The following is a 56,937-nucleotide window of genomic DNA, read 5'->3' as shown; positions in this document are numbered from 1 at the left end:
GGTGATTTCGCTGCGCAACTGCTGGTATTCCTTGTCCAGTGCGCCGCGATTGATCGAGTCATATTGGCCGGAGGCTGCCTGCACGGCCAGTTCGCGCATGCGCTGCAAGTGATTGCTGATGACGGAAATGCCTGCTTCTGCGGTCTGGGCGGCAGAAATCCCGTCGTTGGCATTACGCATGGCGACGACCATGCCGCGCGATTGGGCGTTCATCTTTTCGGCAATCGCCAGACCGGCAGCATCGTCCTTCGAGCTGTTGATACGCAGGCCCGAGGAGAGGCGCTGCAAGGCGGTGCTCAAGGCACCCTGGGACGTATTCAGGTTGCGCTGCGCATTCAGTGAAGCAATATTGGTGTTAATGACTTGCGGCATGACAATCTCCTCAGGAGAAATTTTCGATAGCAACTGTTGGCAGGCACGATGTGCCACGGACCTGGTTTGTTTTAAGCATGTAGCGTGCCAGTTTTGTTTTTGGGCGCTTGAAGTGAATCCGATTACACTGCGGCGATTTCATTTCACCGAAGAGCGAGGGGAGCATGGCGGTCACGATCAAACAATTGCTGGCGCGCGGCCAGAAACAACTGGCAAACAGGGATTACCAGGCTGCGGGGGCGTTGTTCGAAGAAGTGGTGACGATCTCGCCAGAAACGCATGCCGCCTGGTTTGGTCTGGGCGAAGTGGCGCAGGGTATTGGTCAGCTTGATACGGCGGTGCAGTTTTTCGAGCAGGCGGTGCAACTGCAGCCTGAACAGGCCAGCTACCTGCAACGACTCGGTGAGTTGTACGGGCGTATCGGCCTGGAGAAGGAAGGTCTTGAAGTGCTGCAGGCTGCCCGCCGGCGTGCCCCCAAGGATATTGCGGTTTTGTGCAGTCTTGCCGGGGCCTATGTCAAGGTGGGTGAGTGGCAGCAGGCCAAAAGTGTGTTGCGGGATGTGGTGGCGCGCCCCGGTGTGCAGGCGGGACATTTCTGTCTGCTCGGCCTGGCGCACCAGCAGCTGGGGGAACTGGACGAGGCTATGGTCCAGTTACGCAAGGCAACACGCCTGGCGCCACGTTATCCGGATGCCTGGTTGTCGCTCGGTCACCTTTATTTGCAGAAACAGCTGCTGGAAGAAGCTGAGCGCTGCGTAAAAAAACTGTTTGATCTGGTGCCGCAGCTGCCGACTACCCTCAATCTGGCCGGGGAGCTTGCCTTGCGGCATGGGAATTTTCACGAGGCGGCTGCATTTTTCCGGACAGCGGTGGCGCGCGCCCCGGACTCTGCGGAAATGACGGCCAAGCTGGGCATTGCCCTGGTGCAGGCTGGAGATGCCGTTGAAGCGGTTGATGTGCTGGAGAAAGCCCATCAGATGGGGGTGTCCGAAGACTGGATTCTGGAGAGTCTGGGATTGTTGTTTACCACGCGCGGCCAGCTTGCTGCAGCGCGTGAGAATCTGGAAATGGCGGTGGAGCGGGAGCCGGCGAATCTCAATGCATGGAATAGCTTGATCGTCGTCTATACCAAACTGGGGGAAAGCGGCAAAGCGCGCCAGGCGGCGGAGACGGTGCTGGCGCAGGACCCACGGCATGTGAATGCCTTGCTCAACCTGGGTAGCTGGTATTCCGACCAGGCGCGTAGCGATGAAGCGCTGGCGATGTTCCGTCAGGCGCTGGCGGTGGCACCAAACAATCAGATTGGGTATACCAATTCATTGTGGGCGCTGGTGCATTCGACGGAAACGCGCGCAGCAGATGTTGTGGCCACGGCGCAGGCGTTCGATCGCAATTTGTGCTTGCCCCTTTTGCCAGCGGTAAATTTTGCCGCTCGGGATCGTGATCCCGAGCGGCGTCTGCGCATCGGCTGGCTGACTTCCGACATGCGCAACCATCCGGTGGCCGCATTTGTCGTGCCTTTTCTCGGCGAATTGGATCGAACGCAGCTGGAAACGGTCATTTATTTCAACTCGCAATCGTCCGACTCGACCACGACCATGGCGCACGAGCGAGCGGATAAATGGCGCGAAGTTGTGGCGCTGGGCGATGAAGCGTTGGCCAAACTGACTCAGTCCGATGCGATCGATATTCTGGTCGATCTTAATGGCAATACGGAAGGGAGCCGTCTGCTGGCAGTGGCGCGCAAGCCGGCACCCATACAGGTCACTTGGCTGGGTTTTCCGGGAACCAGCGGCATGACTGCCATGGATTACATCTTCATTCCGCCTGATCCGGTTCTGGAAAAAGGCGATTGGTGCACCGAAACCCCCTGGCCATTGCCACACTGTTATGGGGTGCGCACCATGATTCCGGATGTGCCGATCCAGCCAGGGCTGCCCTGCCAGCGCCTTGAGCGCCCGTTTACCTTCGCCTGCCTGAATAACTTCCGCAAGGTGAGCCAGGGAGCGATCCGGCTGTGGAGCCGTATCCTGCGTGCCGTGCCGGACAGTCGCCTGATCTTGGTGGCCCGCGGTGGGGATGACAGTAGTCTGATCGAATACATCCACGGCCAGTTTGGCCGCCACGGCATCGCCCCGGAGCGGCTGAATATAAAAGGCATCATGCCGACCAATGGCTATTTCGATGCTTACAACGAAGCCGATCTATGTCTGGATCCCTTCCCCTTCAATGGTGGCACCACAGGCTATGACTCGATCTGGATGGGGGTGCCTTTCATCACCTGGCCAGGGGATATGCTGGTGTCGCGGATGGGCAAGCCCATTCTTGACAATGTGGGGCTGTCAGAGCTGGTGGTCGATAGCGCGGATGCCTACTTTGAACTTGCAGTAGCGCTGGCCAATGACCATGAGCGCTTGCTGAAGCTGCGGGGCAACCTGCGGCAACGCATGCGGGCTAGCCCGTTGATGGATGCGCCGAGAATGGCGCGCAGCCTGGAAAATGCCTTCCGGGGAATGTGGCGGAAGTGGTGTGCCCAGCAGTGAAACTGCGATGCCCGGCGGAGGAATGCAGTGCTGCTGACTTATAAGCTGCGTCGCATTGCCTGCGTGGCACGTAGCATCACTTCGGGTTGCCAGGCGCGCAGCAGGGCGTGGTGGTCCGGGAGCAAGGCGCCGCGTCCCGGGCGTTGGCCGGAAATCTCTTCCGGACGAGTGTCGGCCAGTTGATCGGCGTACTTGATGACGAAACGCTCGGCGTAATGCAGATGCTGGTTGGCAAAATTGCCGGCTGATTCGTGCAGGATGGGGATGTCGCAGCACACGCCAAGCCGGTGTCCGGCCCGATACGCGGCGTAACTGAAATCCAGATCGTAGAGATGGAAACCATCAAAGGTGCTGGCGTCGAACAGTACTGTTTCTGCCAGGGCGCGACGGGCGATCATGCAGAAGCCATCGATGGCCTGGATGTTGTCGACCACGGGCCAGGTGGCGGCGCCGTAAATGTTGAAAGCCAGTTGTGGTTCGCCCGGTTTGGCGTGTCCGATGGCGCCGTGCAGGTGCGGCTGGCCGGCACCGAACCAGGTGGCGGTGATCAATTTGCTGGTGCCAGCAAAGCCCAGGAGGTCGAAGGTGTGCAGACGGTCGACGATCTTGTCGGCAAAGAGAGGGTCGAGAATCAGTAAGTCGTCATGCGAAAAGATCAGGATGTCGCCGCTGGCTTGGGTGATACCCCGGTTGTAGGCCTCGGCGAGGGAAGCGGCATCGTGTATGCCGATGATTTCATGGGGATAGCCGGACAGCAGATGGGTGTAGCACTCGCAGATACGAGCGAACTTGAGGGCCTCGATGCTGCAGACGATGACGGAGAAGCGGGGGCTGGCGTTCATGGTGGGCCTCATGGAGCGGAGCTGGGGGCCGGAGCGGTCTGCATCAGGTCTGCCATGGTGGCGGCAAACCCCCGGGCGAAGGCGGCGGGATCATCCAGGCCGGCGGCGCGCAGGCGTGCCCGGAGGCTGGGATCGGGGGCCTGGGGCAGGCGGCTTGCCAGCTCCACGTAGCGGGGCGCCGAATCGGCGATCCAGGCCGAGGCGCCGGCACAGTGGAGCAGGGCGGCGGGACGATGGGACCAGGGCAGGCTCGCAGCCAGGGCCACGAAGGGGCGGCCCATCCAGAGGCAGGTGCTCAAGGCCTGGTCCCCGGCATCCACGGGCGGCGCCAGACCTAGCTGGACCTCCTGCCAGTACTGGCAGAGCGCTTCCCGGGTATGGGCGTGGACGAAGCGCAGGCGCGAGGCGGCAACGCCGGCCTGGGTAAATTGCCGGGTAATGTAGGCCCGGGCACTGTCGCCCAGGTCCATCAGATTCAGGAGTAACTGGATGTCCGGGCTGGCCTGCAGGACTTCTGCGAACAGGCGCCAGCCTTCCGGCCCGATCCTGATGGCCGGGGTCAGGCAGCCCAGGGTAGGTGTGCCGGGGGCCGGGGTGATGGGCAATTCAGGCAGCTCGCAGCACTCGCCCAGTCCCGGCAGGATGATGCCGGGAAGCATGGCCTGGTCGGCCAGTAGTTCCCCCTGCAGGGGCAGGCAGTCCGGCGCCAGAGCCGGCATCGGCGCCTCGCCCCAGAGCAGTTTCACCCCGGCTTGGGCCTGCACGAACAGGGACAGGCGGTCGGCGGGGCCATAGCTGTCCAGGTCGATGAGGATGTCGGCAGGATTGGCGTTGAGGCGTTCCAGGGCGGTGCTGTCGTCCTGGTCGTGGATGACCAGGGTGTGATCGGCCACCAGGGAGCAGGCCTGGGCGAAATGGCTGAGTCCGGCCTGGGGGTCGTTGATGATCAAGGTGGTGACGAACTGCTCGGGCGGCAGGTGGTTGAGCAGGGCCTTGAGGCGGCTCTGCTGTTCTTCCCGGGCCAGGTCGCTCGTCAGGAAAGCGATCTTCCAGGGCTGGGCCGTCTTGATGGGCAGCGCGGAGGCCTCGCCCAACCCGGGAAGCTGGCTGGCCAAGCGTGCCTGGGCTGCCCCGAGGGCTTCCACCAGGCGTTCGCCACTGGCATCGAAGCGGGACAGGCAGCGCACCGCCAGGAGGTCATCGGCGATCCCGTTGGAGTAGCGCAGGCAGGCTTGGGAAAACTCGGCAATATTGCCTTGTTCCGCCAGTATTTCCAGCAAGGTGGTCTGGATGTGGGCCTGGGCAGAGGAGGACATCTGGGCAGCGCCTTTCAGGAGGGCCAGGGCCGTATCGCTCTGTTGGGTCAGGTGCAGGCTCCGGGCCAGGGCCGGGTAGGCCGAGAGCATGTCCGGCTGGAGGTGCACGGCTTCCTCCAGGTATTCGGCGGCCAGCCCGGGCTGGCCTGCCTTCAGGAAGCTCTCTCCCAGGGCCGCCTTGAGGTCGGCCCGGTCAGGGGCGATTTCCATGGCCCTGTCCATGAACTCCCGGGCTTCCTGGGCCAGCCCCTGGGCGGCACAAATGAAGGCCAGGTAGGCGGGGGGCTGGGGGTTTTCCGGCAGGGCGTCCAGGAGCGGCGAGAAGATATCTGTGGCTTCTACCAGCATATTGGCCTGAAAAGCGCTGATGGCAGCCTTGAGCTTCTGCTCTGGTTGTTCGGCGTAAGCCTTGTGAGCTCGTGCTGCCGCCTGGGTCTTGTCGATGAAATGCCTTATTGCGTCCCATGATCTGACCTTGTCTGCCTCCATCGCATCTTTCAGGCGGTCCCCGATGGGGGGAATAAATGAAAAATCGATGTCGGACTCGGGGACTTTGACAATTTTAAGTCTGTTCAAATCAAACTGTTTCAAGTAATCGGTCTGGACGAGAATTGCTGGGCAGCCACAAGCATAGGCTTCGGCCACGATGTTCGAGGGCTCGTAGCAGTACAGCACTCGGGAGGTGCGCAGGATGTGGGCAATTTCTTCTGCCGTGCGGGGTATGTCCTGACATAGGCTGATACCGTCCCGGGTGATGGATTCGGCGATCTGTCCGCCGAACATCAGATATTTGTGGGCGTAATAGCAGAATCCACTCCTGTCTTCAGATTGGATGTCGTGATCGTTGAAGACCCTGTCGTCGACGCTGGGCAGAAACAAGCGGTCAGCGTTCTTTTCTCCCTGTAATACCCACTCGTCCCAATAGAACAGTAGCTCGTCGGGATGGAATTCCCTATGGCCTCCCAGGTGACCGGCCTTGTTTAGTATCCAGCGCGCGACAACCGGTTCCTGCAAGGGGTTACCGCAGGTTACTTCAGGGTAAACGGCAATAGGTGTGCGGCCTGTTTCTCTGTGTTTAAGGCGGATTTCCCGGGTGAGCTCTGGTGTCCGTAGCCAAGGGCTGAATGCCTTGGCCGTGATATATGCCTCGTAGCCCAACTCGTTGAGGGTATGGCACAGATAGTGCAGCATGCGCGGCCCGGAGGATTTCTGCGAAAAATTAGGGCTGACGATGTAGTAGGGGGAGTGGTGGCTCTGGTAGAAACTGGTGGCGGGCTGGTTGAGCTGCGTCATTTCTGTATGTTGCCTTGGGCTTAGTTAATCGGGGTGACGCTTTGCGCATCAATGATGTAACTACCTGGTTTCATATATTGCGAGCATGTTGTGTGCAGAGGGGGGGTATATTCCGGATGTACGGCAAGGATCAGGACATCAATATCCTGGTCGCGCAGGTGATGTCCGTGGCTTGTAGAGGATTTGCCATTTTCCTGGCGTTGTCCGGTCCACGAACCATCGTTAAAACCAGTCCAGGAGAGGGAGGTGCGTATGTTGGGGGAAAGCTCAAGCACTTTTTCTTTGAGCGCTCGTTCTCCGAGAATGCCGATCTTGCCGCTGCACTCCTGGAGCTTGTCAAGCACAATGACCAGTTGGCGGGCGATGAATTCCGTTTCCATCCTGGCTTTCATCCGCAAGGTGAATATCTGCCAGAAGTCGGTTACTTGGGTGTAATCGGCGATCAGCTTCCTGAGCTCATCATTCAGCCCCAGGTTACCATCTGGTGCCAATAACATGGGAGGGAGCTTGGTGGCGATGGTGCGGGCATGACTGTTTCGCATCTGTTCCAGGGCGGCTGCGTCAAATCCTATCCCGGCCATCCAGTTCATGAGCTTGTGGATGCCGAGGATGGATATCTGGGACAGGTATCTATTCCATTCCCAGGCATGGGCCCCTTGCAGCACACAGGGATCGCCGATATAGGCTATCGGACGACCAATGATGTGAGGCAGGGTGATCAGGGCCTGGGGGAACATGTCGTCCAGAGATCTGGACGATCCATCCAGGCTATTGGAGGGAGTCAGCCGAGTCCTGGCTTCCAGATAGAATGCCCTGCTTGCCACATAACAGAACAGGGAGCTAAACAGGGATGAAGGGTTGTAGCCTGGCAGGAAGGCCAGCTGTTCTGCCCGTTCGAGCAGTTTCCAACCCGGTTCATCGCATTGGCGGATCTGCATGGCGGATGCTGGGGGAATGCCGCCCATCAGTTGGATGACTTTATCGCGATAGTCGGCGTCGATGGCACAGAAGTTTACATAGTGATAGTCGATATCTGCTGCTCGTTGTAGGGAGGCCAGGATGCGCGCCAAACCTCCCGGGGCGATCAGGTCGTCATCTCCGATGATCCAGATAAATCTGCCGCGCGCTAGGGTGCAGGTCGCAAAGAAGATGTTGTTGGTGATTCCGACAGTGCTTTCCTGGCGGCCATAGGTAATCGTCAGTGGTGAGGTGGCAACGACAGCTGAGGTGTCGTCACTGGAGGCATTGTCGGCTACCACGACCTGAATCCAGTCTTCCAGACCTTGAATTTCCCGTTTAATGTTTTCGAGCAGCAGGGATAGACGGTTGGCCCGGTTCCAGGTCGGGATGCAGAGAGTTAGCAGGGGGGTATCCGGGGTAGGGGCTTGTTCATTCATGGCTGGATAATGTAACGATGTTGCTCCCTATGTAGGAAAACAAAATTGGTTTCGGGGGTTTCTTCGTGGATACCCTGGCATGACACGGTCCGTCCCTCTTTCAGGGTGTAGGCCCCGTAGCCGTGCCGGCCTAGTAGGGTGAGGACATCATTGGGGTGGTAACCGAATTTCTGTGCCCATTTCCGCAGCAGTTCGATGAGGATTACTGGTTTGTGGGTGGCAATGGTTGTTTCTCCCCCTTGCATTACCATCAATTCCGCGCCTTCCACGTCGCACTTGATGAGTTGAGGCTCCAAGCAGTTCCGGCTGCAAAAGAGATCCAGAGTGCTGGTCGGGCAGGCAATCTTCTGCAAGGCGTCCTCTGCTGCGGGTTGGCCGGCATGGATCAAGGAAGTGGCGCCAGAACAGTTGGGGGTGTACAGGAATTCCAGGGTGCCTTCGTGGTCCGAGAAGCCCTGGCGGTGGGCGTGGATATTGGTGAAGCCGTTGCGCCTAATGTTGCGCAAAAGGAGATCATGGGTACCTGGAATCGGCTCGAATGCATGGATTTGAGCAGTGGGATATTGCCTGGCCAGTGCCAGGGCGTACCAGCCGCAATTGGCACCAATATCTAGAATGGTCCAGTCTGGCTGGGTTATGGATTTGAGAAATTCCGTCTCGGCGCTTTCGTAAGCCCGGAAGTTCATCAGGGTGTAAGGCACCAGATGCTGATCCCGGGGATCCAAGAGGAGTTCGATCTGCTGGGAGCGGGAGCGGACATAAATGCCCTCAGGCAAAATTTGCAGGGCTTCTACGTCGGTGTCGACCATGAAATCCGGATAGTCGAACAGGCGCCTATGTCGAGCATGGATAGCCTCAATGTAGTCCTGTTTGCGTAGTTTCCCTGTTTCATAGGATTGCCGGATATCGGTGAGTGCATTCATGGGCTAGCTCAGAGGGGCTCGTTGGTAAGGGTGATGATGTCGCCAGTCCAGAAAAATTGGTCTTTTAGGGAGGCCTTGATTTCGGCTGCGTAGGTCGTACTGGCGATGAAGATGGTGGCACCGGGGAGGCCGTTAATGGATTCCGGTGCGCTGATGCATACGCCGTTCAGTGTCTTCCCCTGCAGATTGCGATTTCTGTCTACGATGCTGCGGATGTTGGCCTCGCCCAGGCGGGTGTCGCAGAGCAGGCGGCTGGTCAAGGCGCCTGCTCCCCAGATGATTACCGGCTCTTGGGTTTCGACCAGACGTACAATGCGCTCCGCTAGGGGTTGAAGCTTTTTGCGGGAAAGATCAGCGTAGGCCATGATGCTGGCGCTTGCTTCAGTGTCTAGTAGGGGGCCTGTCTTTGCTTCTGGGGTTTTTCGGTACAGCGCCAGAAGATAGTGGTTGTCGTAAAAGTCGTTGTGCTGGGACTCTATAGCTGTGCGAGTGAACCCGCCGTGTCTTAAGAGGTTGTCGAGGCTGTTGGTGCTGAAGAAATTGATGTGCTCCAAGGCGAACTCAAGAAACGCCTCGGTGGGTGGGGCTTTGCCAAAAGCAGCAGTATCGGGGACGGCGATGAACAGGTATCCGCCGTCGCGCAATAGGGCCGCAACCTTGGCTATGCTCTGGCGCAGATCGGCAATATGTTCCAGAACGCCGCAAAGGGTGATTAGATCAAAGGTTTTATTGCTGTTGAAGGTATTCACTGTGGCGGTCTGGATTTCCAGTCCGTAGGTTTCCCGGGCCAGTTGAGCTGCTGCCGGGCTGGGTTCTGTCCCCAGTAGTGAGGTGAAGCCTGCGGCCTTGAAATGCTGCAGGAAGTGTCCCATGCCGGAGCCGATGTCCAAAATGTCTATCTGGGGCGAAAGTGCTGTTTGGCTCAGGATAAACTGGAAGAAATTGCCATGGATACGTTGCAGGCCGGGGGGCAGGGCGGTATGCAGATGGTGTTCGGCGGCCTGATAGAACTGGTTCAAGCTGGATTGATCCGGGATGTCATTGGCAAAGCTAAAGCCACAGCTCCGGCAGGCCACTACATCATAGTGGATGGGGTAGGGCAGTCCAGGAAAGAGGAAGTGCTGGCGGTGCAGGGGAGCCAGATCAACGCTGCTACAGATTTCGCAGATTCTCATGATGAAGGTCAGGTTCGTAGTGGCAGATTAGTTGTCCAGGCCCGCCTCATTCATGAGGTGGGCAATTTCTGCTGTTCTCCGGATGTTTTCCGTACGGTCCGCGTGGGAAAACCCCAGGTTCCTGTTGATGCCATGTCTCAGATTGTCGCCATCCAGGACATAGCAGAGCCGTTGTTTACTGGCAAGCTGTTGCTCAAGCTCGTAGGTGGTTGTGGATTTTCCTGAGGCACTTAGCCCGGTCAACCAAATAATCAGTGCTTTCTGACCTGCCAGACGTTCCCGGACACTGCGGGTTACATGGCCAGGACGCCAAAACACCATGCTGTCGGATGGGGCGGCGGTATCGGGGCCGGTAGATGCCTGCTCTAAAGGTGTGTTTTTCGAATTTTGGTCGGGCATGGGCGAGGTCTTCAAAGGGGGAGGTGGCGTTCGCGCAGGTTGGCAGTCCGAGGCTCTGCCCGTCTGAGTGTTCTGCTCAATCCCGTATCCAGACTAATGCGGGGGCTCCAGCCTAGCTGGCGGATTCGGTCGATATTGAAATGGCCCGAACTCCGGGCGGCCGGGGCCATCGCGTTTAGGGCCTTGGCCTTGACTGACAGATGTCCCTGCTGCCCTGCAGCTGTGATCAGCTTGTGGGCTAGCTCGAGGATGCTGGTTTCCTGGGTTTCTCCCACGTTGTAGGCTTCTCCTGGCATACCCTTGAGCAGGACATGGAGGAGCCCCAGGACAGTGTCCGAAATGTAGCAGAAGGGGCGGGTAGCGTTACCATCGGAATCAAGTTGGATATCCCGGTTGTTGAGAACGTCAGACAACAGATCGGCGATAGCCCTGCCATCATCCAGGCGCATCCCCGGGCCGTAGCAGTGGGAGACCCTGGCAATTCTTGCATCCACTCCGTATTGGGTGTGGTAGGCCTGACACAGGGTCTCCGCGAGGCGCTTGCTCTCGCTGTAACAGGCCCGGGGTGCCAGTGGGTCTTCTCCGCCAAAATCGGTTTCCCGGATGGCGTCGATCTTCAAGGTGTTTTCACCGTAGACCGCACCACTGCTGAGAAAGAGCAAACGGGCACGGTGTGCTCTGGCGAGCTCCAGCAACTGATGGGAGCCATGCGTGTTGGCTAGAATGGTGTCTACCGGACGCGCCAAGTAATCCCTGGGACTGGCAGGGCTGGCAGCGTGGATGATCATATCCAGGGGGGGGGGCGGATTCCAGGGCTGGGTGACATCTTGGATCAGAGGGCTGACTTCTCCGGGGATGTCAAGCCAGGGGAGGCGCTGCTGCAGTTTCTCGGAAGTACGGGCCATGGCATGGATGTGTAGCCCTGCTTGCGGGTGACAGCGGTTGAGCCAGGCCAGGGCTTCCACCAGATGGCCGCCGATGAAACCGGAGGCGCCAGTCACCAGGATGTGACAGCCATGTAAGTCCTCCCAGGGGAGATTAGCCGCGATAATCTGGGACAGGTCTTCAGCAAGGATGGGGTCAGGGCGCCTCATAAATCTCTTCCAGGCCGATGATGAGTTCCGGGGCGACTCCCATGGAAAGCAACTGCTGCCGGATGTTGGCTCCAAACTTGATTGAGCAGATGAGAATGGGGACGGCGCCATGGTGCTCCGGATCGTAGGCTTCCACCTGGTAGCGGCCAAACTGTAGGCCACGCTTGCCCGGATCGGAGTCAACCAGCGCCTGTATCTCCAAATACTCTGCCACAGGCGCCACGTAATTGAGGAAATCCCCGCCGATACCATAGGCAATGCATGGCCCAGGGAGTCTGGCACGGAAACGCTGCAGCAAATCTGCCTGCTGTCGCTCTGCCTGAAACTGGCGCTGGGCTAGGACCCTGATGGAATCTGGATAGACAGGTGATTCGTAATGTCCTAGGGATAGGGTTTGAATGGAAAAGCCCTGGCTGGCGAGCAGGACTGCCAGGGAGGCGGGAGAAAACTGGTGCAGATGTTCTGGGTTCAGATCATTAGCGAGCAGTGGGTGGCCGGCCTGGTTGGGAACCTCGATAAGCAACGTCCCTTCCGGGGCTAGCCGTGCCGCCCAGGCCTGGAGTTCCTGCCCGGGGTCAGCGATGTGCTCCAATACGTGGAAGGAAACAATCAGCTCGTAAGGGGCGCTATCCAGTTGGTCCACCGGAGTCCGGAATACTTGGTCCAATTTTGTCCGGGCCAGCTCTGCATCCTTGGACAGTTCCACCCCGTCGTAGACAAGCGGGGAGTGTGCTTTGATGGCTCTGCCCAGTTCCCCCTCGGCACAACCTACTTCCAGGATGCGTCGAACCCGGGGGATGAGCAAAGGGATCAGGGCAGCAGTTCGTTCGGCAATCTTCCGCTTGAACCAGGGGGTATGGGGATCGTTGCGCGCCACCAGGGTTTCGTAGTACTGCCGTTCTGTGGGCTTTACAGGCACACGCCAGCGGTGCCCGCATTGTCGGCATTGGGTGTAGGCCGGAGTATTGGCTGAGTCCTCGGCCGGGCTGGCGCAGCAGGGGCAGGCTGAAGTACGCATGGGGTCAGTGACGGGCGGCCAGGGAAGCTGGGCTCAGGGGAATGAGCATTTCCGCCTGTAGCTGTTCGAGGGGCAGGAGCGGGGACATATCTTCCAGAGGCATGGAAAGCATGGCGCCGTCGGCCTGGGGCAGGGCGGCCACCTTGGGGGCCAGGGTTTCCTCCGGAGTCAGCTGCATGTCGATCAGGCGGGGACCGGGGCTGGCCAGCAGTTCTTTCAGCCGGGGGAGTTCTGCCGCGTCCGAGATGCGTGCGAAAGGGAGTCCGTAGGTGGCTGCAATTTTCTCCAGGTCGGGGAGCATCAAGCCGGCTTCTGGGCCTGTGCCGATATAACGGCCCGCAAAATAGTTGCGTTGGGTGTTGCGGATGGAGGCGTAGCCGCCATTGTTCATGATGATCAGGCTGATGGGCAGGTGCTGGGCAGCCAGGGTGGCCAACTCCTGAAGATTGAGTTGCAGGCTGCCGTCGCTTTCCACGGCCACCATGGGTTTGCTGTCATTGGCAAGGCAGGCGCCGATGGCAGCTGGCAGACCGTAACCCATGGAGCCAAGGCCTGACGTTAGAAATACCCGCTGACCAGGTTTGTTGCGGAAGATCGTGTAGAACACTTCCACGGCCAGCCCGGAGCTGCCTGTGCCGACTATGGTGTCGGGTGGGAGGGCGTCAGCCAGGGCGGAGACGAATTGGTAATGGTTGATAGGGCCGGTCGACGGAAAAGGTCGGCCATCATTGACTGGATAGCGTTGCTTCCAGTCGGCGCAGCGTTGGATCCAGGGGCCGGGATCTGATCGCTCCGTTGGCAGGGGCTGGTGCGCCAGGGCATCCAGAATCCGTGCAGCATCGGCCACGATAGCAAGCTCCAGATCCATGTCGAGCTTTTCTATCTCATGGGCGTCCACATCGATTACCACCTTCCTGGCAGCTCGGGCGAATCCCCTCGGGTTGTAGGCGGTGATGATATTGTCCAGGCGGCAGCCGATGCTGATCAGCAGGTCGCAGTTCTGCACTGCAAAATTGCCGCTGCGCAGGGCCACCACACCGGGGCGGCCGGCATGTAGAGGGTGTTCCCAGGGGAGCAGGTCAAGGGCATTCCAGGTAGTGACCACAGGAATCTGCAGCCTTTCGGCCTGGGCCAAGAAAGCTTGGGCGGCACCGGACAGGCGCACGCCATGGCCGGCTAGCAGCAGGGGGCGCTCAGCTTTGGCGATCAAGGCCATCAGTTGCATTGCTTCAGTCTTGAGGCCGGCGGCTTCCACCGATGGTGGGGTGAAGCCGACAAGGTCGGCGGGGTCGATGGGGGCGCCTTGAACATCCAGGGGGATATCCAGCCAGACCGGACCCTGGCGTCCCTCGAGCATTTCATGGAGCGCACGCTCCAGGTGATAGCTGACCTGTTTAGGATCGTCGAGGGTGACTGCATACTTGGTGATCGACTTCACCATGGGCACGATGTCCACTTCCTGAACACCTCCCTGGCGCAAGGGGCGACCCGCCAGCAGGTCTGGGCGCTTTACCTGGCCGGAGATGACCAGCATCGGCACGGATTCGATCCAGGCGCCGGCAACCGGGGTGATGACATTAGTGGCACCGGGACCCGTAGTCACCATGCAGACCCCAAAACTTTCCCTCACCCGGCCCCAGGCTTCAGCGGCGATGCCGCAGGCTTGCTCGTGGTGACAGGGCACGGGCACCAAGCGGGGTTCGCAGGCCAGGGCGTCATTGAGATGCATGGCTCCCCCGCCTGGTAGCAGGAAAACATGTTCGGCACCCGCCTCGGCGAGGCGGTGCATCAGGTAATCGGCAACGCGCATGGTCACAGCCAGTAGGTCAACATGGTTTTGCGTCGCGGATTGGCCGTGATCGCAGGATCGGTATAAATGGAATCATCGGTGTAGTGGGTAGAGGATATCTCCTCGAACACGACGCCTTCCCGGGAGTAGAACTTGTGCCGGACACCCCGCTGGACGGTAATCACATCTCCCCGGTTCGCCTCTCGTTGCTTGCCATCCAGCCACAAGGTCATGCTCCCGTGCAGGATCACGAAGGTTTCCTCTTTTTGTTTGTGGTGCTGCTCCGGGTGGGTCTGGCCGGGGAGCATGACGATCAGTTTCTTGCAGTATTCCCGGTTGACGACGGTGATCATCACTAGCCCGAATTCCTTGAAATGCTCCATGCCGTAGTGATGGGAGATTTCCAGGTCTGATTTTCCCGGGACTACGATGTTCCCATCCTGGAGCAGTTGCCGCACAGCCATCACGGTATCCAGCACGTGTTCTCGCTCCCGGTGGGTTTCCACCATTTCGGCCATCAGGGGCGAGCCGGCCTTGAGGGGCTGGAGGGCAATGTGCCGGGTGTATTTGGACCATTGGTTCGCAGTAATCTGACCGGGGGCCGGGGGGAAAGCAAGGCAGACAGCGTCGTCGGGGATTGTTTCCCCGGGTTGCAGGTCCCGGGTCAGGAACACGCCGCGCCGCAGGCTTTCCAGACTGGCGGCCTCTTCGGTGGTCGCTGCAGGCCAAGTTTCGCTGCCGCACAGTGTCAAGGCACGTCGTGCAGCTTCGAGCCAGTTGCGTATCTGGGCAGGATTGGCGGAATAGGCGTTCAGACTGTAGTGCTCAGATGGCAGGCCCACATGCTTTTCAAAAACGGTGGCGCCCTTGGCCAGCGCCAGCATGACCGGCTCAGTCTCGTCGGGGGGTTCATGAGTCGAGAAGCCGACCTGGACTTCCGGGTAGCGGCTGCGTAGAGCATCAATGCGGCGGATGTGCAGATGGGCAGCGGGGGTCGGGTATTCAGCGACGCAGTGCATGATGGTGAGCTGCTTGCCACGGTGCAGGAAGAAACTCACCACATCGTCTACCTCCTCCGGGGTGGCTCCTGCGGTGGAGGCAATCACCGGCTTGTCACTCCGGGCAATGCGTTCGAGCAGGGGCCAGTCGGTGAGGGAGCAACTGGCAATCTTGATCACCTCGATTCCCTGAGCTTCGATCAAGTCCACTGAGGGCTCGTCGAAGGGCGTGCAGACTGTCTTGAAGCCGCATTTCCGCATGGTGTCCAGCAGACTGGCGAACTGGGCGTGGCTAAGCCGGGTTTCTTCAAAGCGCTTTACATATTTCACGTCATCCCTGCCCTTGAAGCTGGGGTGGATGAAGGTGTCCAGATCCCTGTACTGGAGCTTGAAGGCAAAGTCGAATTCGTCGAAGCCTGTGCAAGCTTCCCGGATGGCATGAATGATGGCGATCCCATGGGCCGTGTCGCCCATGTGATTGTTGGCCATCTCGAAGATGAAAAGAGGTCGGGTCATGGTGAGCCTCAGAAATTCGTGCCACAAAAATCGGCAAGGGAATTGGCAATGTAGTCGAGCTGATCCTGTCCCAGTCCGGGCCAGACGCCGACCCAGAAGGTCTGCTGCATGATGGTTTCCGCGTTTTCCAGGGTGCCGGCGATCCGATACTGGCGCCCGGCGAAATAGGGCTGCCGGATCAGGTTGCCGGCGAACAGGAGGCGGGTGCCGATTTTGCGCTGGTCCAGGAAACGCAGTAGATCTACCCGGTTGAAGGGGGCGTCCGGGCTCAGGGTGATGGGGAAACCGAACCAGGCTGGATCGCTTTCCGGCGTAGCTTCGGGAAGGATCAGGAGCTCTTCCAGCCCCTTCAGGCGTTGGCTCAAGTAGGCGAAATGCTCGCGGCGCGCCTGGCAGAAGCCGTCGACCCGGTTCAATTGGGCCAGCCCTAGGGCGGCCTGCATGTCGGTGATCTTGAGGTTGTAACCAGCATGGGAGTATACGTACTTGTGATCATAGCCGGCCGGGAGTTCTCCTAGCTGCCAGTCGAAGCGCTTGCCGCAAGTGTTGTCGCAGCCGGGATTGCACCAGCAATCCCGGCCCCAGTCCCGGAAGGACTCGATGGCCCGTTTCAGCATCGCGTCCTGGGTGAAAACAGCGCCGCCTTCACCCATGGTGATGTGGTGGGCAGGGTAGAAGGAGAGGGTGCCGATATGGCCCCAGCCACCCACCTTGCGTCCTTTATGCAGAGATCCCAGGGCGTCACAGCAGTCTTCCACCAGCCACAGGTCGTGACGGTCGGCGATCCCTCGGATGGCTTCCATTTCCAGCGGATTTCCCAGAGTGTGGGCCATCATGATGGCCCGGGTTCGTGGCCCAATGGCGGCCTCGATGCTGGCTGGCGTCGGGTTATAGGTGGGAATGTGGGAATCCACGAATACCGGGACGAGCCCATTCTGGAGAATGGGGTTGACCGTGGTGGGAAATCCGGCAGCGGCGGTGATTACTTCGTCTCCGGCTTGCAGGGCACGGGCCCCCAGGATGGGTGAAGTCAGGGCCGAGAGGGCCAGCAGGTTGGCGCTGGAACCAGAATTACAGGTCAGCGCGTGGCTTACCCCCAGGTATCCGGCCAGCCCTGCTTCGAAGGCCTCGTTATAACGCCCGGTGGTGAGCCAGCCATCCAGGGCGGCGTCCACCATATGTACGAATTCCTCAGCCCCCAGTACCTTACCCGAAGGAGGGACTGTGCTCTGACCAGGAAGGAATTGCGGGGGCGAAAGTCTCTTTTCGGCATAGACACGTACCTGATCCAGGATCGCCTGCCGTTCTTTGTTCTCGTTCATGTGTCGGTGTGGGAGTAGCGTTCGATTTGTTGTCGGCAGAAGTTTCCCATACTTGAACCGCCAAGCCAGGCCTGGTGCCATTCTACGGTCTGGCGCAGGGCTTCTTTCAGGTGCCAGCGGGGTTTCCAGCCGAGTAGCTGTTTTGCCCGGCTGGCGTCCAGACGCAGGAGTCCGGCTTCATGGGGCAAGGGTGAAGCCTGTATTGTGTGGCGGCCGCCCCGGGGCCAGAGACGCCCCAGGAGCTCAGCCAATTCGGCAACGCTGACGCAGTCTTCCAGCTCCGGACCGAAGTTCCAGGCACAGGCCCGGCTGCGGTCATCCCAGAGTTGCTCGGCCAGGATCAGATAGCCCGCCAGGGGTTCGAGTACGTGTTGCCAGGGGCGTACGGCCTGACCATTGCGCAAGCGGGCTTCTTCCCCTTTGGTAAAGGCCTGGAGCAGATCGGGGACTAGGCGATGCGGGGCCCAGTCGCCACCGCCGATTACGTTGCCTGCTCGAGCCGTGGCAATGGCTGCTTGTCCTGAGGTGAAGAAGGAGCGGCGCCAGGATGCGGCAACAATTTCCGTACAGGCCTTGCTGCTGCTGTATGGGTCGTGCCCGCCCAGAGCATCGCTTTCCACGTAGGCGTGGGTGCTTTCCAGGTTTTCGTAGCACTTGTCCGTGGTGACGATGACGATAGCCCTAACATCCGAGAGTTGCCTGGCTTGTTCGAGCAGATTGATGGTACCTATGACATTGGTGGCATAGGTGCCGACCGGGTCTGTGTAGCCGTCGCTGACCAGGGCCTGGGCCGCTAGGTGCAGGATGATTTCGGGCCTAGCCGTCTCCAAAGCCTGCTGCAGGGCGGCGGGGTTGCGGATATCCTCCAAGATTGAGTGCATGTACTTGGCCACCCCGGCCAGTTCAAATAAGCTCGGTGTGGTGGTCGGAGGCAGGGCGTAGCCGGTGACTTGGGCTCCAAGCTGTTGCAACCAGAGGGCCAGCCAACTACCCTTGAAGCCTGTGTGGCCGGTCAGGAATACTCGTTTTCCCCGCCAGAAAGAGGGGGTGATCGGCAGATTTACCATATCTTCCAGGGGGCCTTTTCCGATTGCCAGAGACTTTCCAGCAGCATCTTGTCCCGCAGGGTATCCATCGGTTGCCAGAAACCGTCGTGTTGCCAGGCGGCCAGTTTTCCCTGGCGGGAAAGTTCGCGCATGGGAGTACTCTCCCAAGGTGTATTGTCGTTTTCAATCAAGCTGATGACTTCTTTTTGCAGCACGAAGAAACCGCCGTTGATGAAGCCACCTTCCCCGTGGGGTTTTTCCTGGAAGCCGCAGACCCGGTCATCCTGAATGTCCAGCGTGCCAAATCTCCCCGGCGGGAGTACGGCACAGACTGTGGCGGGCAGGCCATGACGACGGTGGAAGGCAATCTGGGCGGTGATGTTGATGTCGGATACCCCGTCGCCATAGGTGAAGCAGAACGGTTCTTCCGGATCAAGGAAGTGGCTGATGCGCTGTAGACGTCCTCCGGTTTGTGAGTTTTCGCCCGTATCCACCAGCGTCACCCGCCAGGGTTCGGCATGTTGCTGGTGCACTTCCATCCGGTTGTTCTGCATGTCAAAGGTCACGTCCGACATGTGCAGGAAATAATTGGCGAAATATTCCTTGACCACGTAGCCCTTGTACCCGAGGCAAACGATGAAATCGTTGATGCCGTGCGCGGAATACATCTTCATGATGTGCCAGATGATCGGCTTGCCACCAATCTCGATCATCGGTTTTGGTTTGAGGTGGGATTCCTCGCTGATGCGGGTGCCTAGACCCCCGGCAAGAATGACGGCTTTCATCGATGACAATCCTGTGTTCGTTCGCGCTGTACGTGCGGAAGGGCGCGCTGTTGGCCGGTGTGTCGGGCAGCAACGGGCAGGCTGTCGGCATTATAGTGGTGCGATCTGGTGTGCTGCCAGGTTTTGGCAGCGTCTGCGCGCATAATTATGAATTTCAAGCCGTAATATTCTGTTACGCCTGTGGTAAGATTTTCGGCTCCAAAAAGGAAAAAACGGGGCGGAATCGGTGGAGGAATCGGGGCCGCCCATCGCTTGTAACTCAACTCAACGCAAGGAAAGCGCATGAAAATTCACGAATATCAGGGCAAACAAATCCTGAAGAAATTCGGCGTTACGGTTCCGCGCGGGATTCACTGCACGACCGTCGATGACGCAGTCAAGGCAGCCGAAACCCTGGGCGGCAAGGTCTGGGTCGTCAAGGCACAGATTCACGCCGGTGGCCGTGGCAAGGGCGGCGGCGTCAAGGTCGCGACCTCCCTGGAAAAAGTGCGCGAGTACGCCAGCCAGATTCTCGGCATGCAGCTGATCACGCACCAGACCGGCCCGGAAGGCCAGAAGGTCCGTCACCTGCTGATCGAAGAAGGCGCTGACATCCAGCACGAATACTACGTTGCCGCGCTGACCGACCGCGCCACGCAATCGGTCGCCATCATGGCCTCCTACGAAGGCGGCATGGACATCGAAGAAGTCGCCCACAAGACCCCGGAAAAGATCGTCAAGGTCTTCGTCAACCCGCTGGTCGGCCTGACCGACGAGCAGGCGCTGACCCTGGCCAAGGGCATGGGTATGAACGAAGCCTCGATTCCGCAGTGCATCGAAACGCTGAAGAACCTGTACACCTGCTACATGGAAACCGACGCGTCGCTGGCTGAAATCAACCCGCTGATCCACGAAGCCGACGGCACCGTCAAGGCGCTCGACGCCAAGTTCAACTTCGACTCCAACGCCCTCTACCGTCAGGAAGAGATCGTCGCCATGCGCGACCTGGACGAAGAAGACGCCGACGAAATCGAAGCTTCCAAGTTCGACCTGGCCTACATCTCGCTCGACGGCAACATCGGCTGTCTGGTGAACGGTGCCGGTCTGGCCATGGCCACCATGGACACGATCAAGCTGTTCGGTGCCGAGCCGGCCAACTTCCTCGACGTCGGCGGCGGTGCCACGACCGAGAAGGTCACCGAAGCCTTCAAGATCATGCTCAAGAACCCGAAGGTCAAGGGCATCCTGGTTAACATCTTCGGCGGCATCATGCGTTGCGACACCATCGCCACCGGCGTTGTCGCCGCAGCCAAGGAAACCCACCTGTCGGTGCCGCTGGTCGTCCGCATGAAGGGCACCAACGAAGACCTCGGCAAGCAGATCCTGAAGGATTCCGGTCTGCCCATCATCTCTGCCGATTCCATGGCCGAGGCCGCCACCAAGATCGTCGAAGCGGTCAAGTAAGGAGCCACCGAATGTCTATCCTGATCAACAAGAACACCAAGATCATCACCCAGGGCATCACCGGCAAGACCGGTCAATTCCATACGGAAAAGTGCCAGGAGTATGCAAACGGCAAGGAATGTTTCGTTGCCGGCGTGAACCCGAAGAAGGCTGGCGAGTCGATCTTCAACATCCCCATCTACGCTTCGGTCAAGGAAGCCGCCGCTGAAACCGGCGCCACCGTGTCCGTCATCTACGTGCCGCCGGCTGGCGCTGCCGCCGCGATCTGGGAAGCTGTCGAAGCCGACCTCGATCTGGCGATCTGCATCACCGAAGGCATCCCCGTCCGCGACATGCTGATGGTGCGCAACAAGATGAAGGAAAAGGAAGCCAAGGGCGGCAAGAAGACCCTGCTGCTCGGCCCGAACTGCCCCGGCCTGATCACCCCGGACGAAGTGAAGATCGGCATCATGCCGGGTCACATCCACCGTAAAGGGCGTATCGGCGTCGTTTCCCGTTCTGGTACGCTGACCTACGAAGCCGTCGGTCAGCTGACCGAACTGGGCCTCGGCCAGTCCTCCGCTGTCGGTATCGGTGGTGACCCGATCAACGGTCTGAAGCACATCGACGTCATGAAGATGTTCAACGACGACCCGGATACCGACGCCGTCATCATGATCGGTGAAATCGGCGGTCCGGACGAAGCCGAAGCCGCCCAGTGGTGCAAGGCCAACATGAAGAAGCCGATCGTCGGTTTCATCGCTGGCGTGACTGCCCCGGCCGGCAAGCGCATGGGCCACGCTGGCGCCCTCATTTCCGGTGGTGCCGATACCGCTGATGCCAAGCTCGCCATCATGGAAGAGTGCGGCTTCAAGGTGACGCGCAACCCGTCGGAAATGGCCAAGCTGCTCAAGGCCATGCTGTAAAATCGGCCTTCAGCTCAAAGAAGCGGGCTTCGTGCCCGCTTTTTTATTGTTTCAGTGTGCTTGCGGAGGAAAGATGGCGCTCTTGTTGACTGAGGATGATGTCCGCCAGGTGTTGACCATGGACATGGCGTTGGCAGCCGTGGAGGAAGCGCACCGCGAACTGGCGCACGGTCGCGCGATCGACATTCCCCGTCAGCGCAGTCGCTTGCCGCAGACCACTTTGCACATCCTGCAGGGTGCCTTGCCGGCGCAGGGGGTGATCGGCTACAAGGCTTACACCAGCAATCGTAGCGGCAACCGGTTCCGGGTGCACCTGTTCGATGCGGCCAGCGGCGAGTTGATTGCCGTTGTGGCGGCGGACTATCTGGGCATGGTTCGCACCGGCGCCGCGAGTGGTGTCGCTGCGCGCTGTCTGGCCCGCCCCGCTGCCCGGGTGGCCGGTGTGTTCGGCTCTGGCTGGCAGGCCGAAGGTCATGTGCGGGCGTTGTGTGCGGCGCTGCCACTGGAGGTGGTCAAGGTGTTTGCTCGGGACAAGGCAAGACTGAGCGATTTTTGCGCTCGCTTGAGCGAGGTGACCGGGCGTCAGGTGCTGGCAGCAGAAAGCGCCGAGGCGACGGTGCGCGATAGCGACGTGCTCGGTACGGTGACGACGGCCAGTACGCCTTTGTTTGATGCCCAGTGGTTGTCTCCTGGTGTGCATATCAATGCGGCAGGATCGAATTCCTTGATCCGCCAGGAAATCTCTGAACAAACCCTGCGTCGTTGCAGTCTGATTGCCGTGGATAGCGTGCCCACGGCGCTGGCGGAAGCGGGCGATTTGCTGCCGGCGCTGGAAAAAGGGCGTCTGCATGCGCGGCAGTTGCTGGAACTGGGCGATATTCTCATCGGCCGGCAAGCTGGGCGGCAGGGGGCAGACGACATCACCTTGTTTGAGTCTCAGGGGATGGCGATCCAGGATCTAGCCCTGGCATCACGTGTCGTTGCGGCGGCACGCGAGCGCGCTCTGGGGCAGGAAATCGATTTGTAAAATGCTTTTAAGATAAAAATTGACCGGCAGTCGCAGACGCCGGACAATAAGCCCCCGCCTCTTTGTGGCAGAGGAACAGGACAGACATGGCACTTGCGGAAATTGTTTTACACGATGCGCTGACGGTCGCTGCATGCAGTGACCCCGGCGTCGTGCGCGCCCACAATGAGGATGCCGTTTTTGTCGACGCAGATTTTGGTATCGCTGTACTGGCCGACGGGATGGGGGGCTACAACGCGGGTGAAGTGGCGAGCAGCATGGCGACAACGTTGCTGGCCACCAGTTTCTCCCGCCTGTTGCGGGGCGCTGCCGAGGCGCCTGAAGTGCTCGGCCATCCTGAGCAGATCATGAGCGATGAAGTGCGTGGCACCAATTCTGCCATCTACCGTGCATCCCAGAGCAGTGCAGCCTGTGCCGGCATGGGGACGACGCTGGTGTTTGCCTGGATTCTCGGGCGTCAGTTGCACCTGGCGCATGTCGGGGATTCTCGGGCGTATCTGTGGCGGCGTGGCACGCTGCACTTGCTGACCAAGGACCATTCGTTGCTGCAGGAGCAACTCGATGAAGGCCTGATTTCGCCAGAGGCAGCACGCCATGCAGAGCACCGCAACCTGGTTACCCGCGCCCTGGGGGTTGAGAGCGACGTGCTGGTCGATACAGCGACACACCTACTGGAGCCGGACGATATCGTCCTGCTGTGCTCCGACGGGTTGAACGACATGCTGGAAGATCAGGAAATCGGCGAATTGCTCGGTCAGGATAAATTCAGCCTGGCAACGCGGGCAGAGCATCTGGTCGAGCGGGCCAATGAATATGGTGGTCGCGACAATGTGTCCGTCATTTTGCTGCGCCTGGATGCGCACAGCGCAGCGCAACCTGCCGCCAAACGCTGGTGGCACGGTTTTCTCAATCAAGCGAAATAAAGCAGGAACAGTGACATGGCAAAACTGATTCTTTCCATGGATGGTCTGGTACTCAAGGAAATCGAGCTGAACAAGGAGCGCCTGACGATCGGGCGCAAGCCGCACAATGACATACAGATCGACAATCTTGCCATCTCGGGTGAGCATGCCGTTGTCGTCACCATCCTGCAGGATTCCTTTCTGGAAGACCTGAACAGCACCAATGGCACCCTGGTCAACGGTCAGGCGATCAAGAAACATTTCCTGCGCAATAACGATATCGTCGAACTGGGGAAGTACAAGCTCAAGTACATGGCCGACAATACCGGTAACAGCGTGATGCCGGACACGGAGCAGACGGCTATGATTCGCTCGGATATCGGCAAGGCTGCGGCCAGCGGTGAGTTATCCCTGATGCCTGCGGAAAGCCAGACGCGCAGCCATATTGGCACAACCAGTCGCACCAGTGCTTTGCCGGTGGCGGCGATTCAGCTGCTCAACGGCCCCAATGCCGGCAAGTTGCTGAAGCTGGAAAAGACGCTGACCACCCTGGGCAAGCCCGGTCTGCAGGTGGCCGTGATTGCCCGTCGCCCGCATGGTTATTTCCTCACCCACGTCGAAGGCGAGAGCTATCCCTCGCTCAATGGCAAGACGATCGATGCACAGGCACATCCGTTGGGCGATCAGGATGTGATCGAGATTGCCGGAACGAAAATGGCCTTTGTTTTGCAGGGGTGAGGTGCTCGTTCAGTGAGTGTTTGACCGCAGCCTCACGCCTGCATTCGCCCCGCGATACGTACAGTCGCGGCACCGCCTGATGGCCGCCAGGCTTACGGCGTGAGCAGGATCAGATTGTCGCGGTGAATCATTTCGGCATCTTCGAGATAGCCGAGGATGTGTTCGATTTCCGCGGTGCTCTTGCCGGCGATGCGGCGAGCCTCACTGCTGCCGTAATTGCTCAGGCCGCGCGCGATTTCCTGACCGTCTTCGGTCTGGCATGCGATGGCTGCGCCGCGTTCGAAGTCTCCCTGCACCATCGTCATGCCGACGGGCAAAAGACTTTTCCCGGCCTGCAGCGCGGCGACTGCACCCGCGTCGAGGGTGATGCGTCCCGCGAGTTGCAGGTGATCCGCCAGCCATTGCTTGCGCGCGGCCAGCGGCGGGGTTTCGGAGATCAACAGGGTGCCGAGTGCCTCACCTTGAGCCAGACGCAGGATGGGATCGACTTCATGGCCACTGGCAATGACGGTGGCCGCCCCGCTGCGGGCGGCGCGTTTGGCAGCAATGACCTTGGTGATCATGCCGCCGGTGCCGACCTGGGTGCCGGCACCACCCGCCATGTCTTCCAGTGCGGGATCGCCGGCAGTTGCCTGCTCGATCAGGCGGGCGGTTGGATCCTTGCGGGGGTCGGCGGTGTACAGCCCCTTCTGATCGGTGAGGATGATCAGTGCATCGGCTTCGAGCAGGTTGGCGACCAGGGCGCCCAGCGTATCGTTGTCACCGAATTTGATTTCGCTGGTGACGACGGTGTCGTTTTCGTTGATGATCGGGATGACACCGAGTTCCAGCAGGGTGTTCAGGGTTGAGCGGGCGTTGAGATAACGCTTGCGGTCGGCCAGGTCATCATGGGTGAGGAGAATCTGGGCGGTACGCAGCTGATGCTTGTTGAACGCGGCTTCATAGACCTCGACCAGGGCAGCCTGACCAACTGCCGCCGCCGCCTGTTTTTCGTGCATGGTCCGGGGGCGGCGCTGCCAGCCCAGGCGCTGGACGCCGCAGGCGACGGCGCCGGAGGAGACCAGTACCACTTCGCGCCCGGCGGCGCGCAGGGCGGCAATCTGCCGGGCCCAGCCGGCGATGGCGGTCAGGTCGAGGCCGTTACCGTTGCTGGTCACCAGGGCTGAACCGACCTTGACCACCAGGCGGCGTGCGGTGGCGAGTGGAGAGTGGCTCATGCGTCGTTTTCGGCAGTGTTGGCGGGTTGGGCGGCTGCTGTTTCCGTCTCGGCCTCATCGTCTTCAACCTCCGGCCGCGCCATCTGCTCCAGGGCTTCCTGGATGGCGTAAATCAATGGCTTGGTGCCGTCGCCGGTAATGGCGGCGATGGGGAAGACCGGGCCGGCGTAGTGCGTTGCCTGGCGGTAGGCGGCAAGGAATTCGTCGATACAGGCCTGGCGCTCTTCTTCCGGAATCAGGTCGAGCTTGTTCAGAACCAGCCAGCGGGGTTTGTCGGCCAGTGCCGGATCGTGTTTGACCAGTTCGCCGACGATGGCGAGCGCATCGCGCAGCGGATCGGCTTCCGGATCGATCGGGGCAATGTCGACCAGATGCAGCAGGATACGCGTACGTTGCAGGTGCTTGAGGAAGCGGATGCCGAGGCCGGCACCATCGGCTGCGCCTTCAATCAGGCCGGGCACGTCGGCCATGACGAAGCTTTTCTCGGCGCCGACACGCACAACGCCAAGGTTCGGGTGCAGGGTGGTGAACGGGTAGTCGGCCACCTTGGGACGAGCGGCGGAAAGCGCCCGGATCAGCGTGCTCTTGCCGGCATTGGGCAGGCCAAGCAGGCCGACATCGGCGATCACGCGCAATTCCAGAGCGATGTCGAATTCCTCACCCTGTTCGCCCTTGGTGCATTGGCGCGGGGCACGGTTGGTCGATGACTTGAAATGGGTGTTGCCCAGCCCGCCCTTGCCACCTTTGGCGAGCAGAACCTTCTTGTCGTGTACGTCGAGGTCGGCCAGCACTTCGCCGCTATTGAGGTCGGTGACCACGGTGCCGACCGGCATGCGCAGGAAGATGTCGTCGCCGCCTTTGCCATAGCAATCGGCGCTGCCACCATTTTCGCCGCGTTGGCCGAGGAATTTCCGGGTGTAACGGTAATCGACCAGGGTGTTGATGTTGCGGTCGGCGACGACGTAGACGCTACCGCCCCGGCCGCCGTCGCCCCCGTTGGGGCCGCCCATGGGAATATATTTCTCGCGGCGGAAAGTGGCGATGCCGTTACCGCCGTCGCCGGCCTTGACGTAGATTTTGGCTTCGTCGATGAATTTCATTTTGTCCGCTCTCTTTTCCGCCTCTGAAACTAAAAAGCCCTATCCGGCGGACAGGGCTTTTTTCGGTTGTCGCCGGGCTGAGTTATTCAGCCGCCGGAACGATGGTGACCGTGCGGCGTTTCTTTTCGCCCTTGATCGAGAACTGCACCACGCCGTCCTTCAGTGCGAACAGGGTGTGATCCTTGCCGCAGCCGACGTTTTCACCCGGGTGAAATTCGGTGCCGCGCTGGCGGACGATGATGTTGCCAGCCAGGACGAATTGACCACCGTAGCGCTTGACGCCCAGTCGCTGAGCCTGTGAGTCGCGGCCGTTACGCGAACTACCGCCTGCTTTTTTGTGTGCCATTTATGAGCTCCTTAACTTAGGCAGCGATCGAGTCGATGCGCAGTTCGGTGTAATTCTGACGATGGCCCTGACGCTTCTGGTAGTGCTTGCGACGGCGCATCTTGAAGATCTTGACCTTATCGTGGCGACCTTGCGACACCACGGTGCATTTGACGGCAGCGCCAGCAATGAACGGGGCGCCGACCTTCACCGACTCGCCTTCGCCTACCATGAGGATCTGATCGAGAGTGATTTCTGCGCCAACTTCTGCCGGTATCTGTTCTACTTTAAGTTTTTGGCCAGCGGACACGCGATACTGCTTGCCACCGGTTTTTACGACCGCATACATGAGTTGGACTCCGAAAAATAAACGGAAATTGAAAACAAAAGGTACTACGAAGAACCGCGCATTATACGGAAAATTGCCAATAGGTCAAAGCCTTGGCCCAATTTTTTTACCCCTGCTGTGCTAGACTGCGCCTCTTTTTGGAGCAGGTAGATGGCAGCAATCACGACGGCATCCGGGTTGGTGTATGAAGACACCGTGCCCGGCACGGGGCGCACGGCGCAGGCAGGCGATCTGGTCACGGTGCACTACACCGGCTGGCTGGAAAATGGCAGCAAGTTTGATTCAAGCAAGGATCGCAACGATCCCTTTCAGTTCCCCCTGGGGCGCGGTCATGTCATCAAGGGCTGGGACGAGGGTGTTCAGGGCATGTTGATCGGCGGTACTCGCAAGCTGACCATCCCGGCGGCGCTGGGGTATGGCGCACGCGGCGCTGGCGGCGTGATTCCACCGAATGCGACGCTGATTTTCGAAGTCGAACTGCTCGATCTGCAATGAGCCAGGCCGACGATCCGTGGGCCAAATGGCGCAAGCCGGAGGCTGTTGCACCCAAGAAGCCGGCGCGGAAGGCAGCTGAACCGGCGGCAGAACCTGCTGCCAGGGTAGTCGAGCTGGCCGTTGCGCCTGCCCCAGTGGCGGCAGAGCCAGCCGATCCGGTGCCGGTCAGTGGTCGTCTGGGTCTTGCTGGCGCGGCGGTGGCAGCGAATCGCAAGCGCCCGGTACGTGGCGGTGCGTTGACGCGTCGCCCCAGGCCGCAGGAGGCGCCGGCGGCGGCCTCCCCGGAAAATGCGCCCCAGTCACCGTGGACACTGCGCACAGGTGAGCGCGGGCAGACGCGTGCAACGGAAGCTCAGCGTTCATCGAAGCCAGGGGAGGGTGGTGCACGGAAAGCATCGGCAGCGGGCTCGGAGGCTTGGGCGCCCGGTAAGAAAACCGCCAGGACGCCCGCGCCAGACGGCAGCAGAAAAGCTGGGCCCGGTAAGTGGCTGGGTGGTGCCGGCAAGAGCAGCGCAGGGGTAAAAACCGCGGTAGCCAAGGCGCAGCGCCCGGTGGGCGAACCGGCGGCAGGCTTGCCTGCGCCCAGCGGCGTGCGCTTGTCCAAGATCATGGTTGAGCGCGGCCTGGCCTCACGGCGTGAGGCAGATCTCTGGATCGAGCGCGGCTGGGTCTGGGTTGATGGAGTGCGCATTGGCCAACTCGGCGCGCGCGTGGCCCCTGACGTGCAGATTGAGGTGCGTCAGGACGAGGGGGTGAGCAGCGTGCCGGCGCCGCGTGAGGTGATTTTCCTTCTGCACAAGCCGGCCGGCTACAGTTGTGAGCGCGGGACGGCAGAAACCGCTGCGCTGACATTGCTGAGTGAAGAAAACCGCCTGCCGCAGCCGGGCGATCCGGCGCTGCAGCCCTGGATGTTACGTAATCTGGTTGCTGCTGGACGCCTGGAAACCGAAAACAGCGGCCTCCTGGTGCTGATGCGCAGCGGCGGCACGGCACGCCGTCTGTTGGCCGATGAGCGTGAGCTGGAGCGGGAATATCTGGTGCGCATCAGTGGCGAGTTGAGCCGCAAGAACCTGGAGCTGTTGCGCGAGGGCCTGTCGCTCGATGGCCGTTCGTTGGGTAAAACCTGGGTCAAGCAACTCGATCCCGGCCAACTGCATTTCATCGTGCGTGAAGGACAGAAGCGCCCCTTGCGGCGGATGTGCGAGGCAGTCGGGCTGACGGTGAAGGGCGTGTTGCGCACCCGTATCGGGCATCTGCGCCTGGATAAACTGGCGCCGGGTCAATGGCGCTTCCTGCGCCCGGACGAAAGTCTCTGAGCGCAGAATAAAAACCGGGTAACGCCCCATCGCAGCACTCGCACAAGCCCTTTCGTGCGATGGCTGCGATGGGGCGTTTTGTTTTCTTGCGGCAGGCAGCTCTTCTGATTGACGCCCGGTTGGTGACCAAGGGAGAGTCTGGCAACTTCATGCTCTGATTGCTCTTTCATATTGTGAAATTGATTTGCACCGTTGACCACGCGGCCCCCCTTCGCGATACTCCCAGGGTTTTGTAAGTGTTGTGCAAGGGAGCGGGCGTATCGTGCCGGCTCGCATATTGAAACCATCTCAGGGGGTTAGCATGTCGCAAGGCAAATCCAAGATCATCTATACGCTTACCGACGAGGCGCCGCTGCTGGCGACTTGTGCTTTTTTGCCGATCATCCGCACCTTTACCGAACCGGCGGGCATCACGGTCGAAAAGGCCGATATTTCCGTCTCGGCGCGGGTGATTTCCGAATTCCCCGAGTACCTGGAAGAGGCGCAGCGCCTGCCCAACACCTTGGCTGAGCTGGGCAAGAAGACGCTGGATCCGGACGCGAACATCATCAAGTTGCCCAACATTTCTGCCTCGGTGGCACAGCTGAAGGCGTGTATCAAGGAATTGCAGGAAAAGGGCTACAAGCTGCCCGACTATCCGGAAAATCCGACCACCGACGAAGAAAAGGAAATCCGTGCGCGTTATGGCCGCTGCCTGGGTTCGGCGGTGAATCCGGTACTGCGCGAGGGTAACTCCGACCGCCGCGCGCCGCAGGCGGTGAAGAATTTTGCCAAGAAGCATCCGCATTCCATGGGTGAATGGAAGCAGTGGTCGCAGACCCATGTGTCGCACATGCATCATGGCGACTTCTACCACGGCGAAAAGTCCATGACTCTGGACAAGGCGCGCCGGGTGCGCATGGAACTGATCGGCAAAGGTGGCAAAACCACCGTGCTGAAGCCGGAAGTGAAGCTGCTCGAAGGCGAGATCATCGACTCGATGTTCATGAGCAAGAAGGCCTTGTGCGAGTTTTACGAGAAGGAACTGGAAGACTGTCGTCAGGCTGGCATCCTGTTCTCCCTGCACGTCAAGGCGACCATGATGAAGGTGTCGCACCCGATCGTCTTCGGTCACTGCGTCAAGATCTACTACAAGGATGCCTTCGCCAAGCACGCCAAGACCTTCGAGGAGCTGGGCGTCAATGTGAATAACGGCATGGTCGATCTGTACGAAAAGATCAAGACGCTGCCCGAATCGAAGCACGACGAGATCATCCGCGATCTGCACGCCTGCCACGAACACCGTCCTGAGCTGGCCATGGTGGATTCCGCCAAGGGCATCACCAATTTCCATTCGCCCAACGACATCATCGTCGACGCCTCGATGCCGGCCATGATGCGCCAAGGTGGCAAAATGTGGGGCTCTGACGGCAAGCAGTACGACAGCAAGTGCGTGATGCCGGAATCGACCTTTGCCCGCATCTACCAGGAGATGATCAACTTCTGCAAGTGGAACGGCAATTTCGATCCGCGCACCATGGGGACCGTGCCCAACGTTGGTCTGATGGCGCAAAAAGCCGAAGAGTATGGCTCGCACGACAAGACGTTCGAGATCGCCGAAGACGGTATCGCCAATATCGTTGACATCGACACTGGTGAAGTCCTGCTGACGCAGAACGTCGAGCAGGGCGATATCTGGCGCATGTGTCAGGTCAAGGACGCGCCGATCCGCGACTGGGTCAAGTTGGCCGTTACCCGTGCCCGCAATTCAGGCATGCCGGCCGTCTTCTGGCTCGATCCCTACCGTCCGCACGAAGCCGAGCTGATCAAGAAGGTCAACAAATACCTCAAGGATCACGACACCAGCGGCCTGGAAATTCATGTCATGAGCCAGGTGCGCGCCATGCGCTTCACGCTTGAACGCGTTGCCCGCGGTCTCGACACCATTTCCGTCACCGGCAACATCCTGCGCGACTACCTGACCGACCTGTTCCCGATCATGGAACTGGGTACCTCGGCCAAGATGCTGTCCATCGTCCCGCTGATGAACGGCGGCGGCATGTATGAAACCGGTGCCGGCGGCTCGGCCCCGAAGCACGTGCAGCAGCTGACGCAGGAAAACCACCTGCGCTGGGATTCGCTGGGTGAGTTCCTGGCCCTGGCGGTATCGCTGGAAGACCTGGGGCTCAAGGAGAACAACCCGCGCGCCAAGTTGCTGGCCAAGACGCTGGATGCTGCCACCGGCAAGTTGCTCGACAACAACAAGTCGCCCTCGCCGAAGACTGGCGAACTCGACAATCGCGGCTCGCAGTTCTACCTCGCTATGTACTGGGCGCAGGAGCTGGCGGCGCAGAAGGAAGACGCTGAGCTTGCCGCGCATTTTGCCAAGCTGGCCAAGGTCCTGTCCGATGGTGAGGCAACCATCGTCGCGGAATTGAAGAGCGTGCAAGGTAAGCCGGTTGATATCGGCGGCTACTACAAGGCGGATGCTGAAAAATGCAAGGCTGTCATGCGCCCGAGCCCGACGCTGAATGCGGCACTGAAGGCCGTGCGTGCTTAAGCGCCGGTCCTGAACATGAAACCCCGGCACAGTGTGGCCGGGGTTTTGTTTTTATGGGTGTGGGCAGATTCAAGGGGCTTGTGTATCAGTCTGTATCAGGAAGTGCTGTATGACAATGCTGTGAGTTACAATCGTCCGCTAGCTTGATCCTGCGCCGTGTGCGACGGGATCTCGTTTTTTCTAGTCACAACGGAGATATGCCATGAAAACCAAAATCCTTCTTGCTGCCCTGGCTACGGCTTTGACCGCGACGGCGCACGCCCAGGTGAAAGTTGAAGATGCCATCAAATGGCGCCAGTCGGCTTACGCCACTATGGGCTGGAGCATGGCTCGCATCGACAGCAACCTGAAAGGCACCTACAACAAGGAAGAAGTGCTGAAGGCAGCGACCGTGCTGCAGGCGATTGCCAATTCGGGCATGGGTTCGCTCTATCTGCCGGGTAGCGACAAGGGCAAGGGCTGGGTGGATACCCGCGTCAAGCCGGCTTTCTTCACCGAAGGTGCGAAAGTGGGCAAGATTGCCGGTGAGTTCAATCAGGCTGCCAATGATCTGGCCAAGGCGGCCGCTACGGGGGACGCTGCTGCCGTGAAGACTGCATTCGGTGCGGTGGGCGGCACCTGCAAGAGCTGCCACGACGATTACCGGGCCAAGTAATTTTTCTGGAATGACTATGGGGGCGCCGTGAGGCGCCCTTTTTTGCTCATTACTGACGGAGATCGCGATGTCTGAAACACGCAAGATTCTGATCTGGGATTTGCCCACCCGCCTTTTCCACTGGCTGCTGGTGCTTGCCATCGTTGCCCTGGTCGTCACGGGCAAGGCCGGTGGCAGCTGGATGGAGTGGCATGGTCGGCTCGGCCTGCTGGTGCTTGGTTTGCTTGTCTTCCGCCTGCTCTGGGGCGTCATGGGGTCGACCTATGCGCGCTTTGCCGGGTTTTTTCCAACGCCGGCCAAAGTGGCTGCCTATCTGCGCGGCCAATGGCATGCGCCTGGGCATAATCCACTCGGTGCCTGTTCGGTATTGGCTTTGCTGGCTGTACCGCTGTTCCAGGCACTGACGGGCTTGGTGGCCAACGACGACATTGCCTTTGTCGGGCCGCTCTACGATCTGGTCGGGCGCGATCTGAGCAACCTGGCCACCCGCTGGCACCTCCTGGCGGTGAATGTCCTGCTGGCGCTGGTGGCTTTGCATGTGGCGGCGATCCTGTTCTACGCGCATATCAAGAAGGACAACCTGGTCAAGCCGATGGTGCTGGGCTGGAAAGACTCAGCGCACGGAGAATCGGCACGTGGAGGCGGCTGGATTGCTTTCGTGGTGGCGCTTGCCCTGGCTGTTCTGGCCGTGTATGGCGCTAGTGGAGCCTGGTTGCCCGAACCGCCACCGCCGGCTGCGGTGGAAACGCCTGCCTGGTAAATCTGCCGGGGGAAAAGAAGAAAGCCCTGTACTGGGGGATGTACAGGGCTTTCGGACGGTGTTGGGGTGAGGGAGAGGAGGGTTTTCACCGTCAGGGCTGATGTCTGGTCAGCACATGGGTGAACGATAAAGGCCCGGATGCTGAAGCTCAAGTAACGGTTTGCAACAGTGCGTACCGCTGGGTCTTTGATGGCATTTTTATACTGCAAGCTCTAGCATCGGGCGTTATGAAACAGGAGCCGTTTTCTGCCGGTTGGGCCGGCTATATGTGGGCAGCACTGGCCGCGACGTTGGGCACGCTGTTGCTCGCGCCCTGGCAGCAGGCGGTGACGCCGGCGGGCGCGGCTTTGCTGTACGCCCTGGCCGCCGTGGTGCTGGCCATCAGTTACGGTACGGGGCCGGCCGTACTGGCCGCTTTGGTGGGAGGGGTGGCGTATCACGTCATCTTCGCTGCGGATGCAGATCGCCGGGAATGGCTGGTGCCGGGCGTACTGCTGCTGATTGCGCTGTCTGCCGGTCAAGTCACCACGCGTTTGCGTCGGCACGCTGAACTGCTGCGGCGACAGAGCCGGGAAAGGGCCGAGCTGTCGGAGCAGATGCGGGCCGCCGAGTTGAAGCATGCGGCGGAAGCGCTGCGCAGTTCGATCCTGGCGGCCTTGTCGCATGATTTGCGCACGCCCTTGACGGCCCTGGTCAGTCAGGCAGAAACCCTGCAGATGGGCAGATTGCCACCGGAGCGCCAGGCTGCGCTGCTGGAAACCTTGCGCCAGCAGGCCCTGGCTTTGAGCCGGCAGATGAATAATCTGCTCGACATGGCGCGCCTCGCCAGTGGCGCGGTGGAGCTGAAACGCGCCTGGCAGCCGATCGAGGAAATCGTCGGGGTGACTTTGCAGCAGGCGCGCAGTCAGTGGCCGCAGCGCCAGTTCGCGATACAGATCGCGGCTGAGCTGCCGCCGGTGAATATCGATGCCGTGCTGCTGGAGCGGGCGCTCTGGAATCTGCTCGACAATGCGGCCAAGTATTCGCCGCCGGATCAGCCCGTGACGGTCGATGTCAGTCGTACCGGCTGCGAGCTGCTGCTGGCGGTGTGTGATGCGGGCCAGGGGATTGATCCGGCGGATGCGGCCCGCTTGTTTACGGCTTTTCAGCGCGGCCAGACGGAATCGGACATTGCCGGTACCGGGCTGGGCTTGTCGATTGCCCAGAGCATTGCCAGAGCGCACGGCGGCAGTATCGAGGCGACCCGGCCGGCCGCTGGGGGCAGTTGCGTCGTCCTCCGCCTACCCCTGGGGGAAGCGCCGGCATGCATGCCGGGGATGGAAGCGGGATGAGCGAGCAGCCCTTGATCTTGGTCGTTGAAGATGAACGACAGATTCGTGAAACCGTGGTCCTGGCCCTCGAATGCGAAGGCTTCGCCGCCTGCGAGGCCGCGACAGCGGCGCGTGCGGGCGAACAGGTGGCGCAGCGCAAGCCAGATGTGATCATTCTCGATCTGGGTCTGCCGGATCGCGACGGGGTTGATTTCATTCGTGATCTGCGCGCCTGGTCTGCTACGCCGATCCTGATTCTTTCAGCCCGCAGCGCCGAGGACAGCAAGGTGGATGCGCTCGATGCCGGTGCCGATGATTACCTGAGCAAACCTTTCGGCATGGCCGAATTGCTGGCACGGGTACGTGCCCTGTTGCGTCGGCGGCCGGAGGGGGTGGTGGCCGAGGCACAGCTGTGTTTCGGCGACTTCGAGATCGACTGCGTCCGGCGTACGGTGAGCAAGGCGGGCATGCCGCTACATCTGACGCAGATTGAATACCGTCTGCTGGCCTATCTGGCCGCCCACCCGGGACGAGTGCTGACACATCGGCACCTGCTGGCTCAGGTCTGGGGTGGGCAGGCGGTGGAAAACCATCAGTATCTGCGGGTGTACGTCGGCCATCTGCGGCAGAAAATCGAAAGCAATCCTGCCCAGCCGCGCCACATCCTGACTGAAATCGGGGTGGGCTACCGGTTTCAGCTCTGAACAGGGGATCACTCCTGAAATCTGCGCGTGAAACATGACTGAACGATCAGGAAACTCTAAAATGGCCGTTTTTTTCCGGCCCGCTCTTTTTCATTGAATCGGGATCAACCATGCATATTGCCGTTTGTATCAAGCAAGTACCGGATAGTGCGCAGATTCGCGTGCATCCGGTGACCAATACCATCATGCGTCAGGGGGTGCCGGCCATCGTCAATCCCTTCGATCTGTTCGCGCTGGAAGAGGCGCTGCGCATCAAGGATGCCACCGGTGCCACCGTGACCGTGCTGACCATGGGGCCGCCGCCGGCCGAAGAGGCGCTGCGCAAGTGTCTGTCGTTTGGCGCCGATCACGCCATCCTGATCACCGACAAGGTGTTTTCCGGGGCCGATACCCTGGCCACATCTTTTGTGCTGGCTTCCGCCCTGCGCACTCTTAACGAGCGCCAGCCGCTCGACCTCATCTTCACCGGCAAGCAGACCATCGACGGCGATACCGCGCAAGTTGGGCCGGGGATTGCCATCCGTCTCGGTTATCAGCTGCTGACCTATGTGTCCAAAATCCGCGAACTCGATCCGGCGGCGCGTCGGCTGGTGGTCGAACGGCGTGCGGAAGGCGGCGTGCAGGTGCTGCAATCGGCTTTGCCGGCGGTCATTACCATGCTTGAAGGCGGCAATGAAATGCGCTTTGCCGACATGCCGGGCATGTTCCGTGCGGCACGGCAGGAAGTGGAAATCTGGAACCGCGATGGTGCGGGCATCACCGATCTGACGCAGGTTGGTCTGAAAGGCTCGCCGACTGCTGTTGCCCAGGTGTTCGGGCCGAAACCCAAGGCGGTGAAGGCGCAGCGCATCGAAGGGGCGACCCCGGCGGAAATGGCCGAAGCGTTCGTGGACAAACTGTTTGCCGACTTCCCGCAACTGGAAGGCGAGTTGCTGGCCCATCTCGATCAACTGGCCGGGCAGGACTCGGGCCTTGCGGCACCACAAGGAGAAAGCGCATGAGCGACGATACCGATATCGCCAAGCCGATCAAGAAACCCAAGCGCGTTCTGCCCGAACGCTTCAAGTCGTACAAGAATGTCTGGGTGTTCGTCGAGCACGAACACGGCCATGTCCATCCCGTGTCCTGGGAACTGCTGGGCAAGGGACGCAAGCTGGCTGATACCCTGGGCTGCGAGCTGGCGGTCGCCATCCTCGGTGGCACCGCACCGGAAGTGCGCGCCCTGGTGGATGAAGCGGCCTGCTATGGCGCCGATTTGTGCTACCTGATGCAAAGCGACGTGCTGGCCGATTACCGCAATCAGACCTACACGGTGGGGATGACCGAGTTGGTGAATGCTTACCAACCGGAAATCCTGCTTCTGGGCGCGACGGCGCAAGGGCGCGATCTGGCCGGTTCGGTGGCGACCACCTTGCTCACCGGGCTGACCGCCGATTGCACCGGGCTGGAAATCGACCCCAGCGACAAATCGCTGCTCTCCAGTCGGCCGACCTTTGGCGGCAGCCTGATGTGCACCATCGTCAATCTGGCGACCCGGCCGCAGATGGCAACCGTGCGGCCGCGCGTGATGCCGATGCCGGCCCGGCAGAGCGGCCGCACGATTCGCGTCATCGAGCATCCTTTCTCCCTGGTGGAAGAGGCGGTCGTGACCAAGGTCATCGATTTCATTCCCGATGCCCGGGCGGACAAACCGCAACTGGCTTTTGCCGACTTCATCGTGTCTGGCGGGCGCGGCCTGGCGAAACCGGAAAACTTCGCGAAAGTGTTTGCGCTGGCCAAGGTGCTGGGGGCCGAAGTCGGGGCATCGCGTCCGGCCGTACATGCCGGCTGGACTGACCCGGAACGGCAGGTCGGACAGTCGGGCAAGACGGTGCGGCCCAAACTGTACATAGCTGCCGGCATCTCCGGCGCGGTGCAGCACCGGGTCGGCATGGAGGGGGCGGATGCCATTGCGGCCATCAACGTCGATGCCAATGCGCCGATTTTCGATTTCGCCAATTACGCCCTGGTCGGTAACGCCCTTGAATTGCTGCCGGCGCTGCAGGCGGCATTTGAGAAACGCCTGGCTGCGGCGCGGGCACGACAAGGTGCGGCGGCACAGGATGAGGGAGCACGCTAATGGAAAAATTTGACGTCATCGTGGTCGGTGCCGGCCCGGCGGGCAATGGCGCCGCCTACACCCTGGCCAAGGCCGGGCTGTCGGTGCTGCAGCTGGAGCGCGGCGAATCGCCGGGCACCAAGAACGTGCAGGGGGCGATCCTGTACGCCGATGCCCTGGAAAAGATCATTCCCGATTTTCGCGAGACCTGCCCGCTCGAACGGCACATCATCGAACAGCGCATGTGGCTGATGGATGAAGATCAGACCTGCACCGGCATGAGCTATCGCGACGCCCGCTTTTCGCAGGAACCGTACAACCGCTACACCATCATCCGCGCCCGTTTTGACCGCTGGTTTTCCGATCAGGTCAAAAAGGCCGGCGCTCTGGTGGTGTGCGAAACCACGGTGACCGAGCTGCTGCGCAATGGCTCGGGCAAGGTGATCGGTGTGCGCACCGAGCGCGAGAAAGGCGATATTTACGCGGATTGCGTGATTCTCGCTGATGGCGCCAATGCCCTGGTCGGCAGTCGTGCCGGGCTGCGGCCGGAGATCACGGCGGACGACATGGCGCTGGCCGTGAAGGAAGTGCTGTTCCTGCCCAAGGAAACGGTGGATGCGCGCTTCAACATCAGCGGCACGCAAGGGGTGGTGATCGAAATTGCCGGCAACGTCACCCACGGCATGCTGGGGACCGGCTTCCTGTACACCAACAAGGACTCGCTGGCGATCGGCATCGGCTGCATGCTGTCCGATATGAAAAAGCAGTCGCTGACGCCCTATCAACTGCTGGAAGGGCTGAAGCGTCATCCCACGATCAAGCCACTGATCGAAGGGGCGGAAATGAAAGAGTATTCCGCGCACCTGATTCCGGAAGGTGGCTACAAGGCCCTGCCGCAGTTGTACGGCGACGGCTGGATGATCGTTGGCGACGCGGCCGGCTTCGTCAATGCCGTGCACCGCGAAGGCTCCAACCTGGCAATGACCTCCGGGCGCATGGCGGCGGAAACCCTGATTGCGCTCAAAGCTGCCGGCAAACCGTATAGCGCCGCCAATCTGGCGGCCTACAAACGTACACTCGATGACAGCTTCGTCATGGCCGACCTGAAAAAGTATCAGGATGTGCCAACCCTGCTGACGGAACAGCCGCATATGCTGGGCATGTATCCGCGCTTCCTCGGTGATGCCGCGCGCGAGCTGCTGACGGTCGATGGCGTCAGCAAACGTGCCAAACAACAGAAAATCATGGCCGATCTCAAGGGCAAGCGTTCGCTGCTGGGCCTGCTGGGAGACGCCTACCGCTTTTGGAGGGCTTTCAGATGAGCGCCACCTTTGTGCCTCCGACACTCAATGTCGAGGAAAAACTGTTCCAGAACCGCTATCGGGTCGATACCGGGCGTCCGCACATCCGCGTGCGCAACGAAAGCACCTGCGTCAGTTGTGATGCCAAGGCCTGCACCGTCTGTTGTCCGGCGGGCTGCTGGCGTGCCGATCCGGCGGGCGGGATCGAGCTGGTGGTGGATGGCTGCCTCGAATGCGGCACCTGCCGCCTGATTTGCGACCAGAACAACGTGGATTGGAACTACCCGCGCGGTGGTTTCGGCATCCTGTTCAAATTCGGTTGAGGTGGAGATGGACAGTATCCGCCGCTTTCTCGCCCATGCCGTCCGCCTCGAAGCCGAGGCCGCCCGCCGCTTCGATGAGCTGGCCGACCATCTCGACACCCTGGGTAATGCCGAAGTGTCTGCCCTGTTCCGCCAGTTTGCCGATTTTTCCCGCCTGCATCTGAAGGAGGCTATGGCCCGGGGCGGCTTCCGCTACATCAGCGAACTGCCCGCCGATGGCTACGACTGGCCGGATGGCGAGTCGCCGGAAGCGGCGGCCTGGTGGGGCGTTGATGCCTTGATGGACGTGCCGTCGGCGCTGGAACTGGCGCTGGCGAGCGAGCGACAGGGGCTGGCGTATTACCAGAGCGTTGCCGATGCATCTGCCGATCCGCGTGTGGTGGCCATGGCGCAGGAGTTCGTGGAAGAAGAAGCTGACCACGTCCGCCAGCTGGAGGCGATGCAGCAACGTTTATCCGGCTGAGCGAAGGATGGAAGTGATCGGGGTGGGTGGTGGCTCAAGGCACCGCCCACCCCGTTTTTGTCTGTGGGCGGCGCATTGACAGCGGTCGGGATCGGCGTTATCTAGCAGCCAGATCATGGGCGGTGCGGTGGGCGAACTGTGGGTGCATCTGCCGCGCAGTGAAGAGGACCGCTTGTTAACCGGGAATTTCAGCGTCGAAGGAGGATGCATGCGCATCGGGTTTGTCGGGTTGGGCATCATGGGGCGGCCGATGGCCCTTAATTTGTTGCGGGCGGGACATACCGTGACGGTATGGGCGCGGCGGCTGGAGTCGGTAGCGCCGCTGCAGGCCGCCGGGGCCGCGGTGGCGGCCAGCCTGCCCGAGCTTGCGACGGGGCAGGCGCTGGTGATTTCCATGGTGGCCGATGCGCCGGATGTGGCCGAGGTCATGCGGGCGCTGGCCCGTCAGGCGCAGCCCGGGCTGGTGGCGGTGGATATGAGCACCATTGCGCCGGCAGCGGCCCGCGCCATTCATGCCGAACTGGCAGAAAGCGGCATCGATTTTGTCGATGCGCCCGTGTCTGGCGGCGAACCGGGGGCGATTGCCGGTACTTTGTCGATCATGGCGGGCGGCTCGGAAACGGCCTTTGCCCGCGCCTTGCCGGCGTTTCAGTGCATGGGCGGCAACATTGTCCATGTCGGCGGGCCGGGGGCAGGGCAGGTGGCCAAAGCCGCGAATCAGGTCGTGACCGGCATGGGTGTGGTTGCGGTGGCGGAAGCGGTGAATTTTGCGCAGAAAAACGGCGTCGATGCCGCCAAGGTGCGCGAGGCCCTGCTGGGTGGTTTTGCTGCGTCGAAAATTCTCGAGAATCACGGTCAGCGCATGATCGAACGTAATTTCAAGCCGGGCTTCAAAAGCTGGATGCACGAGAAGGATCTCAACATCGTCCTGCAGACGGCGCACGAACTGCATGTTGGCCTGCCAGGAACCGCCGTGGCAGCGCAGTTGTTCTCTGCGGCGGTGGCGCAGGGGCTGGGCGAGGACGACTCGGTGGCGGTATTGCGCGTGCTGGAACAGTTGGCCGGAGGTGTGCAATGAAAGTGGGATTCATCGGTCTGGGCGTGATGGGACGGCCCATGGCACTGCATTTGGCACAGGCCGGGCATGCGCTGCATGTCTGGGCACGGCGTCCGCACAGTACGGTCGGTCTGCCGGCCCAGGTGCATGCGACACCGGCAGCCCTCGGCGCCGCGTGTGAGGTGGTGTTCACCATGGTCACCTCCAGCGCCGACGTGCAGGCGGTGGTATTGGGCGAAGAGGGGCTGGTGCACGGGCTGGCAGCCGATTCGATCGTGGTCGACTGTTCGACCATCGCACCGGATGTGGCGCGCGCGATTGCGACGCAGCTTGCCGGGAAAGGTATCCATATGCTCGACGCGCCGGTGTCTGGTGGCGTGCAGGGGGCGGAAGCGGCCACGCTGGCGATCATGGTTGGCGGTGAAGCAGCGATTCTGGCGCGGGTTCAGCCTTTGCTGGAAAAACTGGGGCAGCGCATCGTGCATGTGGGCGCAGCCGGGGCGGGGCAGGTCGCAAAAGCCTGCAACCAGATGATCATGGTGGCGGCCATCGAGGCGGTCGCCGAGGCCATGCATCTGGCGCGCGCCGCCGGCGTCGATGTGGGCAAGGTGCGCACTGCCCTGGCAGGGGGCTCCGCAGCCTCGCGCGTGCTCGATGTGATGGGCCAGCGGATGGTGGAGCGCAATTTTGCCGCCGGGATCGAGGCGCGTCTGCACCACAAGGATTTCGGTCTGCTGCTGGCGGCGGCACGGCAAAGCGGGGTGGTCGTGCCTCTGGCCGCCAGCGTCGGGCAGCAACTGAATGCCCTGATGGGTGCCGGTTGGGGCAAGGAGGACACCGCTTCCTTGCTGCGCGTGCTGGAGGGCGCATGAGCCAGCTGGCGCAACTTTCCGAGGCAGAACTCGAAGAACGCTTTCACATTACCGGCCGCCGTGCGATTGCCTTGACGCTGGAAGGACTGGCCCGCGCCGGCGAGCGGTTTACGGTGCACTTTGGTCAGGAGCTGATGCTGACCACCCTGCTGGCGGCAAACGCCGAGCGGGGGGAGCTGGTGTTTGACCGGGGCGGCTCGGAAATCCTCAACCGGCACCTGCTCGACTGGGGACAGTGCACCTTCGTGGCGCGCCCGGAAGGGGTGCTGGTGCAGTTTGCGGTCGAAGAAGTCCGCCCGGTGTCCTATGCCGGGCGTCTGGCCCTGGTGGCACAACTGCCGCCGTTCATCCTGCGCCTGCAGCGGCGGGAGAGCTTCCGCATCCTGACTCCGCGCAGCCGTCCCCTCGATTTTCAGGCGCGGGTTGGAGCGGCGGAAGAGGCCATCACCCTGCCGGTGCACGACATTTCCGTGGAGGGGATTGGTCTGACGGTGGCGCGGCGCATTCCCGGGCTGGAGCGCGGTGCCCTGCTGCATGACTGCAGCTTTCAGCTGGCCGAAGGCACCGTGCCCATCGCCTGTACCGGCGAGGTCCGCCATGTGACGGAAGTGGAAGGGCGCAACGGCGTTAAAAGCTGGCGGGTGGGCGTGTCTTTCCTTGATCTGCCGCCAGGCGCCGCGCACGACATCCAACGTTACATCATCCGCGTCGAGCGCGAACGCAGTGATTTGTTATAACATCGCCGCCCCAGGTACCCTGGCGTACTGTTTTCCCCGGAATCAAAAATGCACACCTTGAGCATGATCCTGCTTGCCTGTCTGGTAGGTGGTCTGATCAGCATGGCGGCTGCAGCAACCGTCGTTTTCCGTCTGTCGCAGCGGGCGACTGCCATTCTGGTGGCGTTTGCCGCCGGTGTGATGTTGTCCTCCGCATTTCTGCACGTCCTGCCGGAAGCTTTCAACAGCCTGCAATCGCCAGTGGAAACGGTGGGGCCGGCCGGGGAAGCGCACAGTGCGCACAGCGGGGAAGGGCATGCCGCGCCTGCGGAAGAAGCTGGTTACAACGACCATGAGCACTCCGGCGAGCACACTGCCGCTGCGTCGGCACATCACCATCACGAAGGTCCGGCGACGACCCTGTTTGCCGTCATGCTGGCCACCCTCTTCGCTTTCTTCACGCTCGAACGCCTTGCCTTGTGGCGCCATTCACACGGCGACTGCAAGGCGCACGACGGACACCACGCTACCGTCACCGCCCCCCTGCTGATTCTGGTGGGCGACGGCTTCCACAATTTTGTCGATGGCGTCCTGATCGCCGCTGCCTTCATCGCCGATCCCATGCTCGGCATCACCACCACCGTGGCCATCATCGCGCACGAAGTGCCGCAGGAAATGGGCGACTTCCTGCTGCTGAAAAATGCCGGCTGGAGCAATACCCGGGCCTTTCTCGCCAACGCCGCCTCCAGCCTCAGCGCAGTCCTCGGCGGCGCCCTCGGCTTCTTCGTTCTGAACACAGTCAGCGTCGCGCTCCCCTACGTGCTGGTCATCGCCGCTTCCAGCTTCATCTACGTGGCGCTGGCAGACATCTTTCCCCTGCTGCACAAGCAGGGCGACGGCTTCATCCGCCAGAGCCTGTGGATCGCCACCGGGGTGGCGGTGGTGCCGGCGGTTGGCTGGCTGACCCACTGATTCGCGCGCTGCTTTTTGCCAGTCTGGTTTGGAGCCTGGGATATTTTTTGGGGCAGCTTATCGGTCTTTGCTGCCGTTAACGGAGCGGCAATTGAATGTCAGTAGCCGACCCGAAGCAGAAGTTGGTGAGTTGTGAAAGCGGACGTTCAACGTGGGAATGAGCGGCCTTGTGCGGCTTTATGCCCAAGGTCTGGCGGAGTCAATCGTTAGACCTCAAAGCTTTTCAATTGCTGCTTCCAGTGATGCTTTGACCCTCTTCTTGTGGATTTCTGGATCTTCCTTTTGGATGAACTCGACAGCAGAAAGATCATCACCCCTCTTCCTGTTTTGGCGAGGCTCAAGTGCTTCGATCAGAATTGCCTCTAGCGCTGGAATGATTTTTGCCGCTTCATAGGTGGTTGGTAGTGAGGCGAGCTGGCCGGATTCGGAAACTGGCAGGAGACCGAACCATGAAAAACGATCCCAGCGAGCTGCCAGCCGATCAAGTGTGTGCTCATAGAGCCGCCGCCCAAGTGGGCGGTCTGTTGTGCGACCGATATAGATGACCTCGCGGCCGTCATAAAGTAAATAGATGCCAAGTTGCTTGTTGAAATCTACGGGAGTTGCGCCTAATTGCTGCATGCCGAGAAGTTTTGGAGTTGCACTCCATTGAATAGCATCACGGCGCCAGAACATGCCAAACGAACTGACAATTTCGTATTGTTCTTCCGACTCTTCAGATTCTGAGACGATTGGAGTGAGCTTTTCTTTTGTATGGGATTGTTGCGTGGCTGTCGCCTTTGTAAGAGAAAAAGTACCTTTTGCGATACGCACATATGGTGAGGCGGCTCCATCATGTTTTATTGAAACACTGATCTGAGCGTTGACGGTCGCGGCTGGCGTGGCCCCAACATTTGATCTGAGTTGACTAGAAATGATCCGCTCAGCGATTTCTTTGTAATGCAAAGGGGTTGATGAAGCTCCAAGCACTTCGTCAATTGCCTGACGCCATGTAAGTTCTTTTTTCATACGTATACCGTGGTGGAGAGTGTGAGGTATAACCTTATTTTCGGGTGACCGTTCTGCCGAATAACATTGGGATGCCGGATAACATGTTCTGCAATCTCCTGTTTGGAAGAATAAATCTTGCGCAAGGCAAGATAACAACGCAGGAAAAGCAGCAGCCGGCATGGTGTGTGATCTGATCGACTCCGGGCAGAGGTGTTTAGCATACCCTCCCGCCGCGATGATCGCTATCCGGATCGATTGATGGTTGGCCACACATGGCCCACTGCTGCCTTTTACATCGACTTATTGCAAAGGCTGCTTCGGCCTAAAAACGGACTATTAAGCAATAGTGCAATGAAAAGAGGGAGCCAAACGCTCCCTCTTTCTACAAACTCGGCTGACGAGTTTTTATGCCGGAATGCCGGCGCCGGGTCAGGCGAAGTTGGCGGCGACGAAGTTCCAGTTGACCAGATGGTTGAGGAAGGTTTCGACGAACTTCGGGCGCAGGTTGCGGTAGTCGATGTAGTAGGCGTGTTCCCAGACGTCGACGCAGAGCAGGGCCTTGTCGCTGGTGGTCAGCGGGGTGCCGGCGGCGCCCATGTTGACGATGTCGAGCGAACCGTCGGCCTTTTTCACCAGCCAGGTCCAGCCGGAACCGAAGTTGCCGACGGCGGCGGTCTGGAAGGCGGTCTTGAAGGCATCCAGCGAGCCCCACTTGGCGATGATTGCCTCGGCCAGCGCGCCGGTCGGGGCGCCGCCGCCGTTCGGGGTCATGCAGTTCCAGAAGAAGGTGTGGTTCCAGACCTGGGCGGCGTTGTTGTAGATGCCGCCGGCCGGTGCCTTCTTGACGATGGCTTCGAGGTCGAGGTTCTCGTACTCGGTGCCCTTGATCAGGTTGTTCAGGTTAACCACGTAGGCGTTGTGGTGCTTGCTGTAGTGGTAGTCGAAGGTTTCGGCCGACATGTGCGGGGCCAGGGCGTCCTTGGGGTACGGCAGGGCGGGCAGTTGATGTTCCATTGTTTTCTCCGTTGTGTTGATGGGGGGGCGTCAAATGTGTGTTGCGCTAGTGACGAGTTCGATTCTAGTCAGCTTCGCCGGGGGCGACAACCTCGGTGACCTGCGCCCGCAGCTGGCCACGGGCCAGCTGGATGTGCAGCTGGGCGCCGCGATGGGTCTGGCTGCTGTTGCGTAATGCCTGCGCATTACCGTCGGTGACGAGGGCGTAGCCGCGGTCGAGCACGGCCAATGGGTCGAGTTGCTTGAGGTTGTCCATCAGGCGCAACAGACGGGCGTGCCGTTGTTCGTGCAGGCGCTGGCTGGCGCGCTGCAGGCGTTGTTGCAGCTGGTCGAGCTTTTCCCGTTGCCGGGCGAGGTTTTCGGCGGGATGGACGAGCCGGTGGGCGAGTCGGTCAAGGCTTTGCTGCAGGTCAGCCAGGCGGCGCTGGCAGGCGCGTTGCAGGCGATGCTGCTGCTGTGCCAGCTGGCGCAAGACGAGCGCCTGCTCGGGGACGGCCAGCTCGGCTGCAGCGGTGGGAGTGGGGGCGCGCTGGTCGGCAACGAAATCGGCGATGGTGAAGTCGGTTTCGTGTCCGATGCCGCTGATGACCGGTAACGGACAGTGGGCGATGGCGTGGGCGACGATTTCTTCATTGAACGACCACAGGTCTTCGATGCTGCCGCCGCCGCGACACAGGATGACGAGCTGGCAGTCGCTGTTGCCGGCGGCCTGCAGTGCTGCGGCAATCTGGAGGGCGGCACCTTCGCCCTGTACCGGCGTGGGGAAGATGTCGATCTTGAGTTGCGGTGCGCGTCGCGCCAGGGTGCTCAAGACATCGCGCAGGGCGGCAGCCTGCAGGCTGGTCACGATGGCCAGGCGGCGTGGCTGGGGAGGAAGCGGGCGTTTGCGTTCCGGGGCAAACAGGCCGGCGCTTTCGAGTGCTGCCTTGAGCCGCAGGAAACGCTCGAATAAGGCGCCCTGACCGGCCTGGCGCAGGACTTCGACGCTTAATTGAAATTCGCCGCGGGGCTCATAAAAAGAGACCAGCACCCGCGCTTCGACCTGCGCGCCATTCTGCGGTTGCCAGCCGAGTGTTTGTGCGCGGCTGCGCCACATGACGCAGCGGACCTGGGCATCCTTGTCCTTGAGGGAAAAATACAGGTGGCCAGACGCAGCCCGGGTCAGGTTGGATATTTCGCCAGCCACCCAGAGCAGGGGGAAGGATTCTTCCAGTCGCGCGCGGACCTGCTGGTTCAGGACGCTGATGCTGAGTGGAGAGTTATTGACAGCGGAGGGCGGGGTGTGCATCGCCGGATTTTAACTGGAAAAAATTCATGGGTTATGGGCTTGACAATGTTGAATTAACATAACTAATTGATTTTTAAGGAGGTTAAAAGTATGCCTCGTTTTTTGGCAGGATAAGGCGGGAGGCGCTCTGGCGCGGCTTTGGTCGGGTTTGCCACAGTTCATCCACAGACTTATCCACAGCTTTTGGGGATAAAAGGGCTGCTCCCTGTGCTTTCAATGAGATGGCGCATAAAGCTGGGGGAAAACGTGAAAATACCTCGGCAACTGCGCTTTCTTTTTTGCGCACATGAGCGAATGTCTTGCCGGGGGGGGCAGGGCAGGGCAAAATTGTGGACTGAATTTTCTAAGGACATTGGCACGTGTTTGAAATCGTCAAAGCAGCAGGTTGGCCGATCTGGCCCTTATTGTTGGCTTCGGTCATTGCCGTTGCCCTGATCCTCGAACGCTTGCTGACCTTGCGCCGCAACAAGATCGTTCCCCCTGGGTTGCTGCAGCGTGCCGTCGGTGAGTTCCGGCGTGGTGCCGACAATAGCCGTCTACTTGCGGACCTGGAGCGGCATTCCCCCCTGGGACGGGTGCTGGCGGCAGGTTTGCGCAATGTCGGCACGTCGCGTGAGGTGATGAAGGAATCAATCGAGGAAGCGGGCGCAGCCGTCGCGCACGAACTCAACCGCTACCTGACCACGCTCGGCACCATCGCTTCGATCAGCCCGCTGATGGGGCTGTTCGGTACCGTGGTCGGGATGATCGAAATCTTCGGTTCGCAAACGCCCGGTACTGGCAGTCCGCAGCAGTTGGCCAGTGGGATTTCGATTGCCCTTTACAACACCGGCTTCGGTATTTTCATCGCCGTGCCGGCCATGATTTTCTGGCGTCATTTCCGGGCGTTGGTCGATACCTTCGTCATCCAGATGGAACAGCAGGCGGTTCGGCTGGTGGAATACATGCACGGCGAGCGGAAGTAAGCATGCGATTCCAGCGCAATAACAGGTGGGAAGAGCCGGAAATCAACCTGATTCCGATGATCGACGTGCTGCTGGTCATCATCATTTTCCTGATGCTGACCACCACCTATTCGAAATACGCCGGCCTGGAAATTGATTTGCCGATGGCGGATGCCACCCAGTCGACCGGACAGCCTAATGAAATCGATGTGGCGGTGACGGCTGCCGGGCAGATTCTGGTCAGCAAGGTGCCGCTCGCCGCTGGCGACAACCAGGCTATCGCGGTGGCACTGCAGCAGGCTGCGGCTGGTCGCGAGAAACCGGTGATCGTCATCAATGCCGATGCCAAGGCGACGCACCAGCGCGTCGTTGATGTGATGCAGGCGGCGCAGTCGGCCGGTTATCCGCATATCTCGTTTGCCACGCAAAGTGCCGATTAATGCGCGCTGACGGGTTGCAGCGATTGTGGTTCCAACGCCGGCCGAGGCCGGCGTTGTGGTTTCTTGCCTGGTTCTTGTGCTGGCTCGTGTTGTGGCCGCTACACCTGCTTTTTGTCCTGGGTTCCGCCGGACGGCGGCGCTGGTCGGCGCGGCGGCATTTGCCGGTGCCGGTGGTGGTGGTCGGCAACCTGATTGTTGGGGGGGCGGGAAAAACGCCTCTCACCCTGGCCTTGGCCGAGCAGCTGCGTGCCCGGGGCTGGCAGCCGGGCATCATCAGCCGGGGCTACGGTGCCGATCTTGGTACAGCGGTGCGGGCAGTGACGGCCGACAGTCTGCCGCAGGAGGTGGGCGATGAACCGTGTTTGCTGGCTCGGCGCAGCGGCTGTCCGCTCTGGGTCGGGCGCGATCGGGCGGCCGCAGGGCGTGCCCTGCTGGCGGCGCATCCGGAGGTGAACGTGCTGCTATGCGATGACGGTTTGCAGCACTATCGTCTGGCGCGCGATGTGGAAATTGCCGTATTCGATGCGCGTGGGGCCGGTAACGGCTGGCGTTTGCCCTTGGGGCCGTTGCGTGAGCCACTGGCGCGTCTGGCGCAGGTGGATGCGGTGGTCGGCAATGGCTGTGCGGTGGATGCGTTGGCGCTGGGGCGTCCGGCGTTTACGATGACATTGCAAACGGACGGCTTTTATCGCCTGGGATCACCGCAGCAGCGGTGTCCGGCGGCCGAGTTGGTGACCCGGCTGGCCGGGAAAAACGTGCATGCCATTGCCGGTATTGGCCATCCGGAGCGGTTTTTTGCGACGCTGCGCGCCGTGGGGCTGCAGTTCGAGGCGCATGCGTTTGCAGATCATCAGCCGTATCAGCTGGCCGATCTCGCCTTCGGGCCGCAGACCGTACTGCTGATGACCGAGAAGGATGCAGTAAAATGCGCCGCTCTCCCCTTGTCTGAAGCCGTGGCTGAGGCCTGGGTGTTGCCGGTGACGGCCCAGTTGCCGCCGGCCTTGATGGATTTGATCGTGGAGAAACTACGTGGATGCTCGTCTGCTTGAAATTCTGGTCTGCCCCCTGTGTAAAGGCCCGCTCGACTACCGCAAGGCGGAGCAGGAGCTGGTGTGCAAACCCTGTCGCCTGGCCTACCCGATCCGCGACGACATTCCCGTGATGCTCGCCGACGAAGCACGCCAGCTGGCAGACGAAGCGTGAGCGTGCTGCCCGCGTTCAAGGTGGTCATTCCGGCGCGTTACGCTTCTTCGCGTCTGCCCGCCAAGCCCCTGCTTGATCTCGGTGGCAAGCCGATGGTGGTGCGCGTTGCCGAGCGTGCACGTTTGTCGGGCGCGGAAGAGGTGTGGGTGGCCACAGATCACCCGGAAGTGCATGCGGCCTGCACGGCGCATGGCGTGGCAGCGCTCCTGACGCGCGCGGATCATCCCTCGGGGACCGACCGGCTGGCGGAAGTGGTGGCGCAGCGAGGCTGGGCGAGCGATACGCTGGTGGTCAATGTGCAAGGCGACGAGCCGTTGATCGAGCCGGAGCTGATCACGCAGACGGCGCGGCAGCTGGCAGTGAGCGGTGCGGATATCGCGACGGTGGTACATCCGCTGACCGTGGCGGCGGATTTCTTCAATCCCAATGTGGTTAAGGTGGTCTGCCGTGCCGATGGCGATGCGCTGTATTTCTCACGCGCCCCGATGCCCTACGCCCGCGATCATTTCGCAGCGAACGGTACAGCCAGTTTGCCGGCGGGTTTGCCGGCATACCGACACGTTGGCCTGTATGCTTATCGGGCAAGCTTTCTCAACGCCTATGCCAGCCTGCAAGAAGCGCCGTGCGAGCAGTTCGAGGCTCTGGAACAGTTGCGTGCTTTGTGGCACGGCTACCGCATCAGCGTCACGCTGGTGGATGCCGCACCGGCGGCGGGGGTGGATACCCCGGAGGATGCTGTCCGCGTGCGCAAACTGTTTGACCCTGCCTGAATTAGCAGGTAAGTTCGAGCGTTCCGGCTGCGTCCATGCATGCTGCTGATGGCACAAGAATATTCAAGAATTTCTGGTTTTTTCCTATGAAGGACTTCTCATGAAACTGATTCTTTTGGGGGCGCCTGGCGCCGGTAAAGGTACGCAAGCCAAGTACATCTGTGAAAAATTCGCTATTCCGCAGATTTCCACCGGCGACATGCTGCGCGCCCAGGTCAAGGCGGGCACCCCGCTCGGTCTGGAAGCCAAGAAGCACATGGACGCGGGCGGCCTGGTGCCGGATGCCGTGATCATCGGCATGGTCAAGGATCGCCTGACCCAGGACGACTGCAAGAACGGCTACCTGTTCGACGGTTTTCCGCGCACTATTCCGCAGGCGCAGGCGATGAAGGATGCCGGTGTGCCGATCGAGTTCGTGCTTGAAATCGATGTGCCGGATAGCGACATCATCGAACGCATGGCCGGGCGCCGCGCCCACCTGTCTTCGGGCCGCACTTATCACGTCAAGTTCAACCCGCCCAAGGTCGCAGGCAAGGACGATGTCACTGGTGAAGACCTGGTGCAGCGTGACGATGACAAGGAAGAAACGGTCAAGAAGCGGCTGGAGATTTACCACGCGCAAACCAAGCCACTGGTCGATTTCTATGGTCAATGGGCGGCGACCGGCGATGCCGCCGCGCCGAAAGTGCGCAAGATTGCCGGTGTCGGCAGCGTCGATGAAATCACGACCGCCGCGTTCAATGCGCTGAAGTAAGGCAGCTATGGCGGCAATCAACGCCTTCTACGCGCAGTCAGGAGGCGCCACCGCCGTCATCAATGCGACGGCGTGCGGCCTGATCGAGGAAGCGCGCCGTCAGCACCTCGCCGATCCGACGCGCATCGGCCAGGTCTATGCCGGGCGCGACGGTATCTTGGGCGCTTTGCGCGAGGATCTGATCGATACCAGCCTGGAAAGTGACGCCGACATCGCCCGCCTGCGCCAGACGCCGGGTGGCGCGTTCGGTTCGAGTCGTTTCCACCTCGGGCCGCTGGCCACGCATCGCGCCATGTATGAGCGCCTGGCAGCGGTTCTGGCGGCGCATGATATCGGTTATTTCTTCATCAACGGGGGTGAAGGGTCGATGGGCGCGGCCTGGCACCTGTCGCAAATGATGCGAGAAATCGGCCAGCCGTTGCGGGTGATCGGCATCCCCAAAACCGTTGATAACGACATGGTGCTGACCGATTGCTGTCCAGGCTTTGGTTCGGTCGCGAAATATATCGCCACCTCGGTGCGCGAAGCGGGTTATGACGTGGCCTCCATGTCGCAGACTTCGACCAAGGTGTTCGTGCTCGAAGTGATGGGGCGGCACGCCGGCTGGATTACAGCCGCTGCGGGGTTGGCCAGTGAAGCCGAGGGGGAGCCGCCGCACATTCTGCTGCTGCCGGAAGTGGGGTTTGATGACCGCAAATTCCTGGCTCGGGTTAGGCACTGTGTCGAAACCTATGGTTATTGCGTGGTGGTGACGGCAGAGGGGCTGTGCGATGCCGGGGGGTGCAATTTTGGTGTTTCTAGCCGCCGCGCCGGCACGGTCGGGCGCTACATTGCCGACATGGTGGAAGTGCACCTGGGTTACAAGCAGCATCTGGCGGTGGCTGATTATCTGCAACGCTCGGCGCGTCACCTGGCTTCGGCGGTGGATGTGGCGCAGGCGCATGCGCTGGGCGCGGCCGCATTGCGCCTGGCACTGGCCGGCGAAAGCGATGTGGCGCCGATCCTGCACCGCTTGTCCGATGCGCCTTATCGCTGGGAAATCCGCACTGCACCGCTGGCGGCCCTGGCCAATGTGGAGCGTCGTCTGCCGCCGGAGTTCATTTCGGCGGATGGCTTCCATATTACCGAAGCCTGCCGGCGTTACCTGGCGCCCTTGATCGCCGGCGAGGATCTGCCGCCATTCGCGAACGGTCTGCCGGTCTATGTGCGCCTGAAAAACCAGAGCGTGACCCGGCGGCTCCCGGTCTACGCGGTTTAGGCAAGTGTGCAGGATACAAACCGACATTGTCTGTTTGCGCCCAATTTACAATTCTTGGCACCCAGGAATTTTTCGGGCACTAAAATTGTCGGCAACAACAGGAAAAAACAATGAGCATCAGCGGGGGAGTCGGTTTATCCGATATTCGGGAAGATCTTTTGCACCATGATCCGTTGCTGGACTGTCTGGTCGAGTTGACACGGATTCATGGTCGTCCCAGCACACGTGCGGCCTTGACTGCTGGATTGCCACTCGAGGCCGGGCAATTGACCCCGGGATTATTTGCCCGCGCCGCGGCGCGCGCCGGTCTGGCCGCCAAGTTGGGGCGGCGCGCCCTGGACAGGATCGACACCGCCTTGCTGCCCGCGGTGTTGCTGCTGCATGGCGAGGAAGCCTGCGTCCTGCTTGGTTGGGACGAAGGCGGCCAGCGCGCGCAGCTTCTTTTCCCGGAAACCGGGCAGGGTTCGGTGAGTTTGAGCCGGGACGAACTGGCCGAGCGCTACGCCGGCATCGCTATTTTCGCCCGGCCGCATTTCCGCTTCGATCAACGCACGCCCGCCGTCGGCCAGGTGCGCCTGCGCCACTGGTTCTGGGGGGCGCTGGCTGAGCAGTGGCCGGTGTACCGTGATGTACTGGGGGCTGCTTTCCTGATCAACATGCTGGCTCTGGCAATGCCCTTGTTCACCATGAACGTGTACGACCGGGTGGTGCCGAACCGGGCGCTGGAAACCTTGTGGGTGCTGGCCCTTGGCATCCTCATCGTGATCGGCGTCGATTTTCTGCTGCGCTCACTGCGCGGTTACTTCATCGATCTGGCGAGCGCGCGCATCGACATGAAGCTGTCAGCGCTGATCATGGAGCGCGTCCTGGGCATGCGCATGGAAGCGCGGCCGGCGGCGGTCGGTTCGTTTTCGGCGAATCTGCGCTCGTTTGAATCGGTGCGCGATTTCATTACCTCGGCCAGCGTGACAGCCTTCATCGACCTGCCGTTCGCGCTCCTGTTCGTGATCGTTATCGGTCTGATCGCCTGGCCGCTGATTTTCCCGGTGCTGGCGGCGATGCTGGCGGTGGCGGTGTATGCCTATGTTTTGCAATACAAGATGCACGAATTGTCGGAAACGACCTACCGCGCAGGGGCGCTGCGCAACGCCACGCTGATCGAGAGCCTGTCGGCGCTGGAAACCATCAAGACGCAGGCGGCAGAAAATGTCATGCAGTCGAAATGGGAGAAGTCGGTGGCCTTCGTGGCCCGAGTCAATAATCGCATGCGTTTCCTGTCCGCCGCTGCGACCAACGGTGCGGCTGAAATTCAGCAGTTGGTCAATGTTACGGTGGTCATCGTCGGGGTCTATCTGATCGGCGAAGGCATGCTCAGCATGGGGGGGCTGATCGCCTGCACCATGCTTTCCTCGCGTGCGGTGGCGCCGCTGGGGCAGATGGTCGGCTTGCTCCTGCAATTCCAGAATGCGCGCATTTCGCTCACGTCGCTCGAACAGATCATGGGGCATCCGGTGGAGCGTCCGGCGGACGCCAATTTCGTGCACCGGCCCGATCTGCGCGGCAGCATCGAATTCCGCGACGTGCACTTTTCCTATCCGAACACCCAGGTGGCGGCGCTGCGCGGCGTGACGGCGCGCATCGAACAGGGCGAGAAGGTGGTCATTATCGGCCGCGTCGGCAGCGGCAAGACCACGCTGCAAAAACTGCTGCTCGGCCTGTATCAGGCGGAACAGGGCACGGTGAGCGTCGATGGCGTCGACGTGCGCCAGCTCGACCCGGCCGACCTGCGCCGCAACATCGGCTACGTGCCGCAGGACGTGACGCTGTTTTACGGCACGCTGCGTGACAACATCGCCATCGGGGCGCCTTATGCCGATGATGCGGCCATTCTGGCGGCAGCGGAGGCGGGCGGCTTGAGCGAGTTCGTGAATCGCCATCCGGATGGTTTCGACATGCTCATCGGTGAGCGTGGCGAGTCGTTGTCCGGCGGGCAGCGCCAGGGGGTGGCCATTGCCCGTGCTTTCCTGATGGATCCGCCCATCCTGTTGCTGGATGAGCCGACCAGCGCGATGGATTTTTCTTCCGAACAGCAGTTCAAGGACCGCCTGCGCAAGATCGCCGCGCACAAGACGGTGCTCATCGTCACCCACCGCAACAGCCTGCTCGAACTCGCCACCCGCATCATCGTCGTCGATGACGGCAAGGTGGTGGCCGACGGGCCGCGCGATCAGGTCATTCAGGCGCTGCAGAGCGGACGGATCGGGAGGAGTGTGTAATGGCTTTCCCGAACTGGATCAAGCGCCTGAACGGCTGGCTGGAGCGCGTCGCCGAAAAGAACAAGCCGCGCGTCGAAAGGGTGCTGGGGCGGCTGCCCAATCAGGAAGACGTGGAAGTCGTCGATTTCGCCACCGATGCCGACCTCGCCATGCTGCGTCAAGAACCCCTGCGCGCCAGGGTGCTGCTGCGCGCCATCGGCATCGTTTTTCTGATCTTCATTCTCTGGGCGGCAGTGGCCCGTTTGGACGAGGTGACGCGCGGTGAAGGCAAGGTCATTCCGTCCAAGCAGTTGCAGGTGCTGCAAAGTATCGATGGCGGCCTGGTTTCGGAAATTCTCGTGCATGAGGGCGACGTGGTGCAGCCGGAGCAGTTGCTGGTGAAGATCGACGAGACGCGCTTCCAGTCCTCGGTCAATGAGAATCGCGCCCAGTATCTGAGTCATCTGGCGAAAGTGGCGCGCCTGAAAGCCGTCAGCGAAGGCACCGATTTCGTGCCGCCGGAAGAAGCGGTCAAGGAAAGCCCGGAAATCGTGGCGCAGGAACAGCAGCTTTATCTGGCGACGCGTGACGAGTTGACGGCAGCTCTGTCGATCGCCCAACAGCAACTGGCGCAGCGGCGGCAGGAATTGAACGAGGCAGTGGCGCGGCGTGAGCAGGCTGCGCACAGCTATAACCTGACTGCCCAGGAATTGACGCAAACGCGCCCGCTGATCAACTCCGGCGCCGTGTCGGAAGTTGAACTGCTGCGTCTGGAGCGTGATGTCTCTCGCTACCGGGGTGAACGTGACATGGCCAGTGCCCAGATCAGTCGCGTCCAGGCGGCAATCAGCGAGGCGCAGCGCAAGATCGAGGAAGTTGAGCTGTCTTTCCGTAACGCAGCAGGCAAGGAACTGTCGGATGCGGCCGCCAAGCTCAATAGCCTGTCGGAAGGCAGTGTGGCACTGACCGATCGGGTCAAGCAGTCGTCCATCCGTTCGCCAGTAAAAGGGGTGGTCAAGCGCCTGTTGGTCAACACGGTGGGCGGCGTGGTGCAACCGGGTAAGGACATGATCGAAATCGTGCCGCTGGAAGACAACCTGCTGCTCGAAGCCCGGGTTCTGCCGCGCGATATTGCTTTCCTGCGTCCGGGGCAGTCAGCGATGGTGAAGTTCTCGGCCTATGATTTTTCCGTCTATGGCGGCCTCGAAGGGGTGCTTGAGCACATCAGTGCCGATACGGTCATGGATGATAAAGGCAATGCGTTTTACCTGGTTCGGGTGCGAACGCTGAACTCCGGTTTTGGCGAGACCAATCTGCCCATCATTCCCGGGATGGTGGCGGAGGTCGATATCCTGACGGGCAAGAAGAGTGTGCTGTCTTACCTGCTGAAGCCTGTCCTGCGGGCAAAGAACGTCGCTTTGACGGAGCGTTGAGGATGCATTACCTGATCGATGACACAGCCAGGATGCCAGCAAACTGGCGGGAAGCTTTCCCAGAGGGTTTGTGGCGCCGGCGGACTGAGCATGTTGCTGCCAGCGCCCGGCTATGCTGGGTCCGCTTGTTGCCTGGCGAACTGCCGGCGCAGCTTGTGCCAACGCTGAATCTGCCGGCAAATTTCGTCATTCTGGCGGATGCGCCGAGTGAAGCCATCACCGTGCAGGCGCTGGAGGTCGGTGCGGCCGGGTGCTGCAACACGTACGCAGCGCCGGACGTCTTGCGCCAGGTCGATGTGGTGGTCGCAAACGGCGGCTTGTGGGTCGGGCGGAGTCTGCTGCAGCATGTCCTGGCTAGCACCCAGCGGATTCTGGAAAAAAAAGCAGAGTCTGCACCACAGGACTGGCAGTTGTTGCTGTCCGGGCGTGAAATCACGGTAGCCCAGTTGGTCGGGCAAGGTGCCAGCAACAAGGAAGTCGCACGCCAGCTCGATATCGCTGAGCGCACGGTCAAGGCGCATCTGACGGCAATTTTTGAAAAATTGCAGGTACGTGACCGATTGCAACTCTCGCTGCGCATCAACGGGGTGCGCGACTAGTACACTTCTTTACATGGCGCAGCCTGGATTTGTACCAAAGTCCAATGGCTGCCTGGGCTGGCCCCCCATAGACTGTGCGCATTACCCATTTTGTATGGAGCGCCGTCATGGCCCAAGCTAACGTCATTGCCCAAGTTTCCTCCCTGTCTGGCGAAGCTTTCGCCCGTGACTCTTCTGGCAACTTGCGCCGGCTGCAGCCCGGTGATGTGATCCGTGAGGGCGAAACCGTGGTCGCCGGCAATGGCGCCGAGGTCGTTCTGACGCTGGCGGATGGCCGTTCGCTGGTGGTCGGCGAGCGCCAGTCGGTGACGGTTGATGCGGAAGTCGCGGCAGAGGTGAAGCCGGATGCCAGCGATAGTGCTCTGGCGCAAAAAAATGGTTTCGAGAAAATTGCCGCCGCCCTGCAAGAGGGGGAGGATCTCGATGCCCTGCTCGATGCTGAAGCGCCGGCCGCAGGTGAGACTGGCCCGGGTAACGAAGGGCACAGCTTCGTCGAATTCTTGCGGATTGTGGAAACTGTTGATCCGCAGTCCTATAGCTTTGGCACCGGTGATCGTGGTGTTCTGAATACTGTTGAGGGGGCGCCGCTCTTGCCGCGAGCAGACGCTGAAGCCATCGTTGTTTATGGTCCAGTGACAGTAGATAGCCCGGAGGTTAACGAGGCTTCCCCCTATGTGGTGTTTACCGTGAAGGGAGACGCTGGGCAAAACGTGACGCTGCAGTTTGAAGATGGCAGCGCCACCGGCGGCGGGGTGGACTACGGCCCGGTCATCGAAGTCTCTACTGATGGCGGAAATAGTTGGACGACCTACCCTGGTGGCCCGATCGCAAATCAGACAGGTGAAATTCTCGTCCGGACTCCTATTGTTAACGACGATCTGGCGGAGGGGGAGGAAACCTTGACTCTGGTCGTGGTGCCGGAGGGGGGCGGTGCCCCGTCCCGCGGTACCGGTACGATCAAGGATGACGGCACGGGCGAGATACAGAATCCAAAGACGGGCGAGCCGATCGATTCGACCGATCCGGCTTATCCGCTGTCGGGGTTGGATAACGACCATGTGGTCAGTGTCAACAACGTCGTGGTGAGTGAGTCATCACCCTATGCCGAGTTTGAGGTCACGGGCAAGCCGGGTAATCAGATCACGCTGACATTGAATGACGGTGACGCCAAGGCCGGTGGCGATTACGGCCCTGCGCTGGAAGTTTCGACGGACGGTGGCTTGTCCTGGAGTAACTATCTGCCAGGCGACAAGGTAACAATGCCGGGGGCGGGTGTGATTCTGGTGCGTACTCCGGTTATTGATGATGCCTTGGTCGAGAGTGATGAAAGCTTCACCCTGACGGCGACGCCAGTGTTGGGCAATACGTCGGCAAGCGGTACGGGCACGATTCTGGACAACGACAAGCCGGGGATCAGCGGCATTGAGCCGAACGGCCCGGGGATCACTGACGATGCAGTGGAAGAAGGTCAGCCCCTGTCGTACACGGTGACGCTGACGGAGCCGACGCAGACGGCAGTGACCTACAGCTTCACGACGGGTGGCAGCGCCACCTCAGGTACTGACTACGACACA

General features: G+C 60.7%; 54 protein-coding genes (1 of these 54 only partly in view). 33 read left to right on the top strand and 21 right to left on the bottom strand.

The genetic code is table 11. The features are described from left to right. Positions 1 to 372 carry the start of a flagellin gene (locus tag JYJ39_RS02940; protein ID WP_205201957.1) on the bottom strand. The gene continues 444 nt to the left of window position 1, outside the view, so the window shows 372 of its 816 coding nt (coding positions 1–372); its start codon is at positions 370 to 372; the stop codon falls past the left edge of the window. A gap of 164 nt (positions 373 to 536) precedes the next feature. Here JYJ39_RS02940 and JYJ39_RS02935 point away from each other — a divergent pair, with 164 nt between their 5' ends. Next, positions 537 to 2,915, top strand: a complete 2,379-nt coding sequence (locus tag JYJ39_RS02935) for a tetratricopeptide repeat protein (RefSeq protein ID WP_205201956.1) — start codon at positions 537 to 539, stop codon at positions 2,913 to 2,915. A gap of 38 nt (positions 2,916 to 2,953) precedes the next feature. Here JYJ39_RS02935 and JYJ39_RS02930 read toward each other — a convergent pair whose 3' ends face one another. From JYJ39_RS02930 to rfbF, 13 genes are all read right to left on the bottom strand, one after another. After that, positions 2,954 to 3,757, bottom strand: coding sequence for a glycosyltransferase (locus JYJ39_RS02930; RefSeq protein ID WP_205201954.1), 804 nt, complete (start codon positions 3,755 to 3,757; stop codon positions 2,954 to 2,956). Positions 3,758 to 3,765: 8 nt separating this feature from the next. Further along, the gene (locus JYJ39_RS02925; protein ID WP_205201952.1) at positions 3,766 to 6,366 is read right to left on the bottom strand and encodes a tetratricopeptide repeat protein; all 2,601 of its coding nucleotides are present in this window, start codon (positions 6,364 to 6,366) and stop codon (positions 3,766 to 3,768) included. A 20-nt stretch (positions 6,367 to 6,386) separates the two neighbouring features. Continuing rightward, positions 6,387 to 7,763 (bottom strand): glycosyltransferase family A protein, encoded by a 1,377-nt coding sequence (locus JYJ39_RS02920; protein WP_205201950.1) that lies wholly within the window; start codon positions 7,761 to 7,763, stop codon positions 6,387 to 6,389. Beyond that, on the bottom strand, positions 7,760 to 8,686 hold the full coding sequence (locus JYJ39_RS02915) for an FkbM family methyltransferase (RefSeq protein WP_205201948.1): 927 nt from the start codon (positions 8,684 to 8,686) through the stop codon (positions 7,760 to 7,762). Before JYJ39_RS02915 ends, JYJ39_RS02920 begins: the two co-directional genes overlap by 4 nt. Before the next feature lie 8 nt (positions 8,687 to 8,694). Beyond that, positions 8,695 to 9,705: a class I SAM-dependent methyltransferase gene (locus JYJ39_RS02910; protein ID WP_240189519.1), complete on the bottom strand. Its 1,011-nt coding sequence runs from the start codon at positions 9,703 to 9,705 to the stop codon at positions 8,695 to 8,697. Positions 9,706 to 9,888: 183 nt separating this feature from the next. Beyond that, entirely contained in the window at positions 9,889 to 10,182 is a 294-nt protein-coding gene (locus JYJ39_RS14175) for an adenylyl-sulfate kinase (RefSeq protein WP_275887957.1), read from the bottom strand. A gap of 89 nt (positions 10,183 to 10,271) precedes the next feature. Beyond that, positions 10,272 to 11,354: an NAD-dependent epimerase/dehydratase family protein gene (locus tag JYJ39_RS02900; protein WP_205201942.1), complete on the bottom strand. Its 1,083-nt coding sequence runs from the start codon at positions 11,352 to 11,354 to the stop codon at positions 10,272 to 10,274. Then, positions 11,341 to 12,273: a class I SAM-dependent methyltransferase gene (locus JYJ39_RS02895; protein WP_205201940.1), complete on the bottom strand. Its 933-nt coding sequence runs from the start codon at positions 12,271 to 12,273 to the stop codon at positions 11,341 to 11,343. Before JYJ39_RS02895 ends, JYJ39_RS02900 begins: the two co-directional genes overlap by 14 nt. Before the next feature lie 103 nt (positions 12,274 to 12,376). After that, positions 12,377 to 14,182: a thiamine pyrophosphate-binding protein gene (locus tag JYJ39_RS02890; protein WP_240189517.1), complete on the bottom strand. Its 1,806-nt coding sequence runs from the start codon at positions 14,180 to 14,182 to the stop codon at positions 12,377 to 12,379. 2 nt (positions 14,183 to 14,184) lie between these two features. Next, positions 14,185 to 15,675 carry an N-acetylneuraminate synthase family protein gene (locus JYJ39_RS02885; protein WP_205201937.1) on the bottom strand — a complete coding sequence of 497 codons (1,491 nt, stop codon included), beginning with the start codon at positions 15,673 to 15,675 and terminating at the stop codon, positions 14,185 to 14,187. Between the two features lie 8 nt (positions 15,676 to 15,683). Beyond that, complete coding sequence (gene rfbH / locus JYJ39_RS02880) at positions 15,684 to 16,997, bottom strand: lipopolysaccharide biosynthesis protein RfbH (protein WP_205201936.1); 1,314 nt, start codon at positions 16,995 to 16,997, stop codon at positions 15,684 to 15,686. Then, positions 16,994 to 18,064, bottom strand: coding sequence for a CDP-glucose 4,6-dehydratase (gene rfbG / locus JYJ39_RS02875; RefSeq protein ID WP_205201935.1), 1,071 nt, complete (start codon positions 18,062 to 18,064; stop codon positions 16,994 to 16,996). The genes rfbH and rfbG overlap by 4 nt, the downstream gene beginning before the upstream one ends. Then, positions 18,058 to 18,828: a glucose-1-phosphate cytidylyltransferase gene (gene rfbF, locus JYJ39_RS02870; protein WP_205201934.1), complete on the bottom strand. Its 771-nt coding sequence runs from the start codon at positions 18,826 to 18,828 to the stop codon at positions 18,058 to 18,060. The genes rfbG and rfbF overlap by 7 nt, the downstream gene beginning before the upstream one ends. A gap of 282 nt (positions 18,829 to 19,110) precedes the next feature. Between rfbF and sucC the strand changes: the two genes are divergently transcribed. The 5 genes from sucC to JYJ39_RS02845 all read left to right on the top strand — a co-directional run bounded on the left by sucC (position 19,111) and on the right by JYJ39_RS02845 (position 23,843). Continuing rightward, the gene (gene sucC, locus JYJ39_RS02865; protein ID WP_205201933.1) at positions 19,111 to 20,271 is read left to right on the top strand and encodes an ADP-forming succinate--CoA ligase subunit beta; all 1,161 of its coding nucleotides are present in this window, start codon (positions 19,111 to 19,113) and stop codon (positions 20,269 to 20,271) included. Positions 20,272 to 20,282: 11 nt separating this feature from the next. After that, positions 20,283 to 21,176, top strand: coding sequence for a succinate--CoA ligase subunit alpha (sucD, locus tag JYJ39_RS02860; RefSeq protein ID WP_205201932.1), 894 nt, complete (start codon positions 20,283 to 20,285; stop codon positions 21,174 to 21,176). Between the two features lie 73 nt (positions 21,177 to 21,249). Beyond that, complete coding sequence (locus JYJ39_RS02855; protein WP_205201931.1) at positions 21,250 to 22,203, top strand: ornithine cyclodeaminase family protein; 954 nt, start codon at positions 21,250 to 21,252, stop codon at positions 22,201 to 22,203. Positions 22,204 to 22,289: 86 nt separating this feature from the next. Continuing rightward, complete coding sequence (locus JYJ39_RS02850; RefSeq protein ID WP_205201930.1) at positions 22,290 to 23,126, top strand: Stp1/IreP family PP2C-type Ser/Thr phosphatase; 837 nt, start codon at positions 22,290 to 22,292, stop codon at positions 23,124 to 23,126. Between the two features lie 15 nt (positions 23,127 to 23,141). Further along, a complete protein-coding gene (locus JYJ39_RS02845; RefSeq protein ID WP_205201928.1) occupies positions 23,142 to 23,843 on the top strand; it encodes an FHA domain-containing protein in 702 nt (233 codons plus the stop codon). Positions 23,844 to 23,935: 92 nt separating this feature from the next. On the opposite strand, the gene proB is transcribed toward JYJ39_RS02845, so the two are convergent. The 4 genes from proB to rplU form a co-directional block, all read right to left on the bottom strand. After that, entirely contained in the window at positions 23,936 to 25,060 is a 1,125-nt protein-coding gene (proB, locus tag JYJ39_RS02840) for a glutamate 5-kinase (RefSeq protein WP_205201926.1), read from the bottom strand. Next, a complete protein-coding gene (cgtA, locus tag JYJ39_RS02835; RefSeq protein WP_205201924.1) occupies positions 25,057 to 26,160 on the bottom strand; it encodes an Obg family GTPase CgtA in 1,104 nt (367 codons plus the stop codon). The genes proB and cgtA overlap by 4 nt, the downstream gene beginning before the upstream one ends. An 82-nt stretch (positions 26,161 to 26,242) precedes the next feature. Then, positions 26,243 to 26,506, bottom strand: coding sequence for a 50S ribosomal protein L27 (gene rpmA / locus JYJ39_RS02830; RefSeq protein ID WP_205201923.1), 264 nt, complete (start codon positions 26,504 to 26,506; stop codon positions 26,243 to 26,245). Positions 26,507 to 26,522: 16 nt separating this feature from the next. Beyond that, a complete protein-coding gene (gene rplU / locus JYJ39_RS02825; protein ID WP_205201922.1) occupies positions 26,523 to 26,834 on the bottom strand; it encodes a 50S ribosomal protein L21 in 312 nt (103 codons plus the stop codon). Between the two features lie 150 nt (positions 26,835 to 26,984). Here rplU and JYJ39_RS02820 point away from each other — a divergent pair, with 150 nt between their 5' ends. The 16 genes from JYJ39_RS02820 to JYJ39_RS02745 all read left to right on the top strand — a co-directional run bounded on the left by JYJ39_RS02820 (position 26,985) and on the right by JYJ39_RS02745 (position 42,415). Then, positions 26,985 to 27,329, top strand: coding sequence for an FKBP-type peptidyl-prolyl cis-trans isomerase (locus JYJ39_RS02820; protein WP_205201921.1), 345 nt, complete (start codon positions 26,985 to 26,987; stop codon positions 27,327 to 27,329). Further along, positions 27,326 to 28,645 carry a pseudouridine synthase gene (locus JYJ39_RS02815; RefSeq protein WP_205201920.1) on the top strand — a complete coding sequence of 440 codons (1,320 nt, stop codon included), beginning with the start codon at positions 27,326 to 27,328 and terminating at the stop codon, positions 28,643 to 28,645. The genes JYJ39_RS02820 and JYJ39_RS02815 overlap by 4 nt, the downstream gene beginning before the upstream one ends. Positions 28,646 to 28,946: 301 nt before the next feature. Beyond that, positions 28,947 to 31,184 (top strand): NADP-dependent isocitrate dehydrogenase, encoded by a 2,238-nt coding sequence (locus JYJ39_RS02810; protein ID WP_205201919.1) that lies wholly within the window; start codon positions 28,947 to 28,949, stop codon positions 31,182 to 31,184. A 202-nt stretch (positions 31,185 to 31,386) separates the two neighbouring features. Beyond that, entirely contained in the window at positions 31,387 to 31,839 is a 453-nt protein-coding gene (locus tag JYJ39_RS02805) for a c-type cytochrome (protein WP_205201918.1), read from the top strand. Positions 31,840 to 31,906: 67 nt separating this feature from the next. Then, a complete protein-coding gene (locus JYJ39_RS02800) occupies positions 31,907 to 32,599 on the top strand; it encodes a cytochrome b/b6 domain-containing protein (RefSeq protein WP_205201917.1) in 693 nt (230 codons plus the stop codon). A 227-nt stretch (positions 32,600 to 32,826) separates the two neighbouring features. Then, positions 32,827 to 33,930, top strand: a complete 1,104-nt coding sequence (locus tag JYJ39_RS02795; protein ID WP_205201916.1) for a sensor histidine kinase — start codon at positions 32,827 to 32,829, stop codon at positions 33,928 to 33,930. Further along, entirely contained in the window at positions 33,927 to 34,613 is a 687-nt protein-coding gene (locus JYJ39_RS02790; protein ID WP_205201914.1) for a response regulator, read from the top strand. The genes JYJ39_RS02795 and JYJ39_RS02790 overlap by 4 nt, the downstream gene beginning before the upstream one ends. 110 nt (positions 34,614 to 34,723) lie before the next feature. Continuing rightward, positions 34,724 to 35,614 (top strand): electron transfer flavoprotein subunit beta/FixA family protein, encoded by an 891-nt coding sequence (locus tag JYJ39_RS02785; RefSeq protein WP_205201913.1) that lies wholly within the window; start codon positions 34,724 to 34,726, stop codon positions 35,612 to 35,614. Further along, complete coding sequence (locus JYJ39_RS02780; protein WP_205201912.1) at positions 35,611 to 36,732, top strand: electron transfer flavoprotein subunit alpha/FixB family protein; 1,122 nt, start codon at positions 35,611 to 35,613, stop codon at positions 36,730 to 36,732. Before JYJ39_RS02785 ends, JYJ39_RS02780 begins: the two co-directional genes overlap by 4 nt. Beyond that, positions 36,732 to 38,033 carry an FAD-dependent oxidoreductase gene (locus JYJ39_RS02775; protein ID WP_205201911.1) on the top strand — a complete coding sequence of 434 codons (1,302 nt, stop codon included), beginning with the start codon at positions 36,732 to 36,734 and terminating at the stop codon, positions 38,031 to 38,033. The genes JYJ39_RS02780 and JYJ39_RS02775 overlap by 1 nt, the downstream gene beginning before the upstream one ends. Further along, complete coding sequence (locus JYJ39_RS02770; protein ID WP_205201910.1) at positions 38,030 to 38,335, top strand: ferredoxin family protein; 306 nt, start codon at positions 38,030 to 38,032, stop codon at positions 38,333 to 38,335. The genes JYJ39_RS02775 and JYJ39_RS02770 overlap by 4 nt, the downstream gene beginning before the upstream one ends. A 7-nt stretch (positions 38,336 to 38,342) precedes the next feature. Further along, on the top strand, positions 38,343 to 38,798 hold the full coding sequence (locus JYJ39_RS02765) for a ferritin-like domain-containing protein (protein ID WP_205201909.1): 456 nt from the start codon (positions 38,343 to 38,345) through the stop codon (positions 38,796 to 38,798). A gap of 208 nt (positions 38,799 to 39,006) precedes the next feature. Further along, the gene (locus tag JYJ39_RS02760; protein ID WP_205202182.1) at positions 39,007 to 39,876 is read left to right on the top strand and encodes an NAD(P)-dependent oxidoreductase; all 870 of its coding nucleotides are present in this window, start codon (positions 39,007 to 39,009) and stop codon (positions 39,874 to 39,876) included. Continuing rightward, positions 39,873 to 40,727, top strand: a complete 855-nt coding sequence (locus JYJ39_RS02755) for an NAD(P)-dependent oxidoreductase (protein ID WP_205201908.1) — start codon at positions 39,873 to 39,875, stop codon at positions 40,725 to 40,727. The genes JYJ39_RS02760 and JYJ39_RS02755 overlap by 4 nt, the downstream gene beginning before the upstream one ends. Continuing rightward, positions 40,724 to 41,464 (top strand): flagellar brake protein, encoded by a 741-nt coding sequence (locus JYJ39_RS02750; RefSeq protein ID WP_205201906.1) that lies wholly within the window; start codon positions 40,724 to 40,726, stop codon positions 41,462 to 41,464. The genes JYJ39_RS02755 and JYJ39_RS02750 overlap by 4 nt, the downstream gene beginning before the upstream one ends. A 48-nt stretch (positions 41,465 to 41,512) precedes the next feature. Continuing rightward, complete coding sequence (locus JYJ39_RS02745) at positions 41,513 to 42,415, top strand: ZIP family metal transporter (protein ID WP_205201904.1); 903 nt, start codon at positions 41,513 to 41,515, stop codon at positions 42,413 to 42,415. A gap of 213 nt (positions 42,416 to 42,628) precedes the next feature. Here JYJ39_RS02745 and JYJ39_RS02740 read toward each other — a convergent pair whose 3' ends face one another. The 3 genes from JYJ39_RS02740 to xseA form a co-directional block, all read right to left on the bottom strand. Next, entirely contained in the window at positions 42,629 to 43,423 is a 795-nt protein-coding gene (locus tag JYJ39_RS02740) for an HTH domain-containing protein (protein ID WP_205201902.1), read from the bottom strand. A 411-nt stretch (positions 43,424 to 43,834) separates the two neighbouring features. Then, on the bottom strand, positions 43,835 to 44,419 hold the full coding sequence (locus tag JYJ39_RS02735; RefSeq protein ID WP_205201901.1) for a superoxide dismutase: 585 nt from the start codon (positions 44,417 to 44,419) through the stop codon (positions 43,835 to 43,837). Positions 44,420 to 44,483: 64 nt separating this feature from the next. Next, entirely contained in the window at positions 44,484 to 45,707 is a 1,224-nt protein-coding gene (xseA, locus tag JYJ39_RS02730) for an exodeoxyribonuclease VII large subunit (protein ID WP_205201899.1), read from the bottom strand. Positions 45,708 to 46,066: 359 nt separating this feature from the next. On the opposite strand from xseA, the gene JYJ39_RS02725 reads away from it, so the two are divergent. The 11 genes from JYJ39_RS02725 to JYJ39_RS02675 form a co-directional block, all read left to right on the top strand. Next, complete coding sequence (locus JYJ39_RS02725; protein WP_205201897.1) at positions 46,067 to 46,672, top strand: MotA/TolQ/ExbB proton channel family protein; 606 nt, start codon at positions 46,067 to 46,069, stop codon at positions 46,670 to 46,672. A 2-nt stretch (positions 46,673 to 46,674) separates the two neighbouring features. Next, positions 46,675 to 47,091 (top strand): ExbD/TolR family protein, encoded by a 417-nt coding sequence (locus tag JYJ39_RS02720; protein ID WP_205201895.1) that lies wholly within the window; start codon positions 46,675 to 46,677, stop codon positions 47,089 to 47,091. A gap of 86 nt (positions 47,092 to 47,177) precedes the next feature. Next, complete coding sequence (gene lpxK / locus JYJ39_RS02715; protein WP_345890781.1) at positions 47,178 to 48,140, top strand: tetraacyldisaccharide 4'-kinase; 963 nt, start codon at positions 47,178 to 47,180, stop codon at positions 48,138 to 48,140. Then, entirely contained in the window at positions 48,121 to 48,294 is a 174-nt protein-coding gene (locus JYJ39_RS02710; protein WP_205201891.1) for a Trm112 family protein, read from the top strand. The genes lpxK and JYJ39_RS02710 overlap by 20 nt, the downstream gene beginning before the upstream one ends. Before the next feature lie 5 nt (positions 48,295 to 48,299). Next, positions 48,300 to 49,064, top strand: a complete 765-nt coding sequence (gene kdsB, locus JYJ39_RS02705; RefSeq protein ID WP_205202180.1) for a 3-deoxy-manno-octulosonate cytidylyltransferase — start codon at positions 48,300 to 48,302, stop codon at positions 49,062 to 49,064. 100 nt (positions 49,065 to 49,164) lie between these two features. Next, on the top strand, positions 49,165 to 49,818 hold the full coding sequence (gene adk, locus JYJ39_RS02700) for an adenylate kinase (protein WP_205201889.1): 654 nt from the start codon (positions 49,165 to 49,167) through the stop codon (positions 49,816 to 49,818). Positions 49,819 to 49,825: 7 nt separating this feature from the next. Next, on the top strand, positions 49,826 to 51,076 hold the full coding sequence (locus tag JYJ39_RS02695) for a 6-phosphofructokinase (RefSeq protein WP_205201886.1): 1,251 nt from the start codon (positions 49,826 to 49,828) through the stop codon (positions 51,074 to 51,076). Between the two features lie 110 nt (positions 51,077 to 51,186). Beyond that, positions 51,187 to 53,352, top strand: a complete 2,166-nt coding sequence (locus JYJ39_RS02690) for a type I secretion system permease/ATPase (RefSeq protein WP_205201884.1) — start codon at positions 51,187 to 51,189, stop codon at positions 53,350 to 53,352. Then, positions 53,352 to 54,764 (top strand): HlyD family type I secretion periplasmic adaptor subunit, encoded by a 1,413-nt coding sequence (locus JYJ39_RS02685; RefSeq protein WP_205201882.1) that lies wholly within the window; start codon positions 53,352 to 53,354, stop codon positions 54,762 to 54,764. The genes JYJ39_RS02690 and JYJ39_RS02685 overlap by 1 nt, the downstream gene beginning before the upstream one ends. 2 nt (positions 54,765 to 54,766) lie before the next feature. Then, entirely contained in the window at positions 54,767 to 55,363 is a 597-nt protein-coding gene (locus JYJ39_RS02680) for a response regulator transcription factor (RefSeq protein WP_205201881.1), read from the top strand. A gap of 107 nt (positions 55,364 to 55,470) precedes the next feature. Continuing rightward, on the top strand, positions 55,471 to 56,937 hold a 1,467-nt coding region (locus tag JYJ39_RS02675), incomplete at its 3' end, for a retention module-containing protein (RefSeq protein ID WP_205201880.1).

The sequence above is a fragment of the Azonexus hydrophilus genome, from assembly GCF_905120355.1.
Classification (GTDB): domain Bacteria; phylum Pseudomonadota; class Gammaproteobacteria; order Burkholderiales; family Rhodocyclaceae; genus Azonexus.
Note: the sequence above shows the minus strand (reverse complement) of the source record. Positions and strands in the feature narration are given on the sequence as shown.

Coding starts and splice junctions, on each gene's coding strand:
- sucD (WP_205201932.1), top strand. CDS start 20,283: ATGTCTATCCTGATCAACAAGAACACCAAGATCATCACCCAGGGCATC.
- rfbH (WP_205201936.1), bottom strand. CDS start 16,997: ATGAACGAGAACAAAGAACGGCAGGCGATCCTGGATCAGGTACGTGTC.
- JYJ39_RS02795 (WP_205201916.1), top strand. CDS start 32,827: ATGAAACAGGAGCCGTTTTCTGCCGGTTGGGCCGGCTATATGTGGGCA.
- JYJ39_RS02925 (WP_205201952.1), bottom strand. CDS start 6,366: ATGACGCAGCTCAACCAGCCCGCCACCAGTTTCTACCAGAGCCACCAC.
- JYJ39_RS02775 (WP_205201911.1), top strand. CDS start 36,732: ATGGAAAAATTTGACGTCATCGTGGTCGGTGCCGGCCCGGCGGGCAAT.
- JYJ39_RS02750 (WP_205201906.1), top strand. CDS start 40,724: ATGAGCCAGCTGGCGCAACTTTCCGAGGCAGAACTCGAAGAACGCTTT.
- JYJ39_RS02815 (WP_205201920.1), top strand. CDS start 27,326: ATGAGCCAGGCCGACGATCCGTGGGCCAAATGGCGCAAGCCGGAGGCT.
- JYJ39_RS02680 (WP_205201881.1), top strand. CDS start 54,767: ATGCATTACCTGATCGATGACACAGCCAGGATGCCAGCAAACTGGCGG.
- JYJ39_RS02740 (WP_205201902.1), bottom strand. CDS start 43,423: ATGAAAAAAGAACTTACATGGCGTCAGGCAATTGACGAAGTGCTTGGA.
- JYJ39_RS02890 (WP_240189517.1), bottom strand. CDS start 14,182: ATGCGCGTTGCCGATTACCTGATGCACCGCCTCGCCGAGGCGGGTGCC.
- JYJ39_RS02920 (WP_205201950.1), bottom strand. CDS start 7,763: ATGAATGAACAAGCCCCTACCCCGGATACCCCCCTGCTAACTCTCTGC.
- JYJ39_RS02805 (WP_205201918.1), top strand. CDS start 31,387: ATGAAAACCAAAATCCTTCTTGCTGCCCTGGCTACGGCTTTGACCGCG.
- JYJ39_RS02790 (WP_205201914.1), top strand. CDS start 33,927: ATGAGCGAGCAGCCCTTGATCTTGGTCGTTGAAGATGAACGACAGATT.
- JYJ39_RS02855 (WP_205201931.1), top strand. CDS start 21,250: ATGGCGCTCTTGTTGACTGAGGATGATGTCCGCCAGGTGTTGACCATG.
- JYJ39_RS02720 (WP_205201895.1), top strand. CDS start 46,675: ATGCGATTCCAGCGCAATAACAGGTGGGAAGAGCCGGAAATCAACCTG.
- JYJ39_RS02900 (WP_205201942.1), bottom strand. CDS start 11,354: ATGAGGCGCCCTGACCCCATCCTTGCTGAAGACCTGTCCCAGATTATC.
- rfbG (WP_205201935.1), bottom strand. CDS start 18,064: ATGGTAAATCTGCCGATCACCCCCTCTTTCTGGCGGGGAAAACGAGTA.
- JYJ39_RS02850 (WP_205201930.1), top strand. CDS start 22,290: ATGGCACTTGCGGAAATTGTTTTACACGATGCGCTGACGGTCGCTGCA.
- rfbF (WP_205201934.1), bottom strand. CDS start 18,828: ATGAAAGCCGTCATTCTTGCCGGGGGTCTAGGCACCCGCATCAGCGAG.
- JYJ39_RS02690 (WP_205201884.1), top strand. CDS start 51,187: ATGAGCATCAGCGGGGGAGTCGGTTTATCCGATATTCGGGAAGATCTT.
- JYJ39_RS02930 (WP_205201954.1), bottom strand. CDS start 3,757: ATGAACGCCAGCCCCCGCTTCTCCGTCATCGTCTGCAGCATCGAGGCC.
- JYJ39_RS02820 (WP_205201921.1), top strand. CDS start 26,985: ATGGCAGCAATCACGACGGCATCCGGGTTGGTGTATGAAGACACCGTG.
- JYJ39_RS02800 (WP_205201917.1), top strand. CDS start 31,907: ATGTCTGAAACACGCAAGATTCTGATCTGGGATTTGCCCACCCGCCTT.
- JYJ39_RS02745 (WP_205201904.1), top strand. CDS start 41,513: ATGCACACCTTGAGCATGATCCTGCTTGCCTGTCTGGTAGGTGGTCTG.
- JYJ39_RS02845 (WP_205201928.1), top strand. CDS start 23,142: ATGGCAAAACTGATTCTTTCCATGGATGGTCTGGTACTCAAGGAAATC.
- JYJ39_RS02780 (WP_205201912.1), top strand. CDS start 35,611: ATGAGCGACGATACCGATATCGCCAAGCCGATCAAGAAACCCAAGCGC.
- JYJ39_RS02755 (WP_205201908.1), top strand. CDS start 39,873: ATGAAAGTGGGATTCATCGGTCTGGGCGTGATGGGACGGCCCATGGCA.
- JYJ39_RS02760 (WP_205202182.1), top strand. CDS start 39,007: ATGCGCATCGGGTTTGTCGGGTTGGGCATCATGGGGCGGCCGATGGCC.
- JYJ39_RS02695 (WP_205201886.1), top strand. CDS start 49,826: ATGGCGGCAATCAACGCCTTCTACGCGCAGTCAGGAGGCGCCACCGCC.
- JYJ39_RS02935 (WP_205201956.1), top strand. CDS start 537: ATGGCGGTCACGATCAAACAATTGCTGGCGCGCGGCCAGAAACAACTG.
- JYJ39_RS02885 (WP_205201937.1), bottom strand. CDS start 15,675: ATGACCCGACCTCTTTTCATCTTCGAGATGGCCAACAATCACATGGGC.
- rpmA (WP_205201923.1), bottom strand. CDS start 26,506: ATGGCACACAAAAAAGCAGGCGGTAGTTCGCGTAACGGCCGCGACTCA.
- xseA (WP_205201899.1), bottom strand. CDS start 45,707: ATGCACACCCCGCCCTCCGCTGTCAATAACTCTCCACTCAGCATCAGC.
- JYJ39_RS02770 (WP_205201910.1), top strand. CDS start 38,030: ATGAGCGCCACCTTTGTGCCTCCGACACTCAATGTCGAGGAAAAACTG.
- rplU (WP_205201922.1), bottom strand. CDS start 26,834: ATGTATGCGGTCGTAAAAACCGGTGGCAAGCAGTATCGCGTGTCCGCT.
- JYJ39_RS02810 (WP_205201919.1), top strand. CDS start 28,947: ATGTCGCAAGGCAAATCCAAGATCATCTATACGCTTACCGACGAGGCG.
- JYJ39_RS02685 (WP_205201882.1), top strand. CDS start 53,352: ATGGCTTTCCCGAACTGGATCAAGCGCCTGAACGGCTGGCTGGAGCGC.
- proB (WP_205201926.1), bottom strand. CDS start 25,060: ATGAGCCACTCTCCACTCGCCACCGCACGCCGCCTGGTGGTCAAGGTC.
- adk (WP_205201889.1), top strand. CDS start 49,165: ATGAAACTGATTCTTTTGGGGGCGCCTGGCGCCGGTAAAGGTACGCAA.
- cgtA (WP_205201924.1), bottom strand. CDS start 26,160: ATGAAATTCATCGACGAAGCCAAAATCTACGTCAAGGCCGGCGACGGC.
- JYJ39_RS02915 (WP_205201948.1), bottom strand. CDS start 8,686: ATGAATGCACTCACCGATATCCGGCAATCCTATGAAACAGGGAAACTA.
- JYJ39_RS02735 (WP_205201901.1), bottom strand. CDS start 44,419: ATGGAACATCAACTGCCCGCCCTGCCGTACCCCAAGGACGCCCTGGCC.
- JYJ39_RS02765 (WP_205201909.1), top strand. CDS start 38,343: ATGGACAGTATCCGCCGCTTTCTCGCCCATGCCGTCCGCCTCGAAGCC.
- sucC (WP_205201933.1), top strand. CDS start 19,111: ATGAAAATTCACGAATATCAGGGCAAACAAATCCTGAAGAAATTCGGC.
- JYJ39_RS14175 (WP_275887957.1), bottom strand. CDS start 10,182: ATGGTGTTTTGGCGTCCTGGCCATGTAACCCGCAGTGTCCGGGAACGT.
- JYJ39_RS02785 (WP_205201913.1), top strand. CDS start 34,724: ATGCATATTGCCGTTTGTATCAAGCAAGTACCGGATAGTGCGCAGATT.